This is a genomic window from Acinetobacter sp. WCHA39 (assembly GCF_002165385.1).
Classification (GTDB): Bacteria; Pseudomonadota; Gammaproteobacteria; order Pseudomonadales; family Moraxellaceae; genus Acinetobacter.
This window is the reverse complement of sequence record NZ_NHRP01000009.1, coordinates 31339-89009: the sequence shown is the minus strand read 5'-3', so window position 1 is coordinate 89009 and position 57671 is coordinate 31339. Positions and strand designations below refer to the sequence as shown.

Genomic DNA, 57671 nt, shown 5'->3' with positions numbered 1-57671 from the left:
AGAAAAGATATGAACTTATTTTTAGACTGTGAATTTAACGGTTTTGGTGGTGAACTGATTTCAATGGCATTGATTGATGAAGAGGGACATTATTTTTATGAAGTATTGGATTGTCCGCAACCAGTGGCTTGGGTGGCTGTAAATGTGATGCCCATACTTGCTCAAGCACCAATTTCACTCACTGAATTTCAAAATAAATTAAGTTTATTTTTGAATGAGTATGATGAAATACATGTGGTTGCAGATTGGGCAGAAGATTTATCATTATTTACCCGTAGTCTTGTGCTTGGGGCAGGGCGAGCAATGCGAATACCGCCTTTAACTTTGGAGTTATGGACGGGAACAATTAAATTTCCCTCTCAAGTTCCACATAATGCACTTTCGGATGCAGAAGCATTGGCTGATTCCTATAGGTTGCAATAACGCTATCTACCTGAGTTATGTTATATAGGAAACATAAAACTGTGAGTGGATCAGACTCAGCATGCAACAATTTAAAGCCCAAGATGGAATCCTACACGGCGCAACACAGATTGCATCACCTAATTTTAATATTCGTCCTGATGATACAGATATTCAACTAATTGTTATTCATAATATTAGTTTGCCACCTTCACAGTTCGGTGGAGGCTATATTCAGCAGTTTTTTCAAAATAAATTAGATTGGTCTATCCATCCTTATTTTCAGACCATTGAAGGGATGCAGGTATCCGCACATTTGCTGATCTTGCGTACGGGAGAGGTCATTCAATTTGTAAACTTTAATGATCGCTCATGGCATGCAGGGCGCTCGAGTTATCTGGCTCAAAAAGAGTGTAATGATTATTCGATTGGGATCGAGTTAGAAGGCAGCGATGATTTGCCTTTTGAAGTTGAACAATATCAGGCTCTCGTAGAAGTCGTAACGGTACTGCGACAGGCCTATCCAAAAATTCAGAATCATATTGCAGGTCACTCTGATATCGCCCCAAAACGTAAAACTGATCCCGGGTTATATTTTGATTGGCAATTATTCCGTCAATTACTATCTAAAAAAACTTCGTCGAATTTATGATTTCACAACGAAATCTATTTTGACTTTCATTACAATAACGCTTTTTAAAAGATAAGCCGTAGGTGAATGCGATGGCATTGTGGCGATCGACTGTCATTGTCAGTGCAATGACGATGTTATCCCGAATTTTGGGATTGGTACGTGATGTTGTGCTACTCAATGTATTTGGTGCGGGCAAGGACTTCGATACTTTCGTTGTTGCCTTTCGTATTCCCAACTTTTTTCGGCGTTTATTTGCGGAAGGGGCATTTTCTCAAGCCTTTATTCCTGTTCTAACAGAATATAAAACTAGTCGTGCGCATGCCGAGGTTCAGATTCTCATCAGTCGAGTTTTTGGTTGTCTACTCACAGCCATGTCATTATTGACGTTTGTCGCAATGGTTGCTGCACCCGCAATTATTTATATCTACGCACCCGGATTTCATAACGATCCTGAGAAATTTGACCTTGCCGTTGATATGTTTCGTCTTACGATTCCCTATCTGATGTTCATGTCATTAACGGCTTTTGCGAGTAGCATCTTAAATAGTTATGGTTCATTTGCATCGCCAGCCTTTTCACCTGTGTTGCTGAATCTGGCAATGATTGCAGGGGCATGGTGGTTAACGCCGTATATGGCGGAGCCCATTATGGCATTAGGCTGGGCCGTTGTCGTGGCAGGCGTTTTACAGCTCGCGATTCAGATTCCTGAATTATGGAATAAAAACTTACTGATTCCCCCAAAAGTTGATTTTAAACATGAAGGTGTTGACCGTATTTTAAAACTGATGTTACCTGCTTTATTTGGTGTATCAGTCACGCAGATCAACTTATTGCTGAATACGATTTGGGCTTCATTCATGCAAGATGGTTCAGTGTCATGGTTATATAGTGCTGAACGTATGACAGAGCTGCCATTGGGTTTAATTGGCGTAGCAATCGGTACAGTGATTTTACCTTCGTTATCAGCACGTCATGCCGAACAGGATCAGGCCAAATTCAGGAGCATGATTGACTGGGCTGCCAAGATCATTATGTTGGTGGGCATTCCTGCAAGTATTGCCTTATTTATGCTGTCCACCCCAATTATTCAGGCATTGTTTCAGCGCGGTGAATTTACGTTGGAAGATACACGAATGACAGCATTAGCCTTGCAATGTATGAGTGCAGGGGTGATTTCATTTATGTTGATCAAAGTGTTTGCACCTGGTTTTTACGCTCAGCAAGACACCAAAACCCCTGTTCGTGTCGGTTTGATGGCAGTGGCTGCCAATGCGATTTTAAACGTCGTTTTTATCGGTTTCTTTAAATTAATTGATTGGCATGCAGAACACATGGCTTTAGCTTTAGCATCATCAGGCTCAGCTTTGGTGAATGCAGGCATGTTGTATTTCTATTTGCACAAACGCAATATCTATCGTTTTGGAACGCACTGGAAGAAACTGGTAATGCAATTTACCATTGCCAACCTCACTATGATTGCTGCACTCTGGTATGGATTGACTTGGTATCAAGGTGATATTTCACAGTGGTTAAGAATTGCTGAAGTGGTTGGGTTGTGTGTTGTTGGTGTAGTGGCCTATGCGGTAGGATTATTGGCAACAGGGTTCCGCCCAAGACATTTAAGAGCCTAATACCTCTCTAAAAAAACTAAACCCTCCTGATGGAGGGTTTTTACTATTTAACTTCAAGTAATTCAATATCGAAAATGAGTGTGCTATTTGGCGCAATCACATCGCCTGAACCCACTTCGCCATATGCTAAATTTGCTGGAATAAACAAACGACTCTTACCACCCACTTTCATGGTTTGAACACCTTCAGTCCAACCTGCGATGACTTGGTTAAGCTTGAATTCAACTGGATGATTTCGTGCAATTGAACTGTCAAATACCGTATCGTCTAAGAGTCGTCCTTCGTAATTTACTTTTACTGTTGAAGTTGCTTTAGGTGATTTGCCTTTGCCTTCTTGGATCACTTGGTACTGTAAACCTGATTTAGTGGTTATAATCTCAGCTTTCTTTGTATTTTCAGCTAAAAACGTTTTTCCAATTTGCTCATTTTTTTGAGCAAGTTCCTGAAATTCTATCAGTTGTTTTGCTTCGAGACGCTTTTTATATTGGCTTAATAGGTTAATCATTTCTTCATCAGTTAACGATGCAGACTTACCTTGTATCGCTTCTTCTAGACCTTGTGAGATTGTTGCAATATCAAGATCTTTTAATGTCTCTGCGTAACTCTTACCAATTAAATAACCGTAACTATATCCTAACTGATCTTTTTGTGGGCTTTTTAAAGTAATGGGTGCTGCATGTGCTGTGCTCATCATTGAGACAATTAAAATCAAACTTAGTTTTTTCATTATTTCTTCCAAAATAAAGGAGAGCGTATGCTCTCCTTGGTACTAATTATTTTACAGCGATTAATTCGACATCAAAAATTAATGTGCTATTTGGTGGAATAGAACCAGGAACCCCTTGTTCTCCATAAGCAAGTTGAGAAGGGATATAAAGCGTTGCTTTGCCACCTTCTTTCATTAATTGTAAACCTTCTGTCCAACCGGAAATGACTTGGTTGAGTGGAAATTCGATTGGCTCACCGCGGTCATAAGAACTGTCAAAGACCTTACCATCGGTTAATTGACCTTTGTAGTGAACTTTCACAACAGAGGTTGCAACAGGTTGTTTGCCAGTACCTTCTTTAATAATTTTGTACTGTAAACCTGAAGCTGTTGTTTTTACACCTTCTTTTTTCGCATTCTCAGCTAAAAAACTATTGTTTGTGGTTTCAGCTTTTTTGGTTTCATTAAGTTGTTTTTGTTGAAGTTCCTTTTGGAATTCCATATAAGCAGCTTGTAATTCTTCTTCGGTGTATGCAGCAGGCTTTTTGGCATGCCCATCACGGAAACCTGTGATAAATGCAGCTGTTTCCAATTCAGGTGGTGTTTGTTTTGCAACTTCATAGCCTAAGGCATAACTGATTTTTGCAACAGGTGCTGCATTCTTATCCGCTTTTGATCCAAGTTCAGTCGTCGGGTGCTGAGTAGCATAGTAAACAGGAACAAGGGCTGCGCCACCTAAAACGACTGCTGCAATGACAGGTAAAGCTTTACTCATGAGATGTCCGAAGTAAGATTTTAATAAAAAATATGGTCATGATCTTAGCATGTCTAAGCTTAAGCATTGAATAACTCAGCTAAAAAATGCGTGTATTTTTTATATAGTTTCTGTGTTTATCAATAAAAAGCCAAACTATGAGATCTGGCTTTTTGATATGACTGTTATGATGGATTTTTAATCATCTTTATTTGCTTTGTAAGCATATGAATAATTGTATCCATACCCATACCCATACCCAGCACCAGCACGTTGAATATCATTTAAAATGAAGCCGTTTACTTTGACATTCGCTTGTTCAAAACGACTTAAACTTAGTTCAAGCTCTTTCATTTGTGATTTAGCATAGCGTGCTACAAGTAAGTTCACACCCGCATATTGAGAAATGATAATTCCATCTGTTACAGCAAGTACAGGTGGTGTATCAATGATAATATGATCATATTCTTGGCTTAATTGGTTAAGTAAGAATTCAAACTGCTCAGATCCTAACATTTCCGATGGATTCGTTGGACTTTTACCTCGTGTAATAATACTTAAGCCATCTACTTCAGTTGCATTAATCACTTGGTTTAGATCAGCTTGATGACTTAAAAAATCAGATAAACCAGGTTTTACGTCTAAATTAAAATATTTATGCATATAGCCACGACGCATATCTGCATCAATTAAGAGAACTTTCTTATTGCTTTGTGCAAAGATAGTCGCCAAATTGGTTGAGATAAATGATTTACCAACTTCCGGAGAAGGACCTGCAATGACAATTATATTGTTTTTTGCACTTGCGAGTGCGAAATGAATTGCGGTTCGAATACTACGTAAACTTTCGATCGCAATATCATCATTATGTTTAACTGCAAGGATAGGAATAGTTTTCTTTTTCTTTAAAATACGGATACGTGTCTCTTGAACGGGAGATCGAGGTACAGTTGCATAAACAGGTAGATTGAATTCATTTTCAATTTGCCCACTATCTTTGATACCCGTACGTAACATATTACGTAACAAAGCAATAAGTGTACCAATGAATCCACCAAAGAAAATAGCAAGAATAAGTACTTGTAATTTCTTTGGCTTAATTGGTTCAACAGGTTCAACCGCAGTATCTACAATACGAACATTACCAATTTCGCCTGCTTTGGCAATTCGAAGTTGTTGATACGAATTCAATAAAGCAGTGTAAAGTTGGGTTTTTACTTCAACTTCACGATACAGTTGCAAGTATTGTCTTTGGATGTCTGGAAGTTGTTTTAATGTACTATTTAAATCACCAATTTGTTTATTAATTGCAGCAATTTGAGCATTAATTTCTCGCATCGCTGGATGTTCAGCAGTGTATTTTGCTGCCAAATCTGCTTGTTGTTGTTGCAACTCTATTTTTTTTGTTTCTAAGTTGATGCTCTGAGTAAGATAAAGCTCAGACTCTTTGGTGACATCAACAGTATTATATTTTTGGCGAAATTTATTAAATTCACGTTCTGCATTATCAAGCTGTTTCTTTAACTCTGGTAGTTGTTCATCTAGAAACTTAAGCGTTTGGGCAGTTTCAGCAGAACGGCGGGCTACATTTTGGGCACTATAAGCTGATAATATTGCATTTAAAACGTTAGTAATATGTTGTTTATCTTGGCCTTGATAACTTAAACCAAGAATTCCAGTCATTTTTCCTCTTTCCTCAACGGTATAATTTGAACTAATAGCATTGACAGCAGCGGGTAAAGATTTCTTATGAATTTGGTATGCACTGGTTAAATTATCTTTTGTAAAAACACTTATTTTCCATGAGCCATATTTATTCTGAATGGAATTGGATTGATTAATGATGCCAGTAAATATAATTTGATCATTTTGGGGATCTACTAAAAAAAAGTTCCGATTTTTGAAAGTAAGTGTAAGTCCTTTATCAATAAATTGATTAGGTATTAGAAAGTCTCGGACTTCAAACTGCTTGGTATTATCTTTAAAGATGACGGATTTAGGATTATATTCGGTTGCGTAATGTGGTTTTTTCAATAAACGATTGCGTAAAGTATCTTCTGTACTTGAAATATTTAAATCAAGATGAAGTGCTTGAATCACTGATCCTAAAACTAAACGAGACTTTAGAATTTCGATTTCAGACTGAGCGGGTGATTTTTGGTCAATCATTTGTGATAAATCACCCAATAAAGCAGCTGATGCTCCCTTACTGTCTTCAACTTGAACTAAGGCATCAACTGAATAGGTATCAGGTGTTGCACGAAGGTACAAAAGTGCACATACAAGACTAAGAATAATAAATAAAGCGATTAATTTCCATTGAGCAATAAGAGAGAAAAAAAGCTCTTTCAAGTCAATTGTGTCTTCAGTATTGGTATTTTGGCTCATAATCTTAATCTAAAAGTTAAATATAATTTTTCCAATCAGTGACACACTGTTGAATAAGCTGACATGTCTCATCGAAAAAGGTCTGATCATGCTGATATGGGTCTGGCACATTTTTATTCTGCCAGTGACCTAATCTGAAAACTTTTCCTTTAGCAAAAGGCCAAGTTTGTTCAATATGAGCTTGCTGATTTTTGCTCATCACCAGAATTAAATCCGCTTTTTTTAAGTGCTCGGCATTTAATTTTTTTGCGATATGCCCACTTATATCAATACCTAAATGTTGCATACATAGCTGTGCTTTGTCATCAGCAGGATGACCTGAAAGTCCAGAAATACCAGCTGAATCTATCATTAGCTGAGGGTAATCCTGTTTTAGTAGGTATTCTGCCATAGGGCTACGACAAATATTACCAACGCAAACCACTAAAATACTTCGAATCTGCATGATTACTTACCTAGCTGATCAAAGCTATAAAGTGCATTCGAGAACGGTACAATCTGGTTCATAACACGTTGCCAGCGAGTTAAGCCTGTTGCATCAATATATACAATATCGTTACTACGTAAACGGAATTGATTTGCCAACCCAAAGTCACCAAGGCTCATTAAATTCAAATGATAAAGTTCAGTTCGTCGATCATTTGCGTTAGTGCGTAATACATAAATTCGGCTGGCACTTGCTGATAAAGGATTCAAACCTAAACCTTCACCTAGAGCATCGCTCAAAGTCATGCCCTGATCGCGCATTGGCAGAGCTTGGTTTTTACCAGACTCACCCATAATATATATTTTCTGATTGTCTTTAGTACTTACATAAATTGTATCGTTTGGTTGAATTAAAAGTTTGTGTAGCGAATAGCCTGCTTTTTCTAATTCAAGTGTATTGAGATTATACGTAGTGCCATTACGTACTAATTGTATATAAGTATTATCACCTAATTCAGATACACCACCAGCCATACCAAGAGCCGTATATAAATTGATAGGTTGGTCATTTAAATAAAATTGACCACCTTTTCTTACACTTCCTTGTACAGAGTAACGTTGCCCTTGATAGTTTAAGACTCTGACAATTACGTCAGGGGTTTTTAAATAATGAGCAAATTGATTTCGTAATTCTGAATTTAATTGACTTAACGTTTTACCAGATGCCTTGTATCGACCGACTAAGGGCAATTGGATGAATCCATTATAATCAATAGGGTATCCGTTCGCTTGAATCGATTGATCATTCGACAGATTGTTTACAGGTGGGGTGATTTCAGGGTATGCCCAAAGTTGAATGGATAAAACATCACCAGGACTTAAACGATAAACACGCTGTGGTTGATTAAATAAAGAAGTATAGTTTTGTTGGTAGTTTAACTGGGTTGGTTTTATAGACTCTAAAGTATCTTGTGTAATTTTTATCACACTTACAGTTGTCCCAAGATCAGTTTTATAAACCCCTTCATTTGGAATGTCGTAAGTTTGAAGACCAGAAGTGACAGCACATCCAACAGCACTTAAGCTAATTGCAAGGATGGAAAATAATTGATAATGCTTCACAATTTACCCTTGAATATTTATAAAATTTATATCAGCTTAGACACAATCATCTGTGTTTAGACTTAGAATTTTGCTTATTCTAGCTCAAAAAACCTAAAAAATCACCGACAAATCCGTTGGCTTTGTATGCTAAGTTTATCTCATAAAAAGTAACAGATTTGTTAATTATTGATAATATTGCATTTTAGTAAAATTTATGAATAAAACAGCTTAAAAGAAAAATACGTTATACAATTTCGTTATAGGAAGAGTAGTAAATCTGTTATATTAGCAAAAAATTTTCACGCCTATAGGTTGGAAATTAGCTCTGTTGCTTGGAAATTTTATTTTTCAATAGCTTAAATTAAATTTAAGTTTATGCAATAAACTGTCCTAATTGGGACAGCTTAATAAATTACTTTGTTTGCTTAAATAAAAGAAGGATTAGATTGGGGTGAAAAAGGTTTTATTAGTATTTGGAACACGACCAGAAGCAATAAAAATGGCACCTTTGGCTTTAAAATTAAAACAATTTAGTCAGGACTTTGAGACAAAGGTTTGTGTTACTGGTCAACATCGCCAAATGTTGGATCAGGTACTGAGTTTATTTGAATTAACACCAGACTTTGATTTGAATTTGATGAAACCAGGGCAAACGCTATCGGATGTGACCTCTGGGGTACTTAAAGGGTTAGAACAGGTGTTTGACGCATGGATGCCTGATGTGGTTCTGGTGCATGGTGATACCGCTACGACCTTTGCTGCTTCATTAGCAGCATATTATCACAAAATAAAAGTAGGTCATGTCGAAGCGGGCTTGCGCACAGGTGATCTATATTCTCCTTGGCCAGAAGAAGCCAATCGAAAATTAACGGGTGTACTTGCCAATTATCATTTTGCACCGACCCAATCATCGTATGAAAATTTAATTAAAGAAAGTGTGAATCCTGAAAATATCGTAGTAACAGGAAACACTGTGATTGATGCTTTGCTGCAAGTCAAACAGAAGGTTGAACAAGATCAAGCATTAGTAATTCAATTTCAGCAAGAGTTTTCATTTCTTGATGCAGATAAAAAACTGATCTTAGTCACAGGACATCGTCGTGAGAATTTTGGGCAAGGCTTTTTAAATATTTGTACATCTTTAGCAAATTTAGCTAAAAAATATCCTGAGATCCAAATTGTTTATCCAGTTCATTTAAACCCTAATGTACAACAACCTGTTAACGAGTTGTTAGCCGATATTGAGAATATTCATCTAATTGCCCCACAAGATTATTTACCTTTTGTGTATTTAATGAATCGTAGTTATCTGATTTTGACTGATTCTGGTGGTATTCAAGAAGAAGCACCATCATTAGGTAAGCCTGTTCTAGTAATGCGGGATACCACTGAAAGGCCTGAAGCGGTTGATGCAGGAACAGTACGTTTAGTGGGTACAGATACAGAAACCATTGAGCGTTCAGTTATAGAGTTACTTGAAAATCCAAACGTATATGCTGAGATGGCAGAAGCCCATAATCCGTACGGGGATGGTGATTCATGTCAGCAAATTATTGATTTTCTTAAAGCGAACTAAGCCGAAATTTCCATTTATTTTGATTTAAAAGTATAGAGTATGAGCAATTCATTCAAACATATCTGCGTTATAGGGTTAGGTTATATTGGTTTACCAACAGCTGCGACATTTGCTGCACATGGGGTAAAAGTTACTGGTGTTGATGTGAATCAACACGCGGTAGATATGATTAATCAAGGTAAAGTTCATATTGTTGAACCTGATTTAGATGCTTTGGTCCGTGACGTCGTTGCTCAGGGTAAATTGTCTGCTCAGTTGGCGCCGACTGAAGCAGATGCTTATATTGTTGCAGTTCCGACACCTTTTAAAGATGATTATCAGCCAGATCTCAAATATATTGAATCTGCTGCTAAGGCTTTAGCACCTTTTTTAAAGCCAGGTAATTTGGTTATTTTAGAGTCGACGTCACCTGTGGAAGCAACTGAACAAATGTCGGCTTGGTTAGGTGAAGCGCGTCCAGATTTAAGCTTCCCGCAACAAAAGGGTGAAGAGGCTGATATTTTAGTCGCGCACTGCCCAGAGCGTGTATTGCCAGGTAAAGTTTTACAAGAGCTCATCAGTAATGATCGTATTATTGGTGGGATGACACCACGTTGCTCAAAAGCTGCATGTGATCTATATAAAACTTTTGTAAAAGGCGATTGTATTGAAACTAATGCTCGTACCGCAGAAATGTGTAAGTTAACGGAGAATTCTTTCCGTGATGTGAATATCGCTTTTGCAAATGAACTTTCGATTATTTGTGACAAGCTAGATATCAATGTATGGGAGTTGATTTCACTGGCGAATCGTCACCCGCGCGTCAATATTTTACAGCCAGGACCTGGGGTCGGCGGTCACTGTATTGCGGTTGATCCTTGGTTTATTGTGGCAAAGACACCAGAACAAGCACGCTTGATTCGTACTGCACGTGAAGTGAATGATGCAAAACCGGAATGGGTGATTGATCAGGTTAAAATTAAGATCGCAGAATTTTTACAAGCCAATCCTGAAAAAACGATTAAAGACGTTACAGTTGCTTGTTATGGTTTAGCATTTAAACCAGATATTGATGACTTGCGTGAAAGTCCTGCTTTAGAGATTACTAAAAAGCTAGCTCAGATAGGTTTAAATATTTTTGCAATTGAACCTAATATTCAAGTTTTACCTGCTGAATTACAAACAAGTGTAAAATTAATTGATTTTGAAGCTCGTGATAAAGCTGATATTCACTTAATCTTAGTGGACCACAAACAATTTATAGGAAACTTGGAAAATTATAAATATAAGATAGATACTAAAGGTATTTGTTAAGTAATGAGGGATCTTTTCTTTTCATTAAGTTACAATCTTTTAACGAGATTGATATTACTGATTATCTCTATACTTAGTGTTAAGTTATTAACGATAGCTGAGTATGGAGAGCTATCATATATTCTCGTTATAGTTGGGACTTTAGCGATTATTTCTTTATTTGGTGGTGGTACAGCTGTTAATAGAAGTTATAGTATTGCTAAAAAAGAAAATTCTTTTGAATTATCTAATCAGATATTTTTATTTAATATTCTTATTAGTCTAATTGTGTCAGTAGTACTGCTACTGATTAGTATATTTTTTATTGCCAATCTTAATATCGCAATTTTTACATTCCTTATATTTATGTTTATGTCCCTCAATAGTATTTTAGAGGGAGCGATGTATGGACTTGGAAAATATCGTCAATTGGCAATAAATTCTAGTATTATTTTTATGCTTAGCATACCTTTAGGATATTTTTTAATTTTATCCTATAAGGTTAATGGTGCTTTATTAGCAATATTGTTATATCGAATTATTTTACTGGTTCTAAATCTTATTTCAATTTCAAGTTTTAAAATCATTAAATTATCAAATTTATCTAAAGTAATTAAAAATAAAGAAGTATTGATATCTTTTAAAGAGGTATCACTTCCTGTATTTCTTGGTGCTCTTTTAGTTGCACCTGTTATGTTGATCTTAGTCACTCTTTTGAAAAATACTCCTAATGGCATTAATGAGATTGCATATTTTTCTTGGAACAATCAAATATATACTTTAGCTATATTTATTCCAAGTATATTAACAGGATTTATTATTTCAAAAATGAGTGCAAATACAGAAGATGCTAAAGAAAAATTGATTAAGTATATTAAGTACAATTTTATTTTTGGCATACTTATAAGTATTATATTGTTTTTAATTAAACCATTTTTGCTTGGCTGGGCGGGTAATGATTATATTGAAAATGGTAATGATTCATATAATATTATGCTGTTAACAATCTTATTGTATTGCCTTAATTCCGCTTTTGGTAGCTATTGGGTTTCTATTAATAAAGCAAAAATTGGATTATTAATAAACTTAATTTGGGCAATTTCTGTCCTCACATTCTGTTTTTATACGATAGATATTAAACCTTATAGTTTTACTTTATACAATTCATTGTTGGTAGGTTATTTGTTGATTTTTTTAGCACAAATAATTTTTTGTTTTATGAATAAGGATGAAGTTGGTGAGTAATTATTTAATCAAAGAATTCATCTTAGTATACCTTATCACTTCAATTGTAATTAACTTACCAAATGTACAATCTAGTATTATGTTTTATTTTAAAACAATACTTATATTTTTAATTGGAATTTTATTTGTAATAAAAATTTATAGTAATAAAAATCTTGAATTTTTTTATAAAAATTCAGGTAGTCTACTTACTTTATGTTTATTAGCTGCTTTTTTTTATAATTTTTTGACTCTAACTCCACCAAGTTTCCTACTATTTTCTATTATTTTTATAATATTTTTTGTTTTTTTTGGAAGAAATATAGGTGTTGAAAATTTAAAGTTAGGATTATTTTCGACAATTTCTTTAATTTTAATAAATTTACTACTATTAAGAGTCTGTCTTTCTGGGCTGTTCGAAATATTTAATCATAATTATTATATTAATGATCTGTCATTAGAGTTAAAAAATATAGGCTATAATGTAGGACGAACAGGATGGGCTATTTCTGTTATTTTTTTAATTTGTTTTTTAAAAATTTTTAAAAGACAACTATCTAATAATAGTAAAATAAAAAACATTCTCTTATCATCTACTATAACTTTAGGTTCAATATGTGTATTTCTTTCAGATAGTCGTACTGGAATTATCGCATTACTTATTTTATTAATTATTTGGAATTATGAGTTTTTTAATAAATTTATAAAGCCAAAATTTATATTTTATTTATTTTTAGCATTTGAAATATTAATTATTTTAATTGGTATAGCAAGTATTATATCAGTACTAGAGAACACAAGATTAGCTACGTTTAATTCTGGAGATGATATATCAAATGGAAGATTTGAGGGAACTCTGATTGGATTAGAAATTATAAAAAATAATTTTATTATGGGGACTTATCCAATAAAGTCTTATGACTTGAAAGATTATGGTATGGCTTACAGTGAAATTCACGTATTGTGGCTAAATTTAATGGCATTGTATGGAGTACCATTAATTACGTTTATAATTTTTAGTTTAATGTATCTTATAATTCGATCTGTGAGATTTTATTATAGAGGGAAAGTTAGATATAATAATTTGGATTCAAAAACTTTTATTTTTTTAGTTGTTTTTGGGTTGTTTGTTAGCTTTTTTGAACCTAATGGCATTATATCATTCATATCTTTTGTAGCAATTTATTGGTTTACATTAGGATTATGTTTTAATATTAAATCTTTTAGGAATGTTTGATTAATATGATTTTTAACCTAAATAAAATTTCAAAAGATTCTGCTGTCTATAAGGCTTATATACGATTAGCAAATAATCTAAGTAACAATAGTCCAATTTTTTTTGAAAAATATGATGCTTCTATAAGAAATTATGATTTTGTAGTGTGTGCTAATATTTGGCATGTACTATTGACATGGTTTTATTTAATTGGTAGTAAAACTAAAATAATTTTTTGGGTTCAAGGTGCAATTGCAGAAGAGAGTTACTTAAAACATAACTCAAAATTGAAATTTTATATATTAAAATTTTTAGAAAAAATTTGTCTTAATCTTTCAGATGCATATATTTATGTTTCTCCTTATATGATGGAATTTTATTCAAAAGATAAGGCCGTACTGAATAAACCAGCTTTAGTATTCCCTTGTATTTCTGACTTACAATATAACAAAATAAAAAAAGAACCTAATTCTTTTTGTTATTTAGGTGGTATGTCTGCATGGCAAAATTTTCCTAAAATCATTGAAATGATGAGTATAATCAGTCAAAAAATTCCAAATAGTGTATTTAAAGTTGCAACTCATGAAATTGATATATGTAATGAAGTTATTGAAAAATATGCATCTAATGCCTTAAAAGAAAAACTTACAATTGTGAGCTTATCTACGAAGAGTGAGATTGAAAATTTCTTATCAAATTGTGAGTTTGGTTTTTTAATAAGGGATGATATTGTAGTTAACCATGTATCTTCACCGATTAAACTAGCTGAATATCTTTCATGTGGTGTAAATGTAATCACTACATCATCTATACGTTCTTATAGTCCTCTTTTAAAAGACGCAGGGATTATATTGAATTCTAAACAAGATTTAGATCAAGTAAACTTTAATCCAAATACTTCTGCTGCTATAAATTTATATCAAGAATTATTTTCTAAAGAATCTGTAGAAAATAATGTTAAAGTTTTTTTAAAGAAATTGAAAGGTTAATAGAATGTCAAAGTGCGAATATTTTATTGGTAAGACTCCTCCTCCAACAGGAGGGGTGACAGTTTTTAATCAAAGAAAATATGAGCAGTTGGTCATGGAAAAAGTAGGCTGCAATATTATTTTAATTGAGCCTACATTAAATAACCTATTTAAAATAATATTTGCATTAACAAAAAAATCAATAAAACATGTAAGTGCATCTAACTTTGTCTTGATTATTTTATGCTGTATCTTTGCCAGTAGAGATACTGTAATTTTTTATGATCATAATAGTAGTCGACATTTTAAAGATATGAATTCTTTAAAACTAGGTATTCATAAATTTTTTTTAAAAAAATGTAAAAATATTATTTTGGTTGATTTACATCTTAAAAATAATTACTTGAATTTGAGTAATTTTAAAAAAATATCTCATAAGTTTGAAGTTATGTCGGCTTTTTTACCACCGTCTAATTTTGAAGTTAATAATATTTTACAATCTTATGAGGGAGAATTATTAAAAATTTATAATAATTCAATAGCTACAGGTCAAAGAAATATAATTTTAACCAGTGCATCTAAACCGAACTTAGATGCAAATGGAAAAGATATTTATTCTATAGATGCTTTACTAGATATTTTTGATGAACTAGCACCAAAGTACACAGATAAAATATTTATATTTGCAATTGCAGAATATTCTGATACTTCATATGGAAATTATATTAAGGCTAAAGTTGATTTATTGAAAAATAAATTTAGTAATTTAATTTTCTTAGAAAATAATACTCAAATTTGGCCTATTTTTAAAATTTCAGAAATAGTAATTCGTGCAACTACGACCGATGGTGACTCTGTTACGATTAAAGAAGCTCTACACTTTGGCTCTAAAGTTATTGCTTCGAGTGTGGTTCCACGCCCTGAAAATGTAATACTCTTTGATTTAGAAAGTGATGATCTTATTGCAATTATTGAAGAAAATTTGGATTTAAGTTGATTTGGGTTTTTAAATGATAAATGCTATTAGAGTGAAAACACTTTTAAAGTTAGGTTTATTTAATATTTTGCGTATAGTTAAATATCGTTTAAGTACTAAATTTTCTTTAAATTCTTTATATAAAATAGAGGCTAATTTGCCCTCTGGAAATTTTTTTATTGATAATAAAGAATTTCTTAAAGAAGAATTACCTCAACCTACAAAAATGAAAGCTTTTGGTTTTCATATATATGAAATTTCTAGCACTTCTCCCAATTGGATGTTTAATCCACTGACAGGTACTACTTGTGAGGAAAGTAATACACATTGGTACAATATACCTGATTTTAATGATCAGGTCGGAGATATCAAAGGTATTTGGGAGGCTTCGCGCTTAGATTGGGTTTTAGAGTTTATTAAAAATTTTAAAGAGCATAATAATCAGCAAAGTTTATATATCCTTGAGCATTGGCTCAATGATTGGTGTGCTAAAAATCCTGCCTACTTAGGACCAAATTGGAAGTGTGGTCAGGAAGCCTCTATTCGTGTAATGCACTTAATCAGTGCTTTAATTGGTTTAGATCAATTAAGATCCCCATCTAAGAATGTACTTGAACTCATAGAAATACATTTAAAACGTATTGCTCCTACCATTGATTATGCCATTGCTCAAGATAATAATCATGGCACTTCTGAAGCGACAGCTTTGTATATTGGAGGATCATTATTAAATTACATTAATCCATGTCCTCTCTATGGTGATTGGTCTAAACTAGGGCTGAAGTGGCTTGAAAACCGCGCTAATAAATTGATTATGGATGACGGAGGATTTAGCCAATATTCAGTCAATTATCATCGTGTTATGCTCGATAGTTATATTGTCGCTGAAATTGTAAGACAGAAATTAGATCTGCCTAAGTTTTCATCAAAGCTATATCAAAAACTGCAAAAAGTGACCAATTGGCTCTATATCTTGACCCAACATCAGGGTGATGTACCCAATATAGGAGCCAATGACGGTGCTAAGCTCATTCCAGTATCTGACACAGATTATCGAGATTTTAGACCGTCTATCCAATTAGCCAGTACTTTATTTTTTGAGCATAGTTACTATAGTCAATCGGGTTCTTATGATCAGTCACTGGCATTTTTTGGCTTAGAGAAGTTAAAAAAATCGAATGTAGTTTTACCCAATAAAAATGCATTTTTTAATCACAGTGGTCTTATTACCGCCACAAAAAATAACTTCTTTATGGCTTTTAAATTGCCTATTTTCAAATTTCGTCCAAGTCAATGTGATGCTTTGCATCTAGATGTGTGGTTTAAAGGACAAAACCTTTTACGCGATGGTGGAACTTATAGTTATAATTCCACCGTAGAAGATTTAAATTACTTTTCTGGCGTTGCCAGTCACAATACCGTTGAGTTTGATCAACATCAACAAATGCCGCGTTTAAGTCGCTTTTTATTTGGTGCATGGCTGACACCAAAAGAATTAGTGTATAGCGCTAATGAATTTGGTTGTGGTTATCAAGATCATTGGGGTTGTACCCACCACCGTAAAATTTCATTAACAGATAATGCAATTAAAATAGCAGATAATATTTCTGGTTTTAAGCAACAAGCGGTCTTACGTTGGCGGTTACAGCCAGATCATTGGACCCTTGAGAACAATGTTCTAAGCAATAGTCAAATAGAGATTATTTTAGAGGCTGAGCATCCGATCACTCTTCGTTGGAGTGAAGGAGAGGAGTCTAGGTACTACTATCAAAAGAGCAAAGTGCCTGTTCTAGAAGTGATTGCTACACAAGCGACTACAATTTTTACTGTAATTAAAGATTTAACATGAAAATTTTATATTTCCATCAGCATTTCTCGACACCTAAAGGGTCAGCAGGAATCCGTTCCTATGCTATGGCTCAATCGCTCATTCGTAATGGCCATCAAGTGACGATGGTTTGTGGTTCTTTTGGTGCAGGTCAAACGGGTTTAACCCAGCCTTTTAATAAAGGAATGCGCCGTGGTATGGTCGATGGCATCGATATCATAGAATTTGAACTGCCTTATTCAAATGCGCTTTCTTTTATCAAGCGTATTTTAATTTTTTTAAGTTTTGCTTTTAAATCGATCAAGGTTGCTTTGACTGAACAATACGATGTCGTATTTGCGACAACGACACCATTAACGGCGGGTATCCCAGGTATTTTTGCCAAGTGGTTTCGACGTAAACCATTCGTTTTTGAGGTGCGGGATTTATGGCCTGAGCTACCTAAAGCGATGGGTGTCATTAAAAACCCAATTGTTTTATGGATGATGTCTGTGCTTGAATGGACTTCTTATCATTCAGCTGATCGTTTAGTAGGATTGTCTCCAGGTATTGTGGACGGCATTATTAAACGAGGGATTGCTCCTGAAAAAGTAGCCTCTATTCCAAATGGTTGTGATTTAGATATTTTTGCATCTGAGCATCAAGCATGGAGACCTGAGGGTGTTCAACCAACAGATCTTATGGCCATTTTTACTGGGACACATGGCTTGGCCAATGGCCTAAATGCAGTGTTAGACGCAGCAGCTGAATTGAAAAAACGTCAAAGAACGGACATTAAATTGGTTCTGGTTGGTGATGGCATGCAGAAAAAAGCATTGCTTGAACGAGCGACCGAGCTTAAATTGGATAATGTGATTTTTCATGATCCTGTGAATAAAGCAAAGTTAGCAGGTCTTATGGCCAGTGCAGATATTGGGTTGCAAATTTTAGCCAATGTTCCAGCCTTTTATTATGGAACTTCGCCGAATAAATTTTTTGATTATATTTCAGCAGGCCTACCCGTTTTAAATAATTATCCAGGCTGGTTAGCGGAGTTAATTACTAAAGAACAATGTGGTTTTGCTGTGCCCCCAGAGAATGCTCAAGCGTTTGCTGATGCCTTGGAACAAGCAGCGAATCAGCGCGAACGACTGATTGAAATGGGCAGAAATGGTCAGCAGGTTGCCAGAGAACAGTTTAATCGTTCTATTCTTTCGCAGAAGTTTTCTGATTGGGTCACAGGAGCGTAATATGCTTAAACGTTTACTTGATATTGTGATTGCATCAATTGCATTGGTAATTCTATCTCCTTTATACATTTTTGTAGCTTATAAAGTGAAAAAAAATCTAGGCTCCCCAGTTCTTTTCCGTCAGGTACGTCCAGGTTTGCATGGTAAACCTTTTGAAATGATTAAATTTCGCACCATGAAAGACGCACTGGATGAACAGGGCAATCCATTACCAGATAGTGAGCGTTTAACACCTTTTGGAAAAATGTTACGTTCGACCAGTCTGGATGAAATGCCTGAGCTTTGGAATGTAATTAAAGGAGATATGAGTGTTGTAGGTCCACGTCCGTTACTGATTGAATATCTACCTTTATACAATAAAGAACAAGCCAAACGTCATGATGTACGTCCAGGTATGACAGGGTATGCACAGGTCAATGGACGTAATGCAATTAGTTGGGAACAAAAGTTTAAACTTGATACTTGGTATGTAGAAAACAGATCACTTTGGTTAGATTTTAAAATTATGTTGCAAACAGTGAAGAAGGTCATTGCTAAAGATGATATCAGTGAAGCTGGCGAGGCAACAATGAGTAAATTTACAGGAACAAATATTAAGGAGTTAGATAAGTGACAGAATTTATTGGTGTATACGGTGCGAGTGGTTTTGGTAAAGAAGTCATGCCATTAGTTCGCCAAAAGTTTCCAAATTTAAAAAAAGAACAATTCGTTTTTATTGATGATGGTCAAGTAGGTGGAAGTCTGAATGGTTATTCTGTTTTAGCCTATACAGATTTTATTAATAACACTGCTAAACATAAGGCTGTAACGATTGCGATAGCAAATAGTACTGTTCGTGAAAAACTAGCTGTGCGTCTAAATGAGGATGGTGTTCAACATTTAGCGATACAAGCAGAAAATACAGTGATTTTAGACGAAGTAGAGATCGGCGAGGGAAGCCTACTTTGCCCATTCACTTGTTTGACATCAAATATTAAAATTGGCAAATTTTTCCACGCTAACATCTATAGTTACGTTGCTCATGACTGTGTAATTGGTGATTACGTCACTTTTGCTCCTGGTGTAAAATGCAACGGAAATATTCATATTGAAGATCATGCCTATATTGGCACTGGTGCAGTCATTAAGCAAGGTACACCAGATAAGCCTTTGGTTATTGGAAAAGGTGCGGTGATTGGTATGGGGGCGGTCGTTACAAAAAGTGTTCCAGCGGGTGTCACAGTCGTTGGAAATCCTGCACGAATTTTAGAGAAAAAATAGATTTTATCAGCAATATAGAGGGATGAGAGTATGTTAAACACAGCATTTGAACCATGGCCAAGCTTTACAGAGAAAGAAGCAGATGCAGTTAAAAATATATTGCTTTCGAATAAAGTAAATTATTGGACAGGGCAAGAATGCCGTGAATTTGAAAAGGAATTTGCATCGTTTTCTGGTACAAAATATGCCGTTGCTCTAGCAAATGGGACTGTTGCACTTGATGTTGCGTTGAAAGCATTACAAATTGGTGCTGGCGATGATGTGATTGTAACTTCACGTACTTTCTTAGCTTCAGCAAGTTCGATTGTTACAGCTGGAGCGAATCCAATTTTTGCTGATGTTGAGTTAGATTCACAAAATATTTCAAGACGAACAATAGAAGCTGTATTAACACCAAATACGAAGGCGATCATTTGTGTTCATTTGGCTGGCTGGATGTGTGATATGGATCCAATTATGCAGTTAGCAGCTGAAAAGGGTTTATATGTCATAGAAGATTGTGCTCAAGCGCATGGCGCCAAATATAAAGGTAAGCCTGCTGGTTCTATTGGCCACATTGCTGCTTGGTCATTTTGCCAAGATAAAATTATGACTACGGGTGGCGAAGGTGGAATGGTTACCACTAATGATGAGAGCCTGTGGAAAAAAATGTGGTCTTATAAAGATCATGGCAAAAGCTACGATAGTATCTACAATAAACAACATCCACCAGGATTTCGTTGGTTACACGATTCTTTTGGAACAAACTGGCGTATGATGGAAATGCAAGCTGTTATTGGTCGCATTCAACTCACTTATATGCCAGATTGGACGAAAAATAGGATAGAAAATGCAGATAAAATCTTAAAAGCATTTGATCATTCTAATTATTTTACTGTAAATCGACCAACAGATGATTATCTACATGCACAATATAAATGTTATGTGCAAGTCAATATAAATGCGTTACCAAGTGGTTGGTCTCGTGATCGGATCATGCAATTTATCAATGCAGAAGGCGTACCATGTTATAGTGGTTCATGTTCTGAAGTGTATTTAGAGCATGCTTTTGATAATACGAATTGGCGACCGAAAGAACGTTTGAAAAATGCTCAGCAGCTTGGTGAAACTAGTCTTATGTTTTTAGTACATCCAACACTGAGCGAAGATAATATTAATAAAACCGTTGATGTGATTCAAAAACTAAAGAAAGTTTTAGATCAGTGATGAGAGAATAGGCGATAAAGTTTAAAGCAGTTAATCATAAATTAGCTTTTTGCATTATCGTTGTATTATTAACCCAAGATCGTCATTTCAGCTTGTGGAAGAATTGCGTATAAAGTGCGCATGCTTAGTGGGATAATTAGAAGATTATTGTGAAAAAGATTATTTATCAGCTTGCATCAGCACCAAGGCTAGCAAAACAGGCTCTATTGGTATTTTTAGACTTATTCGCATTTCCTGTGATTTTATGGTTGTGTTATGTCATTCGCTTATTTGATTTAGGAGCAGAAGTTGTACCTGGACTTAACCACGGTGTAATTTTAATCACATTTTTTTCAATTATTAGCTTATTGTTGACAGGCGTTTATCATTTTATTGTTCGAACATTTGATGAAGTCTTTATCATCAAACTGGCATTTGCTGTATGCAGTATGATGATAATACTGTATGGATTTAATGCATTTAGTCATGCATATATCCCGATGTCGATTCCATTTATGTTCGGCTTTATGATGTTTGCATGGATATGGTGTAGTCGAGCATTTATTCGTTTTATTGTGAAAGCAACCTTACACACTCATGGTGGTTGTAAAAGGGTAGTAATCTATGGTGCAGGTGATGCTGGTCAGCAAATCGCAGCAGCTTTACATCGCTCAGATGACCATACACCCGTTTTCTTTATTGATGATAAAGTTTCATTACAAGATCAAATTGTAGGTGGCTTAAAAGTTTATTCTACTGCGAAAGCACTGCGGAATTTTAAAAAATATAAGATAGATGAAATCTTACTTGCTTTACCTTCTGTGGGGCGTGTACGAAAAAGTGAAATTATTCAACAATTAGAACCAGCGTTTGTGAAAGTCACAGAACTGCCAGGGCTCACTAAACTTGTTGATGGTGATATTCGAGTTTCAGATATCCGTGAGGTTGATATTATTGACCTTTTAGGACGAGATCCTGTTCCACCTATTGCCCATTTATTGGCTAAAAATATTCAAAATAAAATTGTTATGGTGACAGGTGCGGGCGGATCGATTGGTTCAGAGCTTTGTCGACAAATCATAAAAAATCAACCTAAAATGCTGGTTTTATATGAATTAACTGAGTTTGCATTATATGATATTGATAAAGAGTTAAGGCAAACTGCGAGTTGCGACATTGTTCCCATTTTAGGGACTGTACAAGATCAACAAAAATTAGAACGTATCATCGAACAATATCATGTGCAAACAGTCTATCATGCCGCCGCTTATAAACATGTTCCATTGGTTGAGTGTAATCCAATTGCTGGATTAAAAAATAATGCAATTGGAACCGCAAATAGTTTAAATGCCGCTGTAAAAAAAGGCGTGGAAACCTTTGTATTGATTTCAACGGATAAAGCAGTTAGACCGACGAATGTCATGGGTGCATCGAAGCGGATGGCCGAGCTTTATTGTCAAGCCGTGGCTGAAACGAAACCAAATACTCAGATCAGTATCGTACGTTTCGGAAATGTATTAGGTTCATCAGGTTCGGTTGTACCTTTATTTAGACAGCAGATTGCAAAAGGTGGTCCAATTACGGTGACTCATCCTGATGTAACACGTTATTTTATGACGATTCCTGAAGCTTCTCAGTTAGTCATTCAAGCTGGGGCATTAGGTTCAGGTGGTGATGTGTTCTTACTCGATATGGGGGAACCTGTTCGAATTCAGGATTTAGCACGACAAATGATCGCTTTAAGTGGTTTAAAAGTTCGAGAAGCAAATACAACGGATGGTGATATTGAAATCGCTTATAGTGGTTTACGTCCGGGAGAAAAACTTTACGAGGAACTTCTCATCGATCAAGATAACACAGGTTATACAGAGCATACTCGTATTTTACGTTCTTTTGAAAAGCATTATCCGTTACAAGAGATTCAGTCTGTATTCAGTCGAATCAATCAAATGACTGCAGTAGATCATGATGTAGATTGGGCTTTAAGTCAGTTAGAATATTATGTTGATGGCTATAAACGTAGCGGCGAAGTACGAGTTAATTAAGAGAGTATTGTATGATCAAAAAAGCAATTTTACCCGTCGCAGGTTTAGGCACCCGTTTTTTACCAGCAAGTAAATCCATTCCAAAGGAAATGGTGACGGTAGTCGATCGTCCCGCAATTGAGTATGTGGTACGTGAGGCAGTTGAGGCGGGTATAGAACAAATTATTTTGGTCACTCATTCCTCAAAAGCTTCAATAGAAAACTATTTTGATCGTAATTTTGAGCTTGAAACAACTTTAGAACAAAAAAAGAAATTTGACCTGCTGAAAGAAATTACTGATATTTTACCGAAGCATGTCAGTGTGGTCAGTGTACGCCAACCACAACCCCTAGGACTAGGTCATGCGGTATTGTGTGCGAAAGATATCGTGGGCGATGAAGCTTTTGCGGTGTTATTGCCTGATGTACTGGTCAAGAATCAAAGCTGTGATAATGATTTGTCACTCATGATTCAGCGTTTTGAACAGTCGCAAGCAGCACAAATCATGGTAGAAGCGGTGCCTGATCATCTAGTCGATCAATATGGTATTGTGGATGTTGCAGTTACACCGAACGAAGGTGAAAGTATTACGATGCAGGGAATTGTTGAAAAGCCTGCTGTCGGCACAGCTCCTTCAAATTTATCAGTGGTGGGACGTTATATTTTACCCGCTCAGATTATGGGTCTATTAGCAGATACACCCCGTGGGGCAGGGAATGAAATCCAACTCACGGATGCGATTGCAGCATTGCAGCGATCAGAAACTGTGGAAGCCTACCGTATGAAGGGGCAAACCTTTGATTGTGGTAGTAAGCTTGGATATTTAAAAGCTGTATTACACTATGGTATCGAGCATCCAAAATTGGGCGCAGAGTTTAAGGGCTTAATCCAAGAATTAGTCCTATAGTTTTAGGGCGTGTAGTTATGAAAGTTGCAATCTTTGGCAATACATTATATGCAGGCGTAATGTCTGCATTATTGTCTGAATCTGGACATTTTGTATATTGGTGTTCCCACCTCAACCCAAATGAAAATGGTCAGCAATATTCTTTTCATGATGAAAATGTCAGTCGCTTACTTGAAAAACAACTCAGTAGTGGATTTTTGATTTATCGTGATCTGGATGGTATTCCTTTAGACATTGATGCCTACTTATTTAGTTTTAATCAAACTCAAGAACAACAAGTTTTTCAACTGTTAGCATCACTCAAACAGCGTCCGATTATTCATCCTAAACTGATGATCAATGCATCCACCTTTGGTTTACATGGGACTGAGCATTTTCAACAAATCCTTTCTGAAGATGACTGGGTCTATTTACCAGATACCATCCAAGAGGGAAATGCGTTACAGAGTCTGACCCAAGCTAAGCAGTTGATCGTGGGATGTACCCAAGCTAATGTTCAGACCAAAGTCAAAGAATTACTTCGCCCTTTTTTCCCTTTGGCACAGCAATATCTATTTATGCCAATTCTGGATGCTGAGTTTACCAAGCTGAGTATCTCGGGTATGTTGGCAACACGGATCAGCTATATCAATGATCTTGCTGTTGTGGCGGAAAAGTTGGGGATTGACATTGCTTCAGTACGTCAGGGTATGGCAGCGGATAACCGTATTGGTTCAGCTTACTTAGCCCCTGGTGCTGGTTTTGGCGGTGAAAATTTTTCTCATGATATTCTGACACTCTCTAATACAGTTGCAAATACAGGCGTGAAAAGCCAATTGCTTGCACAAGTATGGCAAATTAATGAGCAACAAAAAGAAATCCTGTTCCGTAAGTTTTGGAACTATTATCATGGGGATTTACAGGGAAAATCTGTTGCAATTTGGGGTGCTTCTTTTAAAGAAAATACCTCAAGTATTCAGCAATCACCTATTCACCAAATGCTTGCAGCACTCTGGGCGCAAGGGGTAACGGTTCACCTTCATGATCCTCAAGCTTTAGATGAAATAAAGCTAATGTATGGTCAACGTGACGATCTGATTCTTTGTGAAAATCAGTATGATGCGGTAAAAGATGTGCATGCTCTTTGTGTACTTACGGCTTGGAAACAATACTGGAGTCCAGAATTTAAGCAGCTTGAACAGTTGATGAGGCATCCTTTAATTTTGGATGGTCGCAATATTTATGATCCTGACTATGTCAAAGCACAAGGTTTTGCATATATGGGCGTGGGACGTTAAAGATGATCGAGCAGATTCAGCCTTTTGCTGTAAAAGAGCAGGCTTCCGTCGTGGAGCACCTGATATCTTTACAACAGCAATTTAAAGAGGTTCATCTAAATAAATTATTTGCAGCAGATTCTGCACGCTTTAAACGTTTTTCGGTTGAGTATGACCAAATTGTTTTGGACTTTAGTAAGCATCGTATTGATCAAACGATTTTAAATAGCTTAGTGGATTTAGCGCAGGCACAAGATTTAAAACGGTGGATCAAAACACTGTTTTCATCTGAGCAGATTAACTATACAGAACATCGTGCAGCGATGCATTGGGCTCTGCGTTTACCTCAATCGGGTTCAGATTTTTCCGAAGTCAATCAACTGGTACAGCAACAGTTGGAGCGAATGTATGCTTTAGTGGATAAAATCCATGCTGGGCAGTATCGCGGTGCGACGGGTGAGGTGATTCAAGATGTAGTCAATATTGGTGTGGGCGGTTCTGATCTTGGTCCACTCATGGTGACGCATGCATTGTCTGACTTTAAGGTCGCAACTACAAAACCTTTAAATGTACATTTTGTTTCGACTATGGATGGTAGTCAACTGTCTGAGTTACTGCATCAACTCCGTCCTGAAACAACTCTATTTATTATTTCATCAAAGTCATTTGGCACGATTGATACACTTTCCAATGCACAAACCGTGCGTCAATGGTTAGAAAAGGCATTGGGGCAAAATGAGAAGATTCTGCAAAATCATTTTATCGGGGTTTCGACTAAGCCTGACAAGATGACAGAGTGGGGCATTGCTGCTGATAAACAGCTGTTGCTCTGGGATTGGGTTGGGGGGCGTTATTCCTTGTGGTCATGTATTGGTTTACCAATTGCCCTGACCATTGGTGTTGACGGATTTAAGCAACTGTTAGCAGGCGCTTATGCGATAGACCAGCATTTTCAATCCGCACCATTTCAGCAGAATATTCCTGTTTTGATGGGGCTTTTAGGCGCGTGGAATAACAATTTTCTGGATATCCAGACCCATGCAGTTTTACCGTATGATGGTCGTCTCAAATATTTTGCAGCTTATTTGCAGCAGCTTGAAATGGAATCTAATGGGAAATCGATTCAACGCAATGGAGAAAAGGTCAGTTCAGCCACTTGCCCAATTGTGTGGGGAGAGGTTGGGCCGAATGCCCAGCATGCTTTTTATCAGCTTTTACATCAGGGTACCCATTCCGTTAGCTGTGACTTTATTGCCCCTGTGAAACGCTATAATGCCAATCAGTTTACCTATGCTGAAAGTGCAGAGGCCTTGGCTGAGCAGCATCATTTGGCTTTATCCAACTGTTTGGCACAGTCGCGCCTGTTGGCCTTTGGAAATCAAGCCTTGGCAGCAGATGAGCTAGAAGATTTACCAACCTATAAACAATATGAAGGCAATCAACCTAGCTCCACTATTTTACTCAAAGAGCTGAATCCTTATAGCTTAGGGATGCTGATTGCGATGTATGAACATAAGGTTTTTGTGCAGTCGGTGTTGTGGAATATTAACCCTTTTGATCAATGGGGCGTTGAAAAAGGCAAAGAAATTGCCAATCAGCTATTACCGATTTTGAACCGTGAACAGGATGATCTCTCTAAATTTGATGCATCAACACAAGGTTTATTGAAAATATTATTAGGAAAAACAGATGGCTAAAGTTTTAGTGACGGGTGGTGCGGGCTATATTGGCTCCCATACCTGTTTAGAGTTGCTTACCGCAGGTCACGAGGTGATTGTCTTCGATAACCTCTCAAACAGCTCTGAAGAGTCTTTGTGTCGAGTACAAGCATTAGCAAATAAAAATTTGGTGTTTGTGCAGGGTGATATTCGCAATCAGGCTGAGTTAGATTCAGTTTTCCAAGACCATCAGATTGATGCAGTCATTCATTTTGCTGGTCTGAAAGCGGTTGGTGAAAGCCAGCAGATTCCATTGGCTTATTTTGACAATAATATTACGGGCAGTGTTCAGTTGGTCAAGGCGATGGAGCGCGCAGGTGTATTTAGCTTGGTATTCAGTTCATCTGCAACGGTTTATGACGAAGCCAATCTTTCGCCTTTGAATGAAGATATGCCAACAGGAATGCCAAATAACAATTATGGTTATACCAAACTGATTGTTGAGCAAATACTGCAAAAACTGGCACAGGCAGATTCTCGCTGGTCGATTGCTTTACTGCGTTATTTTAACCCAGTGGGGGCGCATAAAAGTGGTCAGATTGGGGAAGACCCTCAAGGCATTCCAAACAACCTTATGCCTTATGTGACTCAGGTGGCTGTAGGTCGCCGTGACAAGTTATCTATCTATGGCAATGACTATGACACCATCGATGGTACAGGGGTTCGTGATTATATACATGTAGTCGATTTAGCCAAAGCCCATTTATGTGCCTTAAATAATCGCTTATCTACACAAGACTGCCGTGCTTGGAACATCGGCACGGGCAATGGCTCATCTGTATTACAAGTCAAAAACACCTTTGAGCAAATTAATGGTGTGCCTGTTGCGTTTGAATTTGCACCACGCCGTGCAGGTGATGTGGCCATTTCATTTGCAGACAATACCCGTGCTATAGCAGAGTTAGGTTGGAAGCCGCAATATACATTGCAAGATATGCTGGCGGATAGCTGGAATTGGCAGAAGCAAAATCCGAATGGGTATAAATAACTCGTATTTCAAGTAAGAACAGGGAGCGATTGCTCCCTGTTCTTTGATTAGCCCTGAATTAAATGTGTCAACTCATCCACATAGCTTTGCATTGACTGTGGGTTTTGATCAGCACGACTTTCAATATTTAAACGCAGTAAAGGCTCGGTATTCGATGCGCGGACATTCAAACGCCATGCACCAAAATCAAGGCTGACACCATCGGTACGATCAACCTGTGGATTCTGGTCGGCATAATGATCAAAAATCTTTTGAACCGTTGCTTGCGTGTCTGCTACTTTAAAATTGATTTCGCCGCTACAAGGGAATTTGGCAATCATATTTTCAACGAGTGTCGAGAGTGATTGTTCTGTTTCTGAGAGTAGAGCAATGGTGAGTAACCAAGGAATCATACCGCTATCACAATAAGCAAAGTCACGGAAATAATGATGTGCACTCATTTCCCCACCGTAAACAGCATTATGTTCACGCATCACATCTTTAATAAAAGCATGTCCAGATTTTGATTGAACTGCGATACCTTGGTATTGCTCTACGATATCAAAGGTATTCCAAACTAGGCGTGGATCATGCACAATTTTTTCGCCAGATTGTTTGATTAAGAATGCTTGTGCCAATAAGCCAACAATGTAGTAGCCTTCGATGAATTGACCTTTCTCATCGAATAGGAAGCAACGGTCAAAGTCACCATCCCATGCAATGCCCATATCTGCATTGTGCGCAAGCACAGCATCACGGGTACTGTCTCGGTTTTCAATTAAGATCGGATTCGGAATTCCATTAGGGAAAGTTCCATCGGCTTCATGATGAATTTTAATAAATTCAACTGGAATATTCAGTTGCTGGAATTTCTGTTCAATCGCATCAATGACATGGCCTGCTGCACCATTACCTGCATTTACCACCAGTTTGAGTGGTTTAATTTTCTGAGGATCGATGTAGGTTAATAGGTGATCAACAAACTCTGGCAAAATATTATAGTTTTTAGTTGTACCTTTTTGCTCAACTTCTGTAAAAGTACCTGATTCAGCGAGTGCTTGGATGTCTTTTAATCCCGTATCAGCACTTATTGGACGTGCATTTTCACGTACCAATTTCATGCCGTTATAATCCATTGGATTATGGCTCGCCGTAACTTCAATGCCACCTTGTACATCAAGATGGAAAGCGCCGAAATAAACTTCTTCGGTACCCGTCATGCCTAAATCTAGAACATTGACACCTGCATCATTAAGACCACGAATGGTTGCTTGCTTTAAGCCTTCACTACTCAGGCGGATGTCACAACCAATCACCACTTTTTTAGGTTGATAGATCTGTCCATAGGCACGACCAATTTTGTAGGCGATTTCTTCATTGAGTTCAGTGCCTAGTTTTCCGCGAATATCGTAGGCTTTAAAGCAGGTCAGTTGAGTCATATTTAAAGGTGCTGTTTGTTGTTTATTCATGTGTTGCAGTATACAAAGACTGAGCTAGATTGAACATTGAATGATACAGATTTAATCATTTAGCACATTTATTCTTGGCTCTAGTTGTCGGATAAATTTTAGTTTTAATGACGCTGGTTTTGTAAAAATAAAAATGGTTGTTTCACGTGAAACAACCATTTTTGATCCATAAAGTCTCCCTTTTAAAAGGGAGATGAGGAACGAATATAGCTCCGCAAGGGGATGTTAAGCTGATTTTGCTAGCACTTCAGCCATTGCTGTGGCAACTTTATAAATATTATTCATATTTAAACCAGCAACACAGATACGACCACTACGTACAAGGTAAATTGCATATTCTTCACGTAAGGTGTCGACTTGCTCGCCTGTCAAACCTGTATAACTGAACATCCCTTTTTGGTTTACAAGGTAGCTAAAGTCACGGTCAGGGAGTGCTTTAGTCAGTTCATCTTTTAAGATGCTACGCATTTTGATAATACGCTCACGCATCTCTTTGACTTCGCCTTGCCATTGTTGATTCAGATCAGTGTCATTTAACACTTGATCAACCAACCATGCACCAGTTGTTGGTGGGCTAGAGTAGATACGACGTACCGTTGCTTTTAACTGACCGAATGTGCATTTTGCTGCTTCAGCATCATCACACACGAAAGTTAAACCACCAACACGCTCACCATAAAGTGAGAAGATTTTAGAGAACGAGTTGCTGACGATGAAGTTTAAACCAGCTTGGTCTAAAGCACGAATCGCATAAGCATCTTGTTCCATGCTATCGCCAAAGCCTTGGTAAGCGATGTCGAGGAATGGAATCAAGTTACGCTCTTTTAATACCGCAATCACTTGATCCCACTGAGCTGGATTTAGATCCGCACCTGTCGGGTTGTGACAGCAAGGGTGTAACAACACGATGCTTTGCTCTGGCAAAGTTTTTAATGTCGACAACATACCATCAAAATCAACGCCACGTGTTTCAGCATCGAAATATGGATAGTAGTTGCTCTTGATGCCAGCACCGTTGAAAATCGCAACATGGTTATCCCACGTTGGTTGGCTCACCCAAACTTCTGAATTTGGGAAATAAGTTTTTAAGAAATCTGCACCAACTTTTAATGCACCTGAACCACCCAATGTTTGAATCGTTGCAACACGACCTTGTTGAATAGCAGGGCTGTTTGCGCCAAACAATAGAGCTTGAATTGCGTCACGGTAAGGCTTAAAGCCTTCCATTGGAAGATAAAGTTTGGTTTTATCATTTTTAGGTGCAATACGTTTTTGCGCTTCGATAATGGTATCAAGCTGAGGAACGATACTGTCTTCGTTATAGTACAAACCAATACTTAGATTAACCTTTTCAGCGCGTGGATCAGCATTAAACTGTTCCATTAAAGAGAGAATTGGATCGCCTGCATAAGGTGGGATATGTTGAAACATTAACAATGTCCTTTTATTCAACAAGGTGCATGGATGTGTCTTGAGGAGCACTGCTCCAGATGCCCAATAATGTACCAATAAAGCGATGATGAAGCACGCTGTTATTTACATTTCTAGTGTAGGGTCTGTTGACATTTCACAGATGCTTGCGACAGAGGGCATTTTTTAGACGGTACAAGGCATGTTTAGCGAAATTTAGTTATTCTAAATGAGCGAAACATAACATAGTAACGGCAAAAAATGTTCCTGTCCCGCAGGGTTATGGCTAAAACCTCCCTAAACTGCGTTATGAAACTTGACAAGGGAAGGCCATTGCCTGCGTTTCATGCCTTGTTTATGTTGTTTTAGCCGATAACGCAATGCATGGCTGAAATATCAACAGACCCTATTATTTACTTACAAAAATTTGTAGCAAAGTGCTCGATTATAAAGATTGTCTACAATCAAGCTGTCATACCATAGTCGTAGCATAAGCAATATCAATGAGTCCAAAGATATACAAAATTGAGCATAGACTAATTGTGTAAAAATCATAAGTATTTGTTTTATTTATAATTATTATGATTTTTATGACGGTTTTGAATGATTCTAATCAGAATGGATAGATTATCTGACTGACTGCATAGGTCTATTTTATTGTCGACAATCCTATTGCATTATTTCTGTTATACCGTTATAAAATCATCAAAACTGTAGAGATTGTCGACAATATGCAAGATACCCTTGTTCCTCAAGCCATCAGCACAAGTCAGAGTATTACCCTGACGGAACATGTATTTAAGCAAATTCAATCAGCAATCGTATTAGGACAAATTCCTGCGGGCAGCAAGATTTCAGAACCCGAGTTGGCACGTATTTACGGGATCAGTCGTGGTCCATTGCGTGAGGCGATTCATCGTCTAGAAGGCCAGCGATTGGTTGAGCGTACCGCCCATGTTGGCGCGCGAGTTGTTTCTCTTTCTCTACAACAATTTAAAGAACTTTACCAAATTCGTGCTTCACTTGAAGGCTTAGCTTGTAAGTTGGCTGCACAGCATATTGATAAAAAACAAATCTTAGCATTGCGTGATGTGTTACGAATGCATGCTGAAGATGAAAATTTTAAAGCAGGTAAGGGTTATTACCTACAAGAAGGTCAAGACGATTTCCATTACTGCATTATCAAAAGCAGTGGTAATAAAACCTTAGAAAAAATGTTATGTGATGAGCTGTATCACCTCATCCGTATGTACCGAATTCAGTTTTCAAACACCCCAAATCGACCGAGCAAAGCTTGGGACGAACATATCCGCATTTTAGATGCGATTGCAGAGGGTGATGGTGAACTTGCTGAAATGCTAATGCACCGTCACATCAATGCATCCTATAAAATTGTTGAGCAAACATTGCTGCAAACCCAAGGAGAACATCAACATGGCTAAATCTGCTGGTCAGCTATTCCGCGACGCGGTCGCAAATGAAAAACCATTACAAGTGGTGGGTGCGATCAACGCCAATCATGCATTGTTAGCAAAACGTGCTGGCTATAAAGCTATTTATTTGTCAGGTGGTGGTGTTGCGGCAGGTTCGTTAGGTTTACCTGACTTGGGGATTAGCAACCTTGATGATGTATTGACGGATGTACGCCGTATTACTGATGTCTGTGATCTACCATTATTGGTTGATGTCGATACAGGTTTTGGTGCTTCAGCGTTTAATATTGCACGTACCACCAAGTCGATGATCAAGTTCGGTGCAGCAGCAATGCACATCGAAGACCAAGTGGGTGCAAAGCGTTGTGGACACCGTCCAAACAAAGCGATCGTGACCCAACAAGAAATGGTTGATCGTATCAAAGCGGCGGTTGATGCACGTACTGATGAAAACTTTGTGATCATGGCGCGTACCGATGCGCTTGCAGTTGAAGGCTTACAAGCAGCAATTGACCGTGCAGGTGCATACATTGAAGCAGGTGCGGACATGTTGTTCCCTGAAGCGATCACTGAGTTGGCTATGTATAAGCAATTTGCTGATCTGACCAAAGTTCCAGTATTAGCGAACATTACTGAATTTGGTTCTACACCATTGTTTACGACTGAAGAATTGGCTTCTGCGGATGTGAGCATTGCATTATATCCACTTTCAGCATTCCGCGCGATGAACAAAGCAGCGGAAAATGTGTATGAGACTCTGCGTAAAGAAGGCACACAGAAGAACGTTGTTGACACCATGCAAACGCGTCAAGAATTGTATGAACGCATTAACTATCACGCGTTTGAACAGTATCTTGATGGAACTTTTGCAAAGAATAAATAAGTCAAACAATCTCCCTAAATCCCTCTTTGGAAAGAGGGATTTAGGGAGATTAAGAACTTTATCAGTTTTTACCCCAAGGATATAAAAAGGACAATCTTATGAGCAGTAATGAAACTCCAACAGGCTTCAAGCCAAAAAAATCAGTTGCGTTAAGTGGTCAAGTTGCAGGTAACACTGCACTTTGTACCGTAGGTCGTAGTGGTAATGACTTGCACTATCGTGGTTACGACATTCTTGACCTTGCAGTCGGTAGCGAATTTGAAGAAGTGGCACACTTGCTTGTACATGGCAAACTGCCAAACAAAGCTGAGTTGAAAGCCTATAAAGCAAAACTTAAAGCACTTCGAGGCTTACCAGCAGCATTGAAAACTGCACTTGAGCAGTTACCGCCATCTGCACACCCAATGGATGTAATGCGTACAGGTGTGTCAGTTTTAGGTTGTTTAACGCCTGAACATGAAGACCACAATGAAGCAGGTGCGAAAGACATCGCTGACAAATTGATGGCAAGCTTGGGTTCAATGTTATTGTATTGGTATCACTTCAGTAACAACGGTCGTCGTATCGAAGTTGAAACGAATGATGACTCAATCGCTGCGCATTTCCTCCATTTACTTCATGGTGAAGCGCCATCTGAAGAATGGATTCAAGCAATGCATACGTCTTTGATTCTGTATGCTGAGCATGAATTCAACGCATCGACATTTACTTCACGTGTTGTTGCAGGTACAGGTTCAGACATGTATTCAGCAATTACAGGCGGTATTGGTGCGCTACGTGGTCCAAAACACGGTGGTGCGAACGAAGTTGCATTTGTGATTCAACAGCGTTATGACAACGCTGACGAAGCAGAAGCAGACATCCGTAGCCGCGTAGAGAAAAAAGAAGTGATCATCGGTTTTGGTCATCCTGTTTATACCATCTCTGATCCACGTAACGAAGTGATCAAGAAAGTGGCGCGTGATCTTGCTGATGCTCAAGAGAACACCAAAATGTACCTCATTGCTGAACGTTTAGAAGCAGTGATGAAAGAAGTGAAAAACATGTTCCCGAACCTCGACTGGTTCAGCGCGGTGAGCTATCACTTGATGGGTGTTCCAACAGCAATGTTCACTCCATTATTCGTGATTGCACGTACAGCTGGTTGGTCAGCACACGTGATTGAACAACGTCAAGACGGCAAGATCATTCGCCCAAGCGCGAACTATACTGGCCCTGAAAACTTAGAATTCAAACCATTGGCGGAGCGTGGTTAATGACAAATCAATACTGTAAACCGCTGGCAGGTACCCAGCTCGAATACTATGACGTGCGTCAAGCCGTTGAAGATATTCAGCCAGGCGCATATGAAACTTTGCCATACACATCTAAAGTGTTGGCAGAGCAGCTTGTACGTAAAGCTGATGTAGAAAACTTAACTGATTATTTAAAGCAATTGATTGAACGCCGTCAGGACATGGATTTTCCTTGGTATCCTGCACGTGTAGTATGTCATGACATCTTAGGTCAAACGGCACTCGTTGACCTTGCTGGCTTGCGTGATGCGATTGCTGAAAAAGGTGGTGACCCATCTAAAGTCAATCCAGTGGTTCCAACGCAGTTGATCGTGGATCACTCTTTGGCGGTGGAATTTGGTGGCTTTGATCCTGACGCGTTTGAAAAAAACCGTGCAGTAGAAGATCGTCGTAACGAAGACCGTTTCCACTTTATCGAGTGGACCAAAACTGCATTTAAAAATGTCGACGTGATCCCTGCGGGTAACGGCATCATGCACCAGATCAACTTGGAGAAAATGTCTCCAGTGATCCAAAACCGGGATGGCTTAGCGTTCCCTGATACCTGTGTTGGTACAGATTCACATACCCCACATACCGATGCACTTGGTGTGATCTCAGTGGGTGTGGGTGGTTTAGAAGCTGAAAACGTGATGTTGGGTCGTGCATCTTGGATGCGTCTTCCAGACATTATCGGTGTTGAGTTTGTCGGTCAGCGTCAAGCAGGCATTACTGCAACGGATATCGTACTCGCTTTAACTGAGTTCTTGCGTAAAGAGCGTGTAGTCGGTGCTTATTTAGAGTTCTTTGGTGAAGGTGCTGACAGCATGTCAGTGGGCGACCGTGCCACCATCTCGAATATGACCCCAGAATATGGCGCAACTGCGGCAATGTTCTATATCGACCAAAACACGATTGATTATTTACGCCTGACAGGTCGTGAAGATGCACAAGTGGCATTGGTTGAGCAATACGCAAAAGAAATCGGTCTTTGGGCATCGGATATGACCAAAGCGCAGTACCCACGTGTACTTCGTTTCGATCTTTCAACAGTCACTCGTAACATTGCAGGTCCATCAAACCCACATGCACGTGTATCTACTGCTGATTTGAAAGAAAAAGGTATTGCTGGCGTTGTTGAAAACCGTACGGATGGTTTAATGCCTGATGGCGCGATCATCATTGCTGCGATTACCTCTTGTACCAATACCTCAAACCCACGTAACACGGTGGCAGCAGGTTTATTGGCACGTAAAGCCAATGAACTTGGTTTAGTGCGTAAACCTTGGGTGAAATCTTCATTTGCACCAGGTTCTAAAGCGGCTGCACTTTATCTTGAAGAAGCTGGCGTACTGAAAGACCTAGAGAAACTTGGTTTTGGTATCGTGGCGTATGCATGTACTACATGTAACGGTATGTCAGGTGCGCTTGATCCAGTGATTCAACAAGAAATCATTGACCGTGATTTGTATGCGACAGCGGTACTTTCGGGTAACCGTAACTTCGATGGTCGTATCCATCCTTATGCAAAACAAGCGTTCTTGGCATCGCCTCCACTTGTGGTAGCGTATGCGATTGCAGGGACAATTCGTTTTGACATCGAAAAAGACTCATTGGGTACAGACAAAGACGGTAATCCAATTTACCTGAAAGATATCTGGCCATCTGATGCTGAAATCGATGCACTGGTAAAAGAAGCTGTGAAGCCTGAACAATTCCGTAAAGTCTACATTCCAATGTTTGACCTCGGTGAAGTTGAGCAAGCAGAAAGCCCACTTTACGACTGGCGTCCTATGAGTACTTACATCCGTCGTCCGCCGTATTGGGAAGGGGCGTTGGCTGCACCACGTACTTTGACCAACATGCGTCCGCTTGCAATTTTGGGTGATAACATCACGACTGACCATTTATCGCCTTCAAATGCGATCATGATGGATTCGGCTGCGGGTGAATACCTACACAAAATGGGCGTACCTGAAGAAGACTTCAACTCATATGCGACACATCGTGGTGACCATTTGACAGCCCAACGTGCAACATTTGCCAACCCGAAATTGTTTAATGAGATGGTGGTTCGTTCTGACGGCACGATTAAACAAGGTTCAAAAGCGCGTGTAGAGCCTGAAGGCGAAGTGATGCGTATGTGGGAAGCGATTGAAACTTACATGAACCGTAAGCAACCGTTGATCATCATTGCAGGTGCGGATTATGGTCAGGGTTCAAGCCGTGACTGGGCAGCGAAAGGTGTTCGTCTTGCAGGTGTTGAAGCGATTGTGGCTGAAGGTTTTGAGCGTATTCACCGTACTAACCTTGTCGGTATGGGCGTGTTACCGCTTGAGTTTAAACCGGGTGTGAACCGTAAAACGTTGAAGTTAGATGGTACTGAGCTTTATAGCGTGATTGGTAATATCTCACCGCGTTCGACTTTAACTTTAGTGATTGAACGTGCCACAGCAGATGGTAAAGAAGAAATTCTTGAAGTACCTGTGACTTGCCGTCTAGATACAGAAGAAGAAGTGTCTGTATATGAAGCGGGTGGGGTATTACAACGTTTTGCACAAGACTTTTTAGAAGGGAATACTTGAGTATATTGTAAAATTAAAAAAAACCCTCTAATCTAACGGAGGGTTTTTTATGATATAAATTATATGATTACAAGTTTATCTTTAGAAAATTTTAAATCATTTCAAAAATTGGATAAATTAGAAATTAAACCATTAACTATTTTATTGGGTAGAAATAGTTGTGGAAAATCCTCCATCATTCAAAGTTTGCTGTTACTTAAACAAACTTTGGATGATGATGGAAATGCTGATTTAAATGTAGAGGGTAAATATCTAAAATTTAGTAATTTAACAGAAATTAGCTATGGTTTACCCAAGGATGAATTAGCAAATATCCAATACAAAATTAATGTAACAAAACTTAAGGATTCAGCTGAATTTTTTTTAGAGTTTAGGAATAAAAAGGAATATGGTTCATATAAGCCTTATTTAAGCACTTTTATTCATAAAAGTGGTGATAAAGAAGTTAATTTGATGGAACTCAATGAAGATTTTTTTTCTAAGAGTTTAAGTTCATTAATAAAAGATTTAAAAGATAGTAATGAGAGTAAATTTAAAGGAATAAATAAATTTGAAATTGGATTTCAAAATTTTATTCCCAAGGTCATAATTTTAGAATCAAATAATAAAAAGAAAAAATTTATGTTTCCAATAAGTTTTGCATATGAAAATCTTATGGTGGATGAGTTCGAACGTGATATACACAAAATAAAATATTTAAGTCCTTTAAGAGCTAGCCCAGAACGTGTGTATATTCACTATGCAAAAAATGCATCAGAGATAACGGAAAATGGAGCTAATTGTGCACATGTATTATGGGCTAAAAAATCTGAATTAATATATTTTGATAAAAAAAGAATTAAGTTAATAGATGCAGTACATAAATCTATAGAAATACTTGGGCTGGCTCAAAAATTATCCTCGGAGCAGATTAATGATATGGTATATCAGATTGATCTTAAATTAAAGAATTCAAAAAAAGCTGTATCCTTGGCTGATGTAGGATTTGGATATTCTCAAATTTTACCAGTTATCTTATTAGGTTTGATTAATAATGATGATAATTTGATTTTAATTGAACAGCCTGAAATTCATTTGCATCCATCAAGTGCTGGTAAATTAGCTGATCTATTTTTGACTTTTATTAAAGATAGAAAAAGATTTATTATTGAGACTCATAGTCAGGAATTAATTAATAAACTACGATTAAGGGTAATACAAAATCCTGAATTGAAAAATTTAATTAATATAGTGTTTATTGATCAAGATGATGAAGGAACTCAAATCAAACAGTTTGAAATAGATGAAAATGGGATGTTTCCAGAATGGCCAAATGGTTTTCTAGATGAATCTGAAAATCTTGCACGTGAGATATTATTAGCGCGAGTTGGACGGTCAGATGATTAAGGTAACTTTATGTCCTCATTATCTTATTAATTATAAATATGATAATCCAAAAGATATTGAAAATAATATTTTGCGTCATTTAACTTTGTTTTTGGAAAAACTAAAAGAATATAATGTAAAGCTTGTAATATCTAAGAAATTATCTTCTAAAATATTGGAGAATTTCCCATGGGATAGGAAAAGTGATAAAAATTGGTATGGATTTATAAAAGATTGGGAAGCTCAAATATTACCTTATATTTATAATGCTGTATTAATTTCACATGAGGATAGTTTCCTTTTAACTTCCGAAGAGGGATGTCAAGATGTTAATGATGAGATCAAGAAAATCTTTGAGAGTTTTCTAGAAATATTTGCAGGAAAAAATATTGCAAATCAACTTAGTGAGGAAGGTTTATTTTGTAGTGATTCATGTGGATATACAGATGACTACAAAAGTTTTTTGATTTTAGATCAAGATTCAAAGAATTTTAGAATACTTCTTCATCCTTGGCTAAGAGTTTATCCAAATAATTGCCTATTGCCTGTTGATGGGGAATACAAATTCGTTCCACCTAGTAATTGGAGGGATTCATTAAGTCCCATAAAGAATCATAAAGAGCCATATGGATTTATAGATGATGATGGTAAGGTTTGGAAATGGGATTTAGAACATAAAGATCATTGGGATGTCCAACTTAATAGTAAAGAAAGTTCTCGAGGTGATTATTTGAATATTACGCCAAATGGAAAGCTATTAGAGCGGAAATAATATTTTGCTTAACTGCCATCACCATTTGTCAGAAAGGTCAATAAACAATCAGTATTATCACGCTATAGTATATAAACCATTTCTAAAATCTATGGAGAACAAAGATGGTTACTGCTGGCGAAAAACCTGGAACTGGCTTCTATTTTTGTGTTCAATGCGGACATCGCACCTATTTAGAAATTGGTACTGATCGTTTACCTCCGTGTACCAAATGCCTTGGCAATCAATTCAACAGTAAGAATGCCTAAGCCGCAAACACCAAACAGTTACCCACTGTTTTGATGAAAGCCCTGTCACTCGATAGGGCTTTTTTGTTACTGTAAAATATGAAATAACAAGATAGCGATATCTGACAAAAATAAGGAAAACCCAGATGGAAACAATTTTAGGACTTTGTATCGGCGTAGGATTAAGCGCAGCCTGTGGTTTTCGTGTCTTTGTTCCTTTATTGGTGATGAGCATTGCAACCCTGATGGGCTGGTATGAACCTGCAAAAGGTTTTGAATGGTTAGCGATCCCTGCCGTATGCGCTGCACTTGGATTTGCAACCATCTGTGAAATCGCAGCTTATTATGTGCCGTGGGTCGATAATCTCTTGGATACCATTGCCACGCCTGCTGCTGTAGTGGCAGGCACACTTAGTACGATGGCGGTCAGTAGTGGAGAAATGTCACAATTTGCGACGTGGGCAGCCGCGCTGATCGTGGGTGGCGGAACAGCAGGTGTGGTGCAAATGAGCACGGTAGCTGCACGTGGCGTTTCAACTGCAACCACTGGTGGACTGGGGAATTTTGTAGTGGCAACGGGGGAGTTGATTGGCTCAATTGTCTTGTCGATCTTGGCATTTGTGATGCCTGTCGTGATTACGGTATTTGTGATTATTCTGGTGATTGTGGTTGCACGTTGGATACATAAAAAGAGAAAAAATCAGATCAATCCGTCAGCGTGTTAATAACACTCGAAAAATCATAAGGAAGCGAGTAAATTACACACACATTTTGATGGTGCGTTGGCGTTTATGGCATTTACTTGGATTCTATTCACGATCATGGCTGCGTTTATGCAGGCGTGGCGCAACGCATTTCAAAAACAGCTCAGTACCACAGTCGATGCTTATGGTACGACATTGGCCCGATTTATTTTTTCTCCGATTTTTGCGTTTAGTTATTTAGCATTCCTTTATCTGCATCAACCTGTCACTGTTCAAGCCCATTTTTCCAATACATTTTGGCTTTATATAGTGATTGCAGGAATCAGCCAAATTTTTGCGACAGCGTTGATGGTGAAACTATTTCAACAAAAGAACTATGCGATTGGTATCGGGTTGGCTAAAAGCGAAGCGATTTTGGCAGCCTTGATTGCAGTGGTTTTTCTACAGGAGCGGTTGACCACTTTGGGCTGGGTTGGTGTATTGATTGGGGCAATCGCAGTTTTTTTATTGAGTAAAGGTCGACATAGTACGCAACTTTCCTTCAATACTTTAATCATTGGTTTAGGCAGTGGTTTATGTTTTGCCATTACTTCACTTCTGGTACGTGAAGCTAGTTTAGAGCTGAGCATGTTGCCATTTTTGCATCGTGCAGGATGGGTGTTATGCAGTTTGATTAGTTTTCAGTGCATTGCATTATTGCTGTATTTGGGAATCTTTAGTCGCAGTACGTTGTATAACATGTGGCAACGTCTTGGTCTGACCTTTCGTGTAAGTATTTGCAGTTTTTTAGCATCTTTGGGATGGTTCAGTGCCATGAGTATGCAAACTGTGGCGATTGTGAAAACACTGGGTCAGATCGAAATTCTATTTAGCCTACTGATCTCAGTATTTTTCTTTAAAGAAAAGTTGGCAAAGACGGATCATTTAGGTTTATGGCTGGTAATTGTGGCGGCCATTATGGTGATCTGGGCATAAATTTAGGTTTTAAATGAAAAAATACACATCTAGATTGGAATATATTGAAATTTAAATCAGCTATTTTTTATTGAAATGGAAAATAATTCTTATTTTTGGATGAGATATGCAAAATTATTTCATTAGTGGCGAAAAATACCAGTTTTTAGGAAAACAATCCCGCACTGATCTGCCTAAACTATGTCTCAAGGGTTGAGGAACGATTAAAGTTCCGTAAGGGGATCGAAAAGAGTAGCATGCACCGATGCTTATAAAGCAAGTGTGTACAAACCCAAAAGGTCTCGATTCGGCTTAGGACGCTATAGATCAAAAGTCTATAGGCAAAGGTTATGGCTTACAAAGTCATAGGTGTTGAAGTAAACAACATGTTTTCCCTTGATACCCTAAAAAATTTAATATAAACAGAATATGACCAATCAGATATAAATAATAAAAACCCGATCAATGAATTTAAATATAAGTGTGAAATAGGTCTTATAATATTTATTTTTTTGAATATAAAATCCTGTTTTTATAATAAAAAACAAAATGATATAATTCAAACTAGAAAATTGATCATATTGGAAGAGGTCATAAAAATAATGAAAGAATTCGATCTTAAAATACGTTATCCGCATCAAACTAATCGAAATGAAGCTGATCATTTGGGTGCTTTTGATTTAGAAACGATCGTTACTCGTTTCGATGAGATGGGATGGCGTCAGCAATTGGTTCGTCAGTTACAGCTAGATGGTGTAAGTACCAGCTTTATTGTACGAGATGATTACACTGAACAAACCTTACGCATCACAATAGATGCCTTTTCACAAACACAGCAGCTTGAATTTAAATTAGAAAGCGATATTCCTGTGTTTATTCCTAAAAAAGATTTATTCGGATTGGTGACACGTAAGAGCAAAGACACGATTTCTTTTAATTACTTAACGTTGAGTCGTGCCAAAGAATATTTGATTACTTTTTTAAATCGAGACATTGCAACTTTAGAGCAGCTTTATAAAGACAGTTTAAATAAAGCGATAAAAACAGCATCATAAAAATATACGAGTTAATGTCGTAACAATAATAATCAAAACAGGCAACGACATTAACTCTAGACATCTTCAATCGCATTTCAATAGAACGAGTTCTCTGTTCAGGATTTCATCTCAAAATTCGTTTTTGGCTGAGAACTCGCTATAATTGCCCCGCTTTATTTAGAACCTTTACTGCTCATGCCCCTAAATGACAACTTTATTTATTTACCGCCGCAAGATCCACTTGAGATGATCTATGAGGATGAAGATTTAGTGGTGATTAATAAGCCAGCAGGGCTATTGTCGGTCATGGGGCGTTTGCCTGAACATCAAGATAGTGCGTATTTGCGCGTTTTAGCACAATATCCTTCTGCTAAAGTGACACATCGTTTAGATATGGCAACATCAGGATTGTTGATGTTCGCGAAGCATAGAGATGCTGAAGTTGCGATTAGCAAAATGTTCCAAGCACGAACGGTTAAAAAATATTATGTGGCACTTGTGCAAGGACAGATTCAGCAAGACGGCAGTGTGGAAGTGCCCTTGATTACCGATTGGGAAAATCGTCCTCGTCAGATGGTGCATTTTGAATTGGGAAAGCCTGCCAAAACGCTATTCCAATCGATTGAGTATGACGTGACAACGGATCAAAGTAGAGTGCGTTTAGAACCAGTGACAGGACGCTCACATCAGCTTCGTGTACATATGATGCATATTGGACATCCCATTATGGGTGATAAACTTTATCATCCTGAACCTGCCAAATTCCATTTTAAACGTATGGCATTGCATGCCACCTATCTTGCTTTCCAACATCCATTAACACAATCTGCGATCGAGCTTGAGTCGGTAGTTCCTTTTTAAAGTATGCTCAAAAGAGCATTCTCAAAGAAAAGCATAGTATGGCTAGTCAAATTTGAAGATCTATAATAGATTATAAAATCATATAATGTTTTGAGCCTTTGTTGGATGAGATGGATGCGAGTAGTTAAAAATTTCTATCCTTTTTTGATGATCATATAATTGTTGCGTCTAAAAACTGACATAAAAATAGGTTAATCTATAGCCAATCATGAAATTAAAACATAACAAAGGATATTGATATGACACGCGACTATGAACAATTTCCAGACAATGATAATGGTAATGTCTTGTGGCAGATGGTTGAAGATGGCAATGATCTCACTGAGCCACATGAAGTTGAATTTTCGATTGTGTTTGAAAAACAAGAGCAAGTTGAAAAATGTGCACTCCATCTGTTGCACCAAGAACAAAAGATCTCACTTTATCAAGAAGAGTTACACTCAGATGGCTCAGATATGTGGGTGTTGAATATCCATATTAATATGATGCTTGAATACAATGATATTGCAGACTTAGAAGAGTGGATGACACGTATTGCACAAGAGTTTGATGGTGAATATGACGGTTGGGGTTGTATGAGCTATATCTACGACGAAGATGAGTAATTATACCTATTCAGCCTGCATCTGCAGGCTGAAACATTTTTAATCGTTGGTAGGATGCAATTTAATCTTATTTACTCACATCCAAATAAAGACTTTCTTTGACTTCTTCCATCACGACATAGCTATGTGAAGATGCCGAAGCAGGTAGCTTTTTAAGTAAATCACCTAATAAACGTCGATAGGCACTCATTTCTTTTAATCTTGCTTTCACTAAATAATCAAACTCTCCTGAGATCAAATGACATTCCAAAACTTCGGGAATATCAACAAGGTCACGTGCAACTTGATCAAAAACATCACCAGATTTGGCTGAAAGTTTAATTTCTAAAAAGACCAAAAGACTGCGGTCAACATGGGTAGGATTGAGCCGTGCGTAATAGCCCATGATGATCCCTTCACGCTCTAAGCGTTTAACACGTTCTGAACACGGGGTGGTGGACAAATTGACACGTAAAGCCAACTCACTAATCGCAATCCGACCTTCACGTTGCAGAATATCTAAAATCAGGCGATCAATACGGTCTAATTTACGCATAGATTATTCCCTTTTATTTTAATTTTTTCACGACGAAAACATGAAATTACCTAGATTATAAGCCTAAAAATAGTGAAAAAAACTATTGATGCAAAAATATACTAGTTAAATAAACTAGTGTGCGTGAGGGATTGTTATGCGCGTCATCGTCTTAGGAAGTGGTGTTATTGGTGTAGCAAGTGCTTATTACCTTGCACAGCAAGGTGCTCAAGTGACTGTGCTTGATCGTCAATCGGGTCCTGCCAAGGAAACTAGCTTTGGTAATGCAGGGCAAATTTCCCCAGGATATTCGACACCGTGGGCAGCACCAGGAATTCCTTTTAAAGCAGTTAAATGGATGTTTCAACATCATGCACCACTAGCCATTAATATTGACGGCAGTATGTGGCAGTTACAGTGGATGGCTCAAATGCTGAAAAACTGTAATCCACAAAGCTATGCAGTGAACAAAGAGCGCATGATGCGTGTTGCGGAATATAGCCGTGACTGTCTGCGTGATCTAAGAACAAAAACTGGCATTAATTACGAAAATCGTTCTAGAGGTACGTTGCAAGTATTCCGTAATGACGCTCAGCTAGAGGCGGTGCAACGTGATATTCAAGTGCTCAAAGAATGTGGTGTGGATTTCGATTTACTTAATGCACAAGAGTTAGCACGCGTAGAACCTGCTTTAGCGCATACCGATAAGTTAGTGGGTGGTTTACATTTGCCCAATGATGAGACAGGTGATTGTTATTTATTCACTAATGCCTTGGCAAAACTGGCACAAGATTTGGGTGTAGAGTTTAAGTTTGATCAGAATGTTGAAAACTTAATTGTTGAAGGTGATGAAATCAAAGGCCTCATGGTCAATGGAGCAGTTTTAACAGCCGACCGTTTTGTTTTAGCTTTTGGTAGTTATTCTCGTGACTTCCTCAAACCATTGGCGCTCAATTTGCCTGTATATCCAGTGAAGGGCTATTCATTAACAATTCCAATTGTTGATCCTGCACTTGCTCCACAATCCACCGTTTTAGATGAAACTTACAAAGTTGCGATTACACGTTTTGATCAACGTATTCGTGTTGGTGGTATGGCGGAATTAACTGGCTTTAACTTGGGCTTGAATGAAGACCGCCGTGCAACTTTGGAAATGGTGACTCAAGACTTATTCCCGGGTGGTGATTTACAGCAAGCTTCGTTCTGGACGGGCTTACGTCCAATGACACCTGATAGTACCCCGATTATCGGTGCGACTCAGTATAAGAATTTATTCTTGAATACTGGACATGGCACTTTAGGTTGGACGATGGCATGTGGTTCAGGAAAATTAATTAGTGATCTGGTGATGAATCATCGCACAGATATTAGTACGGATGGTTTGTCCATTCAGCGCTATTCACACGCAGCATAATTACAGCGTACAAGGAAGTTTATTATGCCTCGCCCAATTACTGCTGTCATCCATACTCAGGCTTTGCGTCAAAACCTTGAGGTCTTGAGGGCAAGTGTTCCAGATAGCAAGGTGTTTGCTGTAGTCAAAGCCAATGCTTATGGACACGGTATTGAACGTGTTTATGAATCGTTTAAAACAGCAGATGGTTTTGCTTTACTGGATATTGAAGAAGCAAAACGACTACGTGCACTCGGTTGGACAGGGCCTATTCTATTGCTCGAAGGGATTTTCTCTCCTCAAGATTTATTTGATTGTGTCCAGTATCAACTCAGTTTTACCATTCACAATGAGCAACAAGTTGAATGGGTACAGCAGCATATTTACCCCGCACAGTTTGATATTTTCTTAAAAATGAACAGTGGTATGAACCGATTAGGTTTCAAGCCACAACAATACCGCAAAGTCTGGCAGCATCTGCAACGCCTTAATCATGTTGCTAAAATCACCCATATGACCCATTTCTCTGATGCAGATGGGGAGCGTTTTGATCAAGCTGGCGTGGACTATCAACTGACAGAATTTGAAGGCACCATTCAAGATTTACCTGGGGAAAGATCGGTGAGCAATAGTGCTGCCATCCTCAGATATTCATCTCAACTACACTCCGATTATGTCCGTGGTGGCATCATGCTGTATGGAAGCTCTCCCGATTATCCTCAGCATAGTATTCAAGATTGGGGGCTTGCGCCGACCATGAGTTTGCGTAGTGAATTGATTGCAATCCAACAGTTAAATGCCAATGAAAGTGTGGGCTATGGCTCGAATTTTGTCGCTGCGCATGCGATGACCATTGGTATTGTGGCATGTGGTTATGCAGATGGTTATCAGCGTATTTCTCCTACAGGCACCCCTGTTTTAGTCAATGGAATTCGTACTCGAACTATTGGACGAGTCAGCATGGATATGTTGGCAGTTTATTTAACGCCAGTACCGAATGCTGAGATTGGCAGTGAAGTTGTACTTTGGGGAACCTCCAAAACAGGACAAATTCTATCCATTGATGATGTTGCAGCAGCCTCAGGCACAGTTGGCTATGAACTCATGTGTGGTGTAACTGCACGCGTTCCATTTATCACTCAAGACTAAGGAAGTCATCATGTCACATTCAGATATCCAGAAAATCAATAGCACCGAAGTGATGAGTGCTGTCACCGTCTTTAATCAAGTGGTGTATTTATCAGGACAAGTCCCTAAAAACCCCGATTTAGATATTGAGGGGCAAACGCGTGATGTATTGGCAACGATCGAGCAATTGTTAGCCTCTGCAAATAGCGATAAATCACGTTTACTTTCGGTACAGCTTTTTCTGAAAGACCTAGCGGATTTTCCTAAGGTCAATGCGATTTATGTCGATTGGTTAAAAGACAGTGTTGCACCATCGCGCGCCACCATTCAAGCCGATTTGGTCAATCCAAAATGGCTGATTGAAATTGCAGTGATTGCAGCACAAAAATAAAGCGATCATCTTTATTTTTGTTTAAATGAGATTAAAAAAGAAGAAAAGTAACGTATTTGTCATAGATAAAAGTAAGGCAAATATGTATTTTCTTGCAGTCAAAATGAATGGGTCATTTATAAAGGACAGCTGGTTAAGCTCATAAATTAGCGACCGATTCATTTTAGGAAGTAGTAAAAAGGAACTTTTTTATGACGGTGATACATAATCAGTCTTCAGGTGATGATGCACCTCAAGACTTACAACGGAAACTTTCCAATCGCCATTTGCAATTGATTGCCATTGGTGGCGCGATTGGGACTGGACTGTTCATGGGTTCAGGAAAAACCATCTCCCTTGCTGGTCCATCAATCTTGTTTATTTACATGATTATTGGTGGCATGTTCTTTTTCCTGATGCGTGCATTAGGAGAGTTATTACTTGCAAACTTACAGTACAAATCTTTTGTAGATATGGCACACGATCTGATTGGACCGTGGGCTGGATATTATTTGGGTTGGACCTATTGGTTAGGTTGGGTCTTGGTTGGTATTGCGGACTTAGCCGCCGTGATTAATTATCTGGGTTTTTGGCTGCCTGATGGAACGACCTTTACTCCAATAGGACAGGCGCTGATTAGTGCGGGCTGTGTCTTATTTGTCTTAGCGTTGAATTTGCTTACGGTCAAATTGTTTGGTGAAGTCGAATTTTGGTTTGCTTTAATCAAAATTTTGGCAATTATGGGATTAATTGTGGTGGGTGGTTATATGATTTTCAGCCACTTTGTTGCACCACATGGTAGCGTTGCTTCATTTAGTAATATTTGGTCGCACGGTGGGATGTTCCCCAAAGGTTTAGATGGCTTCTTAGCAGGATTTCAAATCGCAGTTTTTGCTTTTGTTGGTGTGGAGTTAATCGGAACAACAGCCGCTGAAACCAAAGATCCTCACAAGAACTTACCCAAGGCGATTAATGCAATTCCGATTCGTATTATTTTGTTCTATGTCTTGGCTTTACTCGTGGTGATGTCTGTGACGCCTTGGGATCATATTCGTGCGGATAAAAGTCCTTTTGTTGAATTATTCTTAAATGCAGGGATTGTGACTTCTGCGATTATCATGAATCTTGTGGTGTTATCTTCGGTGATGTCATCCATGAATAGTGGTGTGTTCTCAACAAGTCGGATGTTATTTGGTTTATCGAAAGATGGTCAGGCGCCTAATGCTTTTGGTCGGTTATCAAAGAGTGCTGTTCCAGCCAATGGTTTAATCTTCTCTTGTGTATTCATCATGGGGGGCGCGGTACTACAATACTTCGTGCCAAACACGATTGAAGCATTTACCTTAGCAAGCTCTTTATGCGTGATTCTATTTATCAGCGTCTGGAGTCTGATTATGGTGTGTTATATCCGCTACCGTAAGTTACGTCCTGAATTACATGCCCAATCAACATTCAAAATGCCGGGTGGGGTGTTCATGTCTTATGTCGTGATCGCGTTCTTGATGTTTACTTTAGTGATTTTGGCGCTTGAACCCGATACCTTGAAAGCCTTATACATTAGTCCGTTATGGATTTTAATTTTAAGCGTGACCTATCGTGTGCTGTATAAACCGAGAATGCGCCGATTAGATGAAAAGTCAGTCGCTTAGTCAGATAGATTGACCGAACTAAAACACGGGTGTCTCTATCTCAATGAGGCACCTTTTTTTATTGAAGAGATGATGTATTAAAGAAATCTTAGCAAGAAAAAAGCATTTAGCACCACCAACCTTGGCAAGAGTCACCGACATAAAATACACTAAACAACATAATTGGCACCTTAATAAACTCTATATATAACAGTTATATAGAGTTTTTATTTTGTGTGACGTAATTTAAGGTGGGGTGGGGTACTTTGATTTAGGGTCACAAATTTATTGTGATGATCAACAATAATAACCAACATACATATGCTTAATCTAAGGGTATTTTACTGACTGGTATAATTTTATAATGAGAGGGGTGTTGCCTGAGGCTACGGTTTCTGTTTTGCCTTTTGGCGTAAGACGTACAAATATAAGCTTTCTACTTTTTCACGTGCCCATGGTGTGGTACGCAAGAATCGTAATGATGATTTAACACTTGGGTCTATGCAAAAACATCTAATTTAAATTTTGCGACTTAAGCCTTCAAAGCCACCGTAGTAATCATTGTCAACGGCATTCTTAAATTGCCCCCTTTTACCTTACAAATGGCAAAGAAAAATTAACCCCTTTGACCTCGTATTAAGTTTCAACCTGTGGCTGAATCCCTATTCATTTTTATCCTTCAAACGATAACTCTCACCGGCTTTGTTGCACAAAGCTGTTCTTAAGGGCTTCTTCGGCAATATAATTTCCAAATGAAGAAGCCTACACACAAAATCTACCGCACAACCAATTGGCCCGCATATAACCGAGCTCTCATTAATCGTGGGAATATTGCCATTTGGTTCGATCCAAAAACACAATGGTATGCAGAACCTCAAGGCAAACAAGGTCGAAGTCAAACCTACTCCGACATAGCGATTCAATGTTAAACGTTTAGGCAGGACACTATGGAAAAAATGGTCGGGCTAGCATCAGCGAAGTCTGGTAGAAACCAAGATGCACTGCATCAAATTATTAGGCGATAAACTCAATGCTCGGAATTTTGATAGCCAAGTCAACGAGATTCATGCGCGTGTGGCCATCTTAAATAAGTTTACGGAGCTCGGCTGACCTCACACCCAAGTTGCCACTTAAATTTGAATAACTTAGGAAGGCTCTATTTTTAAAATCTTTATGCAACAAAGCCTTGGAAAAATACGAGTTGTGATCGAACACATTAATAGTCAATTGAAAACATTTAGAATATTAAGTGAACGCTATCGAAATAGACGGAAAAGATTCAGTTTACGCATTAACTTAATTGCTGCACTCGTAAATCGGATAAACTTTCAATAATGACTTTCGCAAGAGATCTGGTCAATAAGTACTTATAAAATATTCTCTCATACTAAGAATAGGGAATATTATTAGTAATGGAACCGACATTGAACAATGGAAATTCGTTCATCCGTCACTTCATAAACTAATCTATGCTTCTCATCAATTCTACGGCTCCAGAATCCTGAAAGATTTGCTTTTAAAGGTTCTGGTTTTCCAGTTCCTTCAAAGGGTGTTCTTTGACATTCTCTGATTAAGGTATTGATACGTTTGAGTATCTTTTTATCCTGTGTTTGCCAATAGATATATTCATCCCAGGCATTTTCAGTCCATTCGACATTACGACTCGTCATCTTTAATCAACTCTCTTTGTTTGGTTTTACCTGCGCGTAATTGAGCAATTGATTCGTTTAAACGAGTGGTATTATTTGGAGATGAAAGGAGATACAACGTTTCCATTAAACTGTCGTAATGATCTTGTCCCATTACTACAGCATGACCGCCTTCTTTTCTTGTAATGAAAGCGACATCTGCATCATCAATAACTTTATCTAAAACAGATTTTAAGTTGTTACGTGCGTCTGTATATGTAAATACATGCATATATTTCTCCCTCATAAAGTAAGCTGTATTAAAACGCTACTGACTAGATGATAGTGATTGAACTTTACAATCTAAAATGTACAGGATTCTGTACATGTTGTCAATGTTGTAACAGTTTGATATCAAATAGGCTTTGTTGCAAAAAGATTTCATAACTATATGATTTTAAAAGTTTTGATTATTTTTTGATCCAAAATTAAATTTATTTAAATCAGTTGCTTACATATTTATACAACAAAGCCCCAGCCAATAGAAAAAACACCAAAGTTCACTACCAGATAGCGAGTTATAATTTAAATTTGAGTGAGTTGGGGGATGCTTCAAATTATAAATCTTTGTGCAACAAAGCCCCACTATTCTGAAATGACAGCTTTGTCCGTTATAATTGTATAAACATTTTTAGTATCTGGTAATCATGTCCTCATTGATCAATTTTCTATCTCGCTTTAGTACTGCAACTCTTCAGCGCAGTCTGAGCTATGCTAAACACATTGATAGGGAAACGATTGAGTTCTTTGAGGACAAAGACGGGGTTACGATGTATGCCCAAATTGAAGGGACAGATTATTACGATACTGCAATTACCTATAATCCCCAAAAAGACCGTTTAATCGATGACGACTGCACTTGTCCGGTTGGATATAACTGTAAACATGCTGCTGCTTTAGCGCGGTTATTCTTTCAAGAATATCGTCAGGAATTTCAGCAGCGTTATGCTGACTCTCAATCCCCGCAGGGAATCGCAAAACGCCAACGGGGGGATGATCAGGCGCAGCGCTGGTTGAATGATTTTAAACGGTATTTACAACAGACTGAACCAGAGCAATCTGTCAAAACAAACAATTATTTAATTTACCTGCTAGATCAGTCTGTCAGCTTAAAGAAATTGACAGTTGATGTTCAGAAGGCCAGACGCAATAAAAACGGCTCAATTGCGGGGGAAAGTTATTATACCCAATATGAAAATATCACCAGAAAGCATCTGACTTTACCTGAACAAAAACGACAATTATTTAACCAGATTTATTATTATGCCAAAATAAACAGTGACGAACGCTTTTATCAAAGCAATCTCGATATCTCCGGAATTTTATTGGAGCATTTCAAATCTTTTATTCAAAGTGGCGATGTGTACTGGCAAAAAAAGAGCCATGCTGCACTTCAATGGTCAGAACAAGGCTACAACATCGAATTTAGATGGGAACAAGGGGCTAAACAACAGACTGAGCATTTAAATATTGAATTGGTCAATGGTGATATTCGACTCGATTTAAAATCAAATCCTCATATTCAGATTCTCGCGAGCCATCCACCATGTTATGTGGATATTCAACAGAACACGGTGGGCCAGTTATATGGTGAATATACGGCAAATCTTCTGTACCATTTTTTACAGATGCCTGATCTTCCAACTATGCTCTTGCCAGAGTTTGAGAAACTGACTCATCAATATTCAGACGTGAAAAATCTGCCTCGGCCCGAGTCTATTCAGCATATTGATGTCCTTGAGGGTAGTCCCCAGCCAATTTTACGCTTCGGTGTTTTAGATACATTTGATTGGAAATGGATAGAATCTGTTTGTGCTGAAATTGAATTCTCCTATGCAGGCGGAAGAATAAAAGCAGGTACATCAGGCGACAGTTTTATTGGTGAGCAGCATGGAAAAATGGTGCGACAGCTTCGGGATTTAGTTCAGGAACAACAGTCAATCCAGCGTTTACAGCTGTTGGTCGAATCACTGAAGTGGATGAAAGATCTTAGTTATGACCAGCAATTAAAACTGGATAAACAACGTCTTGATTCTATGGTTTTTGCTTTCTATGGAGACTGGATCAAACAGCTGATGCCCATCAATCAAATTGAATTGATGGGATGGCAGATAGAGCATCTGGAACACAGCCCATTTAAGCTGCAATATGTTGAAAATTTAAATATTTCTATCACTGAATCTGAAAGCCAACAAGACTGGTTCAATATCGGGGCGACCGTTCAGGACAGTGCAGGCAATAGCTATGATTTACTCGATGCACTTGTGGCTTTGGTGAAAGAACAGCCTGATTTACTTGATCCACGGATTTTTAGTCATCTGAATGACAGTCAAATTTTCACCCTGAAAACTGCAGCGGATCAACCAGATTTGGCTCTATCCGCTAGGGATATTAAGCCGGTATTGTTGCATCTGCAGAGCATTTTACAGCAAGAAGAGCGCAGTATTGATCGCTATGATGCGAGTCAATTATTAGAATTGCAGCATAATCTTGGGATGACATGGCAGGTCAGTGATCGCCTGCAGCAATTTGTACAGAAATTCAAACAAGGCTATCAGCAACAACTGCCGACACCACAAGGTTTTCAGGGGGAGTTGCGTCCATACCAACAGCAGGGCTTAGGCTGGTTGCAGTTTTTAAGGGAAACCCAGCATGGCGGGATTCTGGCAGATGATATGGGCTTGGGGAAAACAGCACAAACTTTAGCCCATTTACTCATGGAAAAGCAGGCTGGATATTTGCAGGATAGTCCCGCCTTAATTGTTGCACCCACATCGCTGATGCATAACTGGTTCAAAGAAGCGGAGAAATTTACCCCTGAGCTCAAGGTATTGCTGCTACAGGGGCCCGATCGCCATCAGTATTTTGAGCAGATTCCGTACTATGATATTGTGTTAACCACATATCCGCTTCTGGCGAGAGATGAAGAGCAACTAAAGCAATATGAATATCATCAACTCATTTTGGATGAGGCGCAGAATATCAAAAATCCGCGTGCCAAAGCTGCACAGGTAGTACGGCAATTAACAGCGCGACATCGTCTATGTCTAACCGGGACACCTATGGAAAATCATTTGGGTGAGCTGTGGGCACTATTTTATTTCCTGATGCCAGGATTTTTATATTCACAAGAAATTTTTAATAAAAAGTACCGTCATCCGATTGAAAAGCGCGGTGATCAGCAGTTAAGACAAAAGTTGGTCAACCGGATTAAGCCCTTCATTTTACGTCGCTTGAAAACTGACGTAGCCAAAGAGTTGCCAGAAAAAACCACGATTGAAGTCAATATTGATATGAATGACCAGCAATCCAAGCTATACGAGGCTGTTCGCGCCACGATGCAGGCAAGCATTCAGAAAATTGTGGCAGAAAAAGGCTTTAAACGTAGTCAAATTCAAATTTTAGATGCCTTACTGAAGCTACGTCAGGTGTGCTGCCATCCTAGCTTACTAAAGCTGGATTCAGTGAAAATTGGGCAGGCAAACTCTGCCAAACTTGAACAGTTGATGGATATGGTCGTTCCAATGGTGGAAGAGGGGCGAAAAATTCTTATCTTCTCTCAGTTTACCTCAATGTTGGAACTGATTGAACAACAGCTCCATCACGCAGAAATTGGCTATGTGAAGCTGACTGGAAAGACCAAAAAGCGAGATGAAGTCATTACAGCGTTTCAGTCTGGACAAGTGCCGGTATTTTTAATCAGTCTGAAAGCAGGAGGGGTCGGTCTGAATCTAACTGCCGCAGATACGGTCATTCACTATGATCCATGGTGGAACCCTGCTGCTGAAGATCAAGCTTCCGATCGTGCATGGCGGATTGGACAGGATAAGCCGGTATTTGTGTATAAGCTGATTACCAATAAAAGCATAGAAGAAAAAATTCTTGCCTTACAGCAAAATAAAGCAGAACTGGCACAGTCTATTCTAAGCACAGATCATGAGGGAGAAGCGAAACTGACGGAAAATGACGTGATGAACTTGTTTGAGAAATTTTAGTTTGGTGAACTGTACCGGGTTTGTCGGAGACTTTTTTATTTAAGTTAGGCCACCTAGCTTAACGGGTTAGTCTTATCATAGTAGACCGATAAATAATCTCTTAGATAGGCTGTCTGATGTTTTTAAAATGCCATAACGCCCGGAGCTTTCTTTCCAAATTCGTTTAATTTATTCAGCATGATGCAAATCATGTAGATCTCGCTTTGTTTGATGTTCCCTTGCGAAGCGAAGCTTCCCATCAACTAGATCTAGGGGTAATACCCCCATTTTTAATTAAATTAATAGGTAGAAGCTGCGATCGGTACAATCTTACAATTCGCCTCAACGCCATATAGGTCTTTATTGTTATGGATGAACTCCAGCATTATTTGTGTGGGCGTTCGAGCTCCACCTGGACGAAAAAAGTGGCTGCTTTACGGAGAATATCATTCGCACGTTGCACTTCTTTATTTTCACGTTCGGGCTGTTTAATACGTTCTTGATATGGAAGTTGCTGCACTTTAATTGAATTTTGTTGATCTAAATATTTTTGATACCAAACTCGTAAAGTTTCAGGAGTGCAACCAATTTTAGGCACAATCGCAGCCCAATTCGATGGATAATCTTTTTCAAATTCAATCAATAATTGAACCGCTCTATCTCTGATTTCAGGGGTATATTTAGGTTTTTTCATCGGATCACTACGCTTCGCTACGTCTTGCGAAGCAATGCGTCTCATCTCAGAAAGTTTGGTCTCCGACAAACCCGGTACGGTTCAGGATGGAGTACTTCTAGTATTGATATGAGACAGCCTTTAGAGGCTACTTTAAATACCTCAAGGCTTATTCATTTGAGAGCTACATTATAGAATAAGCTCTTCATAGAAGCTTTATGAAAGCTATAGCCAAATCCTAAAAACTATAGAACAATAGAGATATGGGATATTCAAAAGATTTTAAAGACAAAGTCATAGAAATTATGATTCGAGATGAAATGTCTGTGCGAAAAGCAGCACAGCATTTTAACATCTGTATACAGACAATTCAGAACTGGAAAAAGTCCACTACAAACAAACCTATTCCTGGGCGTCCAGCTAAAATTAGCAGAGAGCAAATATTGAAGGATGTTGAACAATATCCTGATGATTATCAGTATGAGCGAGCTGAACGTTTAGGAGTAAGTACTCATGCGGTATTTAATGCGTTACATGCCGCAGGAATATCCCGTAAAAAAAGACGTTAAAGCATCCTAAAGCAGATCAAAATCAACGTCAGCAATTTCAAAATCTCATAGAGTGCTTAGAAGGGAAATTACCTCTGATTTACATAGATGAAAGTGGTTTTCAAAGTGAAAGTACCAGAACTCATAGTTATAGCCTCCAAGGAACACGTGCTGAAGGTAAATTTAATTGGCAGTTGAAGAATTGCAGTAATGTGATCGGTGCAATCATTGAAAATAGATTGCTGACAGTTGGTGTGTTTAATTGTTCAGTGAACACAGAAGTATTTGAATGTTGGATTGAACAGGATTTATTACCTAAGTTGAAAGAAAGCAGTGTTTTGATTATGGACAATGCGACCTTTCACAAAGGGAAAAGACTTCAGGAGTTGGTACGTTGTGCAGGCCATTACATTGTGTGGCTTCCTAGATATAGTCCAGATTTAAATCCAATAGATGAACGATATATCGTGCAAGGTGGTCGCGAGTCAAGGCGATTCGAAATAAGTTTAGAGTTAAAGATATTGATAAATTATTTAAAGATTACTGTAATGATTTATTTGGTATTTAGCTATATTTAGTGCAATAAATGAATATTATGCTCAATCCTATTTTGGATCAGTTGGAGAGTCTCTGTTTGAATTTGTCCAGGTAATAGATTATGAGCGATATTGCTGAATCGGATTGCAACCTTACAAATCGAGCCAATAATTTCATCGACCTCTTGGGCAGAAAGTTCCGCTTCCTGAGTACCAAGTTTTACAAGAGCTTGTCGAGGAATATCCAGTGCCTCACCCATGATATCCATTTGATGATATCCACCTGGCCCTTCATAGAAAGTAACATCATAGGCAGGCGAGAGTTTCCATTGCCCATTTTGGGACATCAGAAATGAAAAGTTTTTACAATGGTCATCTCGATTATTGAAGACTACATTGAAAACAGCTCGCTTGAATGCAATTGCTTTTTCGCGAACATCATTGGTGCAAAAGTGTGCAGCGCGAAGAAAGTTACTGTAGTCTAAACTCCCTGGTGATTTAAAATCAGCTCCGGTGAAGGCCGCTAAACTTTGCATAGGGATACGCATACCATCATGGCGGTCAAATCTTTTTGATGCAAATGCGGTTAATCCATTCGGAAGGGTAAAATATTGAGTATCAGGGGTGTCAATATGACAATGACGCAAACATTCTGCATAGACAGCTTCAATTGCACAAACTTCAGGATGCTCTTGCTGAGCTGGAAATTTGATCAGCCAGGCTTCATGTTGATATGAGCTAACTGTTGAGAATTCGTTGGTGACAGGATCACGATAGACGAGCGCTTTTGGCCTTGCACCTTGTGGCGATCCACCCATAATTAATAAGTGCTGTAAAAATTCTGCACCTTCTCCTTTGAGAACTTCCTGAACTTCTTGAGCGAGTTTAATCAGTGGAATATTTTCAGTTAATGCTAACTCAGGTGCTGAAGGTTCAAAGGATAATGCCCCCATTGCATGTGTACTGATAGACATGAGTCGTTCTAATGGCCCAATCCGTGCTGGATTGAGTCCATTTTTTTTAAATAAGCGATCCATAAGAAGCATGCCCCAACCATCGGGCAAGGCATCATATATAGGACCTGGCAATCCCATTTGATGTGTAGGAAAGTTCGTTCTTAATGAGTCACCTTTTAATGGAAGTAGGTAAGAGGAAAGTTCTAAACCCTTACTGATCGCTTCTGCACTGTATTCAAAGGCGATTAATGGCCGACCTGTGATTGCGGTTGACGAGACCAGTGTACCCCAAAGCCAATATTCACCCCATCCATTGTAGTAAACATTAAGTTTTTTGAGCATGCACTTATTTCCTTTTGATACGTTGGCGAGCCGTATTGCTCTCATAGCGGAGAATGTCATTTACACTGTTTAAATGAGGTTTGAAAAGTTCCTCTAATTCTTTTAATCGGCCCAATACCATGGCAACGCGTACTAAATTTTCAAATGAAACATTTCGACCGGCTTCCAGATTAGATACTGTATTCACACTAATACCAGCACGTGTAGCGACGTCTGCCTGAGTCATTTCCAGATAAAGTCGTTCTTTGCGAAGCCTTTCACATAATAACGTGACAACCTCTTCAGATTTTTTGAAATTTAAATCCATAATATTGGGTCTTATATCTATATATATCTATTAAAACACAAAATAATGGATTTATAAAATAAGCCATTTGATCGGTAAGGAGGTGCTTAATTGGCCTGATTAGATCCTACTAGATTAAAGAATAACCCCCAATTTTTGGTCACTAATTTATTGTGATAATCAACAATAGTAACCAACATGCATATGCTTAATCTAAGGGTATTTTACTGACTGGTATAATTTTATGATGAGAGAGGTGTTGCCTGAGGCTACGGTTTCTGTTTGGCCTTTTGACGTAAGACGTACAAATATAAGCTTTCTACTTTTTCACGTGCCCATGGTGTGGTACGCAAGAATCGTAATGATGATTTAACACTTGGGTCTATGCAAAAACATCTAATTTC

At 38.1% G+C, this 57671-nt stretch carries 51 protein-coding genes and 4 pseudogenes; 40 read left to right on the top strand and 15 right to left on the bottom strand.

The genetic code is table 11. The features are described 5' to 3' along the window. The first annotated feature begins 9 nt into the window (after positions 1-9). The 3 genes from CDG56_RS06510 to murJ all read left to right on the top strand — a co-directional run bounded on the left by CDG56_RS06510 (position 10) and on the right by murJ (position 2667). Positions 10-423, top strand: a complete 414-nt coding sequence (locus tag CDG56_RS06510) for a hypothetical protein (protein WP_087547324.1) — start codon at positions 10-12, stop codon at positions 421-423. 61 nt (positions 424-484) lie between these two features. Beyond that, positions 485-1054: a 1,6-anhydro-N-acetylmuramyl-L-alanine amidase AmpD gene (gene ampD / locus CDG56_RS06505; protein ID WP_087547323.1), complete on the top strand. Its 570-nt coding sequence runs from the start codon at positions 485-487 to the stop codon at positions 1052-1054. Between the two features lie 62 nt (positions 1055-1116). Beyond that, complete coding sequence (gene murJ, locus CDG56_RS06500; RefSeq protein WP_171295113.1) at positions 1117-2667, top strand: murein biosynthesis integral membrane protein MurJ; 1551 nt, start codon at positions 1117-1119, stop codon at positions 2665-2667. A 43-nt stretch (positions 2668-2710) separates the two neighbouring features. On the opposite strand, the gene CDG56_RS06495 is transcribed toward murJ, so the two are convergent. The 5 genes from CDG56_RS06495 to CDG56_RS06475 all read right to left on the bottom strand — a co-directional run bounded on the left by CDG56_RS06495 (position 2711) and on the right by CDG56_RS06475 (position 8063). Then, on the bottom strand, positions 2711-3394 hold the full coding sequence (locus CDG56_RS06495; RefSeq protein ID WP_087547321.1) for an FKBP-type peptidyl-prolyl cis-trans isomerase: 684 nt from the start codon (positions 3392-3394) through the stop codon (positions 2711-2713). Between the two features lie 46 nt (positions 3395-3440). Continuing rightward, a complete protein-coding gene (locus tag CDG56_RS06490) occupies positions 3441-4148 on the bottom strand; it encodes an FKBP-type peptidyl-prolyl cis-trans isomerase (protein ID WP_087547320.1) in 708 nt (235 codons plus the stop codon). A gap of 177 nt (positions 4149-4325) precedes the next feature. Continuing rightward, positions 4326-6515 (bottom strand): polysaccharide biosynthesis tyrosine autokinase, encoded by a 2190-nt coding sequence (locus CDG56_RS06485; protein ID WP_087547319.1) that lies wholly within the window; start codon positions 6513-6515, stop codon positions 4326-4328. 16 nt (positions 6516-6531) lie between these two features. Beyond that, positions 6532-6960 carry a low molecular weight protein-tyrosine-phosphatase gene (locus CDG56_RS06480; RefSeq protein ID WP_004665345.1) on the bottom strand — a complete coding sequence of 143 codons (429 nt, stop codon included), beginning with the start codon at positions 6958-6960 and terminating at the stop codon, positions 6532-6534. Positions 6961-6962: 2 nt separating this feature from the next. After that, positions 6963-8063 carry a polysaccharide biosynthesis/export family protein gene (locus CDG56_RS06475; RefSeq protein WP_087547318.1) on the bottom strand — a complete coding sequence of 367 codons (1101 nt, stop codon included), beginning with the start codon at positions 8061-8063 and terminating at the stop codon, positions 6963-6965. Positions 8064-8496: 433 nt separating this feature from the next. Between CDG56_RS06475 and wecB the strand changes: the two genes are divergently transcribed. The 16 genes from wecB to galE all read left to right on the top strand — a co-directional run bounded on the left by wecB (position 8497) and on the right by galE (position 27673). Next, positions 8497-9621, top strand: coding sequence for a non-hydrolyzing UDP-N-acetylglucosamine 2-epimerase (wecB, locus tag CDG56_RS06470; protein ID WP_087547317.1), 1125 nt, complete (start codon positions 8497-8499; stop codon positions 9619-9621). A gap of 39 nt (positions 9622-9660) precedes the next feature. Further along, positions 9661-10914: a UDP-N-acetyl-D-mannosamine dehydrogenase gene (wecC, locus tag CDG56_RS06465; RefSeq protein WP_087547316.1), complete on the top strand. Its 1254-nt coding sequence runs from the start codon at positions 9661-9663 to the stop codon at positions 10912-10914. A gap of 3 nt (positions 10915-10917) precedes the next feature. After that, positions 10918-12138 carry a hypothetical protein gene (locus CDG56_RS06460; protein ID WP_087547315.1) on the top strand — a complete coding sequence of 407 codons (1221 nt, stop codon included), beginning with the start codon at positions 10918-10920 and terminating at the stop codon, positions 12136-12138. Then, the gene (locus tag CDG56_RS06455) at positions 12131-13354 is read left to right on the top strand and encodes an O-antigen ligase family protein (RefSeq protein WP_171295112.1); all 1224 of its coding nucleotides are present in this window, start codon (positions 12131-12133) and stop codon (positions 13352-13354) included. The genes CDG56_RS06460 and CDG56_RS06455 overlap by 8 nt, the downstream gene beginning before the upstream one ends. A 5-nt stretch (positions 13355-13359) precedes the next feature. Next, complete coding sequence (locus CDG56_RS06450; RefSeq protein WP_087547313.1) at positions 13360-14322, top strand: hypothetical protein; 963 nt, start codon at positions 13360-13362, stop codon at positions 14320-14322. Positions 14323-14326: 4 nt separating this feature from the next. Next, positions 14327-15298, top strand: a complete 972-nt coding sequence (locus CDG56_RS06445) for a glycosyltransferase (protein ID WP_087547312.1) — start codon at positions 14327-14329, stop codon at positions 15296-15298. Positions 15299-15311: 13 nt separating this feature from the next. Further along, a complete protein-coding gene (locus CDG56_RS06440) occupies positions 15312-17126 on the top strand; it encodes a heparinase II/III family protein (protein ID WP_087547311.1) in 1815 nt (604 codons plus the stop codon). After that, the gene (locus CDG56_RS06435; protein WP_087547310.1) at positions 17123-18334 is read left to right on the top strand and encodes a glycosyltransferase family 4 protein; all 1212 of its coding nucleotides are present in this window, start codon (positions 17123-17125) and stop codon (positions 18332-18334) included. The genes CDG56_RS06440 and CDG56_RS06435 overlap by 4 nt, the downstream gene beginning before the upstream one ends. A gap of 1 nt (position 18335) precedes the next feature. After that, complete coding sequence (locus CDG56_RS06430; RefSeq protein WP_087547309.1) at positions 18336-18947, top strand: sugar transferase; 612 nt, start codon at positions 18336-18338, stop codon at positions 18945-18947. Beyond that, positions 18944-19594, top strand: coding sequence for an acetyltransferase (locus CDG56_RS06425; RefSeq protein ID WP_087547308.1), 651 nt, complete (start codon positions 18944-18946; stop codon positions 19592-19594). Before CDG56_RS06430 ends, CDG56_RS06425 begins: the two co-directional genes overlap by 4 nt. Before the next feature lie 30 nt (positions 19595-19624). Beyond that, a complete protein-coding gene (locus CDG56_RS06420; protein ID WP_087547307.1) occupies positions 19625-20800 on the top strand; it encodes a DegT/DnrJ/EryC1/StrS family aminotransferase in 1176 nt (391 codons plus the stop codon). A 149-nt stretch (positions 20801-20949) separates the two neighbouring features. Continuing rightward, positions 20950-22824, top strand: a complete 1875-nt coding sequence (locus tag CDG56_RS06415; RefSeq protein ID WP_087547306.1) for a polysaccharide biosynthesis protein — start codon at positions 20950-20952, stop codon at positions 22822-22824. A gap of 11 nt (positions 22825-22835) precedes the next feature. Further along, the gene (gene galU / locus CDG56_RS06410; protein ID WP_087547305.1) at positions 22836-23711 is read left to right on the top strand and encodes a UTP--glucose-1-phosphate uridylyltransferase GalU; all 876 of its coding nucleotides are present in this window, start codon (positions 22836-22838) and stop codon (positions 23709-23711) included. A gap of 17 nt (positions 23712-23728) precedes the next feature. Further along, complete coding sequence (locus tag CDG56_RS06405; protein WP_087547304.1) at positions 23729-24988, top strand: nucleotide sugar dehydrogenase; 1260 nt, start codon at positions 23729-23731, stop codon at positions 24986-24988. A gap of 2 nt (positions 24989-24990) precedes the next feature. Beyond that, positions 24991-26664, top strand: a complete 1674-nt coding sequence (gene pgi / locus CDG56_RS06400; protein ID WP_087547303.1) for a glucose-6-phosphate isomerase — start codon at positions 24991-24993, stop codon at positions 26662-26664. Beyond that, complete coding sequence (gene galE, locus CDG56_RS06395; RefSeq protein WP_087547302.1) at positions 26657-27673, top strand: UDP-glucose 4-epimerase GalE; 1017 nt, start codon at positions 26657-26659, stop codon at positions 27671-27673. Before pgi ends, galE begins: the two co-directional genes overlap by 8 nt. 47 nt (positions 27674-27720) lie before the next feature. Here the strand turns inward: galE and CDG56_RS06390 are convergent, their stop codons facing one another. Together CDG56_RS06390 and CDG56_RS06385 are read right to left on the bottom strand one after the other, a co-directional pair. Beyond that, positions 27721-29091, bottom strand: a complete 1371-nt coding sequence (locus CDG56_RS06390; protein ID WP_087547338.1) for a phosphomannomutase — start codon at positions 29089-29091, stop codon at positions 27721-27723. Between the two features lie 255 nt (positions 29092-29346). Beyond that, on the bottom strand, positions 29347-30552 hold the full coding sequence (locus CDG56_RS06385) for an aromatic amino acid transaminase (RefSeq protein ID WP_087547301.1): 1206 nt from the start codon (positions 30550-30552) through the stop codon (positions 29347-29349). Positions 30553-31262: 710 nt separating this feature from the next. Between CDG56_RS06385 and CDG56_RS06380 the strand changes: the two genes are divergently transcribed. The 12 genes from CDG56_RS06380 to CDG56_RS06325 all read left to right on the top strand — a co-directional run bounded on the left by CDG56_RS06380 (position 31263) and on the right by CDG56_RS06325 (position 43231). Next, positions 31263-31973, top strand: a complete 711-nt coding sequence (locus CDG56_RS06380) for a GntR family transcriptional regulator (RefSeq protein WP_004956801.1) — start codon at positions 31263-31265, stop codon at positions 31971-31973. Further along, complete coding sequence (gene prpB / locus CDG56_RS06375; RefSeq protein WP_004665301.1) at positions 31966-32847, top strand: methylisocitrate lyase; 882 nt, start codon at positions 31966-31968, stop codon at positions 32845-32847. Before CDG56_RS06380 ends, prpB begins: the two co-directional genes overlap by 8 nt. 98 nt (positions 32848-32945) lie before the next feature. Next, positions 32946-34103 carry a 2-methylcitrate synthase gene (prpC, locus tag CDG56_RS06370; RefSeq protein ID WP_004907222.1) on the top strand — a complete coding sequence of 386 codons (1158 nt, stop codon included), beginning with the start codon at positions 32946-32948 and terminating at the stop codon, positions 34101-34103. Beyond that, positions 34103-36706 (top strand): Fe/S-dependent 2-methylisocitrate dehydratase AcnD, encoded by a 2604-nt coding sequence (gene acnD, locus CDG56_RS06365; protein WP_087547300.1) that lies wholly within the window; start codon positions 34103-34105, stop codon positions 36704-36706. Before prpC ends, acnD begins: the two co-directional genes overlap by 1 nt. Before the next feature lie 63 nt (positions 36707-36769). Continuing rightward, the gene (locus CDG56_RS06360; RefSeq protein WP_087547299.1) at positions 36770-38092 is read left to right on the top strand and encodes an AAA family ATPase; all 1323 of its coding nucleotides are present in this window, start codon (positions 36770-36772) and stop codon (positions 38090-38092) included. After that, on the top strand, positions 38085-38843 hold the full coding sequence (locus CDG56_RS06355) for a hypothetical protein (RefSeq protein WP_087547298.1): 759 nt from the start codon (positions 38085-38087) through the stop codon (positions 38841-38843). Before CDG56_RS06360 ends, CDG56_RS06355 begins: the two co-directional genes overlap by 8 nt. A 104-nt stretch (positions 38844-38947) precedes the next feature. Then, entirely contained in the window at positions 38948-39091 is a 144-nt protein-coding gene (locus CDG56_RS06350; protein WP_004637424.1) for a zinc ribbon-containing protein, read from the top strand. Positions 39092-39216: 125 nt separating this feature from the next. Next, positions 39217-39795 (top strand): DUF4126 domain-containing protein, encoded by a 579-nt coding sequence (locus CDG56_RS06345; protein WP_087547297.1) that lies wholly within the window; start codon positions 39217-39219, stop codon positions 39793-39795. 66 nt (positions 39796-39861) lie between these two features. After that, positions 39862-40749 (top strand): DMT family transporter, encoded by an 888-nt coding sequence (locus CDG56_RS06340; RefSeq protein WP_087547296.1) that lies wholly within the window; start codon positions 39862-39864, stop codon positions 40747-40749. A 581-nt stretch (positions 40750-41330) separates the two neighbouring features. Then, on the top strand, positions 41331-41783 hold the full coding sequence (locus CDG56_RS06335; RefSeq protein ID WP_087544482.1) for a hypothetical protein: 453 nt from the start codon (positions 41331-41333) through the stop codon (positions 41781-41783). A gap of 177 nt (positions 41784-41960) precedes the next feature. Next, positions 41961-42626: an RluA family pseudouridine synthase gene (locus CDG56_RS06330; protein ID WP_087547295.1), complete on the top strand. Its 666-nt coding sequence runs from the start codon at positions 41961-41963 to the stop codon at positions 42624-42626. A gap of 239 nt (positions 42627-42865) precedes the next feature. Then, positions 42866-43231, top strand: coding sequence for a ribonuclease E inhibitor RraB (locus CDG56_RS06325; RefSeq protein WP_087547294.1), 366 nt, complete (start codon positions 42866-42868; stop codon positions 43229-43231). A gap of 67 nt (positions 43232-43298) precedes the next feature. Here CDG56_RS06325 and CDG56_RS06320 read toward each other — a convergent pair whose 3' ends face one another. Continuing rightward, entirely contained in the window at positions 43299-43766 is a 468-nt protein-coding gene (locus CDG56_RS06320) for an Lrp/AsnC ligand binding domain-containing protein (protein ID WP_087547293.1), read from the bottom strand. A 136-nt stretch (positions 43767-43902) separates the two neighbouring features. Here CDG56_RS06320 and CDG56_RS06315 point away from each other — a divergent pair, with 136 nt between their 5' ends. The 4 genes from CDG56_RS06315 to CDG56_RS06300 all read left to right on the top strand — a co-directional run bounded on the left by CDG56_RS06315 (position 43903) and on the right by CDG56_RS06300 (position 48285). After that, the gene (locus CDG56_RS06315; protein ID WP_087547292.1) at positions 43903-45159 is read left to right on the top strand and encodes a D-amino acid dehydrogenase; all 1257 of its coding nucleotides are present in this window, start codon (positions 43903-43905) and stop codon (positions 45157-45159) included. 24 nt (positions 45160-45183) lie between these two features. After that, positions 45184-46287, top strand: coding sequence for an alanine racemase (gene alr, locus CDG56_RS06310; protein ID WP_087547291.1), 1104 nt, complete (start codon positions 45184-45186; stop codon positions 46285-46287). Between the two features lie 10 nt (positions 46288-46297). Beyond that, positions 46298-46657, top strand: a complete 360-nt coding sequence (locus CDG56_RS06305; RefSeq protein WP_087547290.1) for a RidA family protein — start codon at positions 46298-46300, stop codon at positions 46655-46657. A 191-nt stretch (positions 46658-46848) separates the two neighbouring features. Further along, the gene (locus CDG56_RS06300; protein WP_087547289.1) at positions 46849-48285 is read left to right on the top strand and encodes an amino acid permease; all 1437 of its coding nucleotides are present in this window, start codon (positions 46849-46851) and stop codon (positions 48283-48285) included. Between the two features lie 365 nt (positions 48286-48650). Here the strand turns inward: CDG56_RS06300 and CDG56_RS06295 are convergent. Beyond that, positions 48651-48824 (bottom strand): annotated as a pseudogene (locus tag CDG56_RS06295) (VF530 family DNA-binding protein); the annotation flags it as partial. Positions 48825-49016: 192 nt separating this feature from the next. Between CDG56_RS06295 and CDG56_RS06290 the strand changes: the two are divergent. Both CDG56_RS06290 and CDG56_RS06285 read left to right on the top strand, forming a co-directional pair. Then, positions 49017-49374: pseudogene (locus CDG56_RS06290) on the top strand (transposase). A 75-nt stretch (positions 49375-49449) separates the two neighbouring features. Beyond that, positions 49450-49599 (top strand): annotated as a pseudogene (locus CDG56_RS06285) (IS5/IS1182 family transposase); the annotation flags it as partial. A 71-nt stretch (positions 49600-49670) separates the two neighbouring features. Here CDG56_RS06285 and CDG56_RS06280 read toward each other — a convergent pair. Together CDG56_RS06280 and CDG56_RS06275 are read right to left on the bottom strand one after the other, a co-directional pair. Beyond that, the gene (locus CDG56_RS06280) at positions 49671-49934 is read right to left on the bottom strand and encodes a Txe/YoeB family addiction module toxin (protein WP_004907133.1); all 264 of its coding nucleotides are present in this window, start codon (positions 49932-49934) and stop codon (positions 49671-49673) included. Further along, entirely contained in the window at positions 49921-50184 is a 264-nt protein-coding gene (locus CDG56_RS06275) for a type II toxin-antitoxin system Phd/YefM family antitoxin (protein WP_000557943.1), read from the bottom strand. Before CDG56_RS06275 ends, CDG56_RS06280 begins: the two co-directional genes overlap by 14 nt. Positions 50185-50599: 415 nt before the next feature. On the opposite strand from CDG56_RS06275, the gene CDG56_RS06270 reads away from it, so the two are divergent. Continuing rightward, positions 50600-53947 carry a DEAD/DEAH box helicase gene (locus tag CDG56_RS06270; protein ID WP_087547288.1) on the top strand — a complete coding sequence of 1116 codons (3348 nt, stop codon included), beginning with the start codon at positions 50600-50602 and terminating at the stop codon, positions 53945-53947. A gap of 87 nt (positions 53948-54034) precedes the next feature. On the opposite strand, the pseudogene CDG56_RS06265 reads toward CDG56_RS06270, so the two are convergent. Further along, a pseudogene (locus CDG56_RS06265) lies at positions 54035-54620 on the bottom strand (transposase); the annotation flags it as partial. Positions 54621-54862: 242 nt separating this feature from the next. Between CDG56_RS06265 and CDG56_RS06260 the strand changes: the two are divergent. Together CDG56_RS06260 and CDG56_RS06255 are read left to right on the top strand one after the other, a co-directional pair. Then, complete coding sequence (locus tag CDG56_RS06260; protein ID WP_087547287.1) at positions 54863-55168, top strand: IS630 transposase-related protein; 306 nt, start codon at positions 54863-54865, stop codon at positions 55166-55168. A 47-nt stretch (positions 55169-55215) separates the two neighbouring features. Next, positions 55216-55725 (top strand): transposase, encoded by a 510-nt coding sequence (locus tag CDG56_RS06255; protein WP_143225684.1) that lies wholly within the window; start codon positions 55216-55218, stop codon positions 55723-55725. On the opposite strand, the gene CDG56_RS06250 is transcribed toward CDG56_RS06255, so the two are convergent. The 3 genes from CDG56_RS06250 to CDG56_RS06240 form a co-directional block, all read right to left on the bottom strand. Beyond that, positions 55722-56981 carry a type II toxin-antitoxin system HipA family toxin gene (locus CDG56_RS06250; RefSeq protein ID WP_087547286.1) on the bottom strand — a complete coding sequence of 420 codons (1260 nt, stop codon included), beginning with the start codon at positions 56979-56981 and terminating at the stop codon, positions 55722-55724. The genes CDG56_RS06255 and CDG56_RS06250 overlap by 4 nt on opposite strands. Positions 56982-56985: 4 nt before the next feature. Continuing rightward, positions 56986-57288, bottom strand: a complete 303-nt coding sequence (locus CDG56_RS06245; RefSeq protein ID WP_087547285.1) for a helix-turn-helix transcriptional regulator — start codon at positions 57286-57288, stop codon at positions 56986-56988. A 248-nt stretch (positions 57289-57536) separates the two neighbouring features. Then, the coding region (locus tag CDG56_RS06240) for a VF530 family DNA-binding protein (RefSeq protein WP_143225690.1) at positions 57537-57671 on the bottom strand (135 nt) is incomplete at its 5' end.

Excerpts from the sequence above, each read along its gene's own strand:
- acnD (WP_087547300.1), top strand. The coding sequence starts at position 34,103 with ATGACAAATCAATACTGTAAACCGCTGGCAGGTACCCAGCTCGAATAC.
- ampD (WP_087547323.1), top strand. The coding sequence starts at position 485 with ATGCAACAATTTAAAGCCCAAGATGGAATCCTACACGGCGCAACACAG.
- CDG56_RS06380 (WP_004956801.1), top strand. The coding sequence starts at position 31,263 with ATGCAAGATACCCTTGTTCCTCAAGCCATCAGCACAAGTCAGAGTATT.
- CDG56_RS06360 (WP_087547299.1), top strand. The coding sequence starts at position 36,770 with ATGATTACAAGTTTATCTTTAGAAAATTTTAAATCATTTCAAAAATTG.
- CDG56_RS06325 (WP_087547294.1), top strand. The coding sequence starts at position 42,866 with ATGACACGCGACTATGAACAATTTCCAGACAATGATAATGGTAATGTC.
- galE (WP_087547302.1), top strand. The coding sequence starts at position 26,657 with ATGGCTAAAGTTTTAGTGACGGGTGGTGCGGGCTATATTGGCTCCCAT.
- CDG56_RS06280 (WP_004907133.1), bottom strand. The coding sequence starts at position 49,934 with ATGACGAGTCGTAATGTCGAATGGACTGAAAATGCCTGGGATGAATAT.
- CDG56_RS06495 (WP_087547321.1), bottom strand. The coding sequence starts at position 3,394 with ATGAAAAAACTAAGTTTGATTTTAATTGTCTCAATGATGAGCACAGCA.
- CDG56_RS06405 (WP_087547304.1), top strand. The coding sequence starts at position 23,729 with ATGAAAGTTGCAATCTTTGGCAATACATTATATGCAGGCGTAATGTCT.
- CDG56_RS06350 (WP_004637424.1), top strand. The coding sequence starts at position 38,948 with ATGGTTACTGCTGGCGAAAAACCTGGAACTGGCTTCTATTTTTGTGTT.
- CDG56_RS06330 (WP_087547295.1), top strand. The coding sequence starts at position 41,961 with ATGCCCCTAAATGACAACTTTATTTATTTACCGCCGCAAGATCCACTT.
- wecC (WP_087547316.1), top strand. The coding sequence starts at position 9,661 with ATGAGCAATTCATTCAAACATATCTGCGTTATAGGGTTAGGTTATATT.
- CDG56_RS06420 (WP_087547307.1), top strand. The coding sequence starts at position 19,625 with ATGTTAAACACAGCATTTGAACCATGGCCAAGCTTTACAGAGAAAGAA.
- prpC (WP_004907222.1), top strand. The coding sequence starts at position 32,946 with ATGAGCAGTAATGAAACTCCAACAGGCTTCAAGCCAAAAAAATCAGTT.
- CDG56_RS06440 (WP_087547311.1), top strand. The coding sequence starts at position 15,312 with ATGATAAATGCTATTAGAGTGAAAACACTTTTAAAGTTAGGTTTATTT.
- CDG56_RS06480 (WP_004665345.1), bottom strand. The coding sequence starts at position 6,960 with ATGCAGATTCGAAGTATTTTAGTGGTTTGCGTTGGTAATATTTGTCGT.
- CDG56_RS06460 (WP_087547315.1), top strand. The coding sequence starts at position 10,918 with ATGAGGGATCTTTTCTTTTCATTAAGTTACAATCTTTTAACGAGATTG.
- CDG56_RS06355 (WP_087547298.1), top strand. The coding sequence starts at position 38,085 with ATGATTAAGGTAACTTTATGTCCTCATTATCTTATTAATTATAAATAT.
- CDG56_RS06485 (WP_087547319.1), bottom strand. The coding sequence starts at position 6,515 with ATGAGCCAAAATACCAATACTGAAGACACAATTGACTTGAAAGAGCTT.
- CDG56_RS06335 (WP_087544482.1), top strand. The coding sequence starts at position 41,331 with ATGAAAGAATTCGATCTTAAAATACGTTATCCGCATCAAACTAATCGA.
- prpB (WP_004665301.1), top strand. The coding sequence starts at position 31,966 with ATGGCTAAATCTGCTGGTCAGCTATTCCGCGACGCGGTCGCAAATGAA.
- pgi (WP_087547303.1), top strand. The coding sequence starts at position 24,991 with ATGATCGAGCAGATTCAGCCTTTTGCTGTAAAAGAGCAGGCTTCCGTC.
- CDG56_RS06385 (WP_087547301.1), bottom strand. The coding sequence starts at position 30,552 with ATGTTTCAACATATCCCACCTTATGCAGGCGATCCAATTCTCTCTTTA.
- CDG56_RS06320 (WP_087547293.1), bottom strand. The coding sequence starts at position 43,766 with ATGCGTAAATTAGACCGTATTGATCGCCTGATTTTAGATATTCTGCAA.
- CDG56_RS06450 (WP_087547313.1), top strand. The coding sequence starts at position 13,360 with ATGATTTTTAACCTAAATAAAATTTCAAAAGATTCTGCTGTCTATAAG.
- CDG56_RS06270 (WP_087547288.1), top strand. The coding sequence starts at position 50,600 with ATGTCCTCATTGATCAATTTTCTATCTCGCTTTAGTACTGCAACTCTT.
- CDG56_RS06390 (WP_087547338.1), bottom strand. The coding sequence starts at position 29,091 with ATGACTCAACTGACCTGCTTTAAAGCCTACGATATTCGCGGAAAACTA.
- CDG56_RS06250 (WP_087547286.1), bottom strand. The coding sequence starts at position 56,981 with ATGCTCAAAAAACTTAATGTTTACTACAATGGATGGGGTGAATATTGG.
- CDG56_RS06315 (WP_087547292.1), top strand. The coding sequence starts at position 43,903 with ATGCGCGTCATCGTCTTAGGAAGTGGTGTTATTGGTGTAGCAAGTGCT.
- alr (WP_087547291.1), top strand. The coding sequence starts at position 45,184 with ATGCCTCGCCCAATTACTGCTGTCATCCATACTCAGGCTTTGCGTCAA.
- CDG56_RS06430 (WP_087547309.1), top strand. The coding sequence starts at position 18,336 with ATGCTTAAACGTTTACTTGATATTGTGATTGCATCAATTGCATTGGTA.
- CDG56_RS06300 (WP_087547289.1), top strand. The coding sequence starts at position 46,849 with ATGACGGTGATACATAATCAGTCTTCAGGTGATGATGCACCTCAAGAC.
- CDG56_RS06345 (WP_087547297.1), top strand. The coding sequence starts at position 39,217 with ATGGAAACAATTTTAGGACTTTGTATCGGCGTAGGATTAAGCGCAGCC.
- CDG56_RS06340 (WP_087547296.1), top strand. The coding sequence starts at position 39,862 with ATGGCATTTACTTGGATTCTATTCACGATCATGGCTGCGTTTATGCAG.
- CDG56_RS06245 (WP_087547285.1), bottom strand. The coding sequence starts at position 57,288 with ATGGATTTAAATTTCAAAAAATCTGAAGAGGTTGTCACGTTATTATGT.
- CDG56_RS06435 (WP_087547310.1), top strand. The coding sequence starts at position 17,123 with ATGAAAATTTTATATTTCCATCAGCATTTCTCGACACCTAAAGGGTCA.
- CDG56_RS06510 (WP_087547324.1), top strand. The coding sequence starts at position 10 with ATGAACTTATTTTTAGACTGTGAATTTAACGGTTTTGGTGGTGAACTG.
- CDG56_RS06275 (WP_000557943.1), bottom strand. The coding sequence starts at position 50,184 with ATGCATGTATTTACATATACAGACGCACGTAACAACTTAAAATCTGTT.
- CDG56_RS06260 (WP_087547287.1), top strand. The coding sequence starts at position 54,863 with ATGGGATATTCAAAAGATTTTAAAGACAAAGTCATAGAAATTATGATT.
- CDG56_RS06445 (WP_087547312.1), top strand. The coding sequence starts at position 14,327 with ATGTCAAAGTGCGAATATTTTATTGGTAAGACTCCTCCTCCAACAGGA.
- galU (WP_087547305.1), top strand. The coding sequence starts at position 22,836 with ATGATCAAAAAAGCAATTTTACCCGTCGCAGGTTTAGGCACCCGTTTT.
- CDG56_RS06305 (WP_087547290.1), top strand. The coding sequence starts at position 46,298 with ATGTCACATTCAGATATCCAGAAAATCAATAGCACCGAAGTGATGAGT.
- CDG56_RS06490 (WP_087547320.1), bottom strand. The coding sequence starts at position 4,148 with ATGAGTAAAGCTTTACCTGTCATTGCAGCAGTCGTTTTAGGTGGCGCA.